Below are 56,086 nucleotides of genomic sequence, written 5' to 3'. Positions count from 1 at the left end.
ATGTCTTGCCGTACTTGAAATTCGATAAGCATCTGCTGCATGGCCAGGAAACCATCCTGTCGAGTAACATCCTCGGATGAACGTCAGTGTTTTACGAAACATCAACACACTGAAATCGCTCAATCCACCGACGATACTGACTGGCGATCACATCCAGCTCCGCCCCCGACAATTTATTCGCCCGATAAACCAGAAACGGTTCGCTCCAGGCCCACTGGCAGCGGTGCGCCGTCGCGCGCAAAGGCTGCAACAACTGCTCAAGGGCAAAGCCATTCGCCCCATTTTCGCTGTAAGCCTCAGGCGTATTACCAGCAGTGGCCGCGATCATGATCGGCATCCCCTCCAGCCGGCGACCCTCGGTTTCATAAGCGATGTAATACATCCGCGTCAGCACACTGTCCTGCCAGGTTTTAAGCAGCGCCGGTGTCGAGTACCACTGCACGGGAAATTGCAGTACCAGCCGTTTCGCCGATAACAAACGTTGCGTTTCCAGCGCCGTATCCACTTGGTCGCTGGGGTAGACCCCATACAGATCGACGACGCTGATCCCCGGCAGATCCTTCACCGCCTCCAGCATCGAGCGGTTGGCTCGGGATTCGCTCAAGTCAGGGTGAAAACTCAAAATCAAAGTGGTGTCGTTCATGGCTTCTCCGGTTCAAGTGAAGGGAGCCACAGCGTGCCAGCCTGCTGTACATTGCTCCAATGGATGGTTTGTCTAATTAGGTATTGATTCAATGAATCTACGTTCAGTGGACCTCAACCTGTTGACCGTGCTCGATGCGTTGCTCGACGAAGCGCACGTCTCCCGCGCCGCCGAGCGTGTGGGCTTGTCGCAACCGGCGGCGTCCAATGCATTGGAGCGTTGCCGGCACCTGTTCCAGGATCGCTTGCTTGAGCGCGTACCGGGCGGCATGCAACTGACGCCAAAAGCGCAGGCCTTGCGCGGCCCGTTGAAACAGATCCTGGGCTCGGTCAGCACCTTGGTCGGCGCCGCCAGTGCCGATCTGAGCACCCTGCGCCAGACCGTACGCATCGTCATGGCCGACTTCCCGGCGATCGTCATCGCCCAGCGATTGCACCAACGACTGGCGGAACTGGCACCGGGCATCGACCTGGTAATCCAACCCTGGCAGGGCGGTGAGGCGGCTCAGGAAAGTTTGAGTCGCGGCCAAAGCGATCTGGCCATGTCGGTGTTCCCGCCCCTCGGGCCGGACTTCACCCGACGCTTGCTGTTGCACGAACATTTCGTGGTGGCGATGCGCACCGGGCATCCGGCAATCGCGGACTTCGATCTCGACCGCTGGCTGAGTTATCCACACGTGCTGGTGTCCGGGCGGGGCGCCACCTGGGGCCCGCTCGATGAACAGTTGAAGGGCCGAGGACGGTCGCGGCGAATCGGTATTGTCGTGCCGAGCTTTGTCATGGTTCCGGATCTGCTGCTGGGCTCGGACCTGATTGCGATGCTGCCCAGTCAGTGCCTGTCGATGCCGATGGCCAAGGCGCTGCACACCGCGGAGCCGCCGATTGAGGTGGAGGGGTTTGCGTTGCATCTGGCCTGGCATAAACGACGCGATGAAGACGCGGCGGTGCAGTGTGTGGCGCGGGTGCTGGAGGCAGTGATAGCTGCTGACTGACATCCGCCTCGCCGTTGGCGACCAACCAGCGAAACACCTCGCTCACGGACACCGTATGGCTACGCTCGATCCAGCGCACCACGGCCGGGCCGTAGTGTTCGGTGTAACGAGTGAGCACCAGTTGGCGGCAATCTGCCGACAGGCGCAGGGTGATTTCCCGACAGCGCAGATTCGCCTCGGCGTCACGGGTCATCCTTTGTTGAAGAATCAGGTGTTCAGAAACCATCGGCCGGTGCTCCTGTGCATTGAGGCTTGGTGTTGTCGGGCGAGCCTTGTTTGCCATCGGCCACGTAAGCCGCCCGATGCTCGGCCACCACGTTGCGCAACGCGCTGTAGTAGTCCGGCAGTTTTTGCAGGCTGTCGGTCAGCGGCAAGGCTTCGGCTCGACCATCGACGATGCCGCCGACCGTGTTGATCGTGGACAACGTGTCGACGGTGTCGCTATGGCTGCCAAACGGATCGACGACGAAACCGAGCACGCGCCCGGCCGCATCGCGGCTGTTGGACGTGCCGAACAACGGCAACTCGACGATCGGGCCGTTACCGATGCCCCACACACCGAAAGTCTGCCCGAAGTCTGCGTCGTGGCGCGGGATGCCAACCATGCCGGAAACGTCGATCAAGCCCACTACGCCCACCGTTGTGTTGAGCACGAAACGCCCCAGGGTATTGACCGAGCGTCTCGGGTTGCCTTGCAGCACGTCATTGATGAACACCTTGGGCTCACCGAAGTTCTCCACGAAGTTATGCACACCCGTCTGGAAAAAGTCCGGCAAGTAGCGATAGCCGCGAGCGACCGGTGCGAGGGCGTAGTTATCAACAACCCGGTTAAACGCAAAGACCCCGCGATTGAACGGTTCCGCCGGGTCGTTCACCGAATAGGCAATGTCGGCGCAGCTCACCTGGGCGGTGGACGACGGTTGGCTGCTGCAACCGGCCAACCCGGCGGCCAGCACGACAATCGAGGTGTTGCGGGCCAGCCAGGGAGCACATTTGAAAGGCAACATGGACGCGAGTCTCGGGAGGAATTCGCGGTGATGCTGGGCCCCGGGCCTTGCGCAAAGATGTCCGCTTTATTGCGCCGCTGTCGTTTTATTGCAGGATTGAAATATATGACGCGCTGCCGTGAATGGTTTTAGATGGCGGTTCCATTCGCTCTTAAGTGACCTTCGGTGAACAGCCTGCTAATTGTCGATGACGACCTCGAAGTCCTCGATTTGCTGAAAAAATTCTTCGTCCAGCACGGCTACCGTGTCGAGGTCGCCACCGACGGCGCATCGCTGTGGGCGGCCATCGAGCGCCAGGCGCCAGACTTGATCATCCTCGACGTGATGTTGCCCGGCGACAGCGGGCTGATCCTGTGCCAGCAATTGCGCATCCGCCACGCGATACCGGTGATCATGCTCACCGCCATGGGCGAACTCAGTGATCGGGTGGTTGGCCTCGAGCTGGGCGCCGACGATTACCTGACCAAACCCTTCGACGCCCGTGAGTTGTTAGCCCGGGTCCGTGCCGTGCTGCGCCGCGTGGACGACCGCCGCCCACTGACACAGGAACGCCCGCGACCCTTGATCGACTTTGCCGACTGGCACCTCGACGTCACCCGCCGTGAACTGCGCTCGCCGGACAACGTGATGATTCCGCTCTCGGCCGGCGAGTTCGATTTGCTGCTGGTCTTCGTCGAACACCCGCAACGCATCCTCACCCGTGAACAACTGCTGGACCTGGCACGGGGGCATTGCCACGACGCGTTCGATCGCAGCATCGATGTGCAAGTCAGCCGCCTGCGACGCAAACTCGAGTCCGACACCAAGCGCCCGGCGATGATTCGCACCGTGCGCAATGGCGGTTACCTGTTCACTCCCAGCGTGACTCGGCGATGAGCTGGCTGAAGCGGATTCGCCGCGACACGGTGGCGCGCTGGATTGCCCTGACCATCATCCTGGCGATGCTCATTTCGCTGGCGCTCAACGGGCTGTTTATCCAATTGGCCGGCGTCTGGGCACGACCGCCCCTGACCGAAATCGGTCTGCTGGAAAAAGCCGCCGCCATCACCCGCGTCATCGAGGCCGCACCAGCGCCATTGCGCAACCCGTTGGCACAGGCCGCCAGCGAAAGCGGCTTCACCGTCAGTTGGCATCCCGACCGGCGCGATCTCAATCTGCCGGAAGCGGAAGATGCGAAGTCCGACATCGGCGCGCAGATCCTCCAGCCGATGCTCAAAGCCCCTGACCGGCGCATCGAGGCCTATGAGCCCGCCGACTGGACCGAACACACCGAAGACGCGCATTACGCGCTGTTGATCGAACTGGCCGACTCGACCTGGCTGATGTTCTCCGCACCCTCGCGCAGTTGGGGCCTCGACGAAACGCCGCGCTACCTGATCGTCATTGTGCTGGTGCTGATCTCTACCGCGCTGGTCGCGCTGATCGCCACCCGCCGTCTCGCCACACCCTTGCAACGCTTCGCCGAAGGCGCCCGACGCTTCGGTTCGGACTTCCGCGCCCCGCCCATCGAACCCTTGGGCCCCCAGGAAATCCGCCAGGCGATCCTCGCGTTCAACGCCATGCAGGCTCAGCTGCAACACTTCATCCGCGACCGCACGCAAATGCTCGCCGCCATCTCCCACGATCTGCGCGCACCGCTGACGCGGATGCGTTTGCGCGGTGAATTCATCGAAGACGCGCAGCAACAACAGCGGCTGTTTCGTGACGTCGATGAAATGCAGGCGATGATCAATTCGGCGCTGGATTTTTTTCGCGATGACGCACGGCTTGAACCGGCGACCCAGTTTGATCTGGCGGAACTGCTCCAAACCTTGCTGGATGATTACCGGGATCAGGGGGTCGAGATTGCCTTCAGCGGGCCGTTGCGCCTGGTGTATTTCGGGCGGCCGTTGGGACTCAAGCGGGTGATGACCAACCTGCTGGATAACGCGATCAAGTATGGACGCGAGCCGGCGATTGAACTGATGCCTGATGCCGGAGAAGTGCGGATCAAGGTACTGGATCGTGGGCCGGGCATTCCGGAGGCCAGCCTTGAGCAAGTGTTTGCGCCGTTCTTCCGCATGGAAGGCTCGCGCAACAAAAGCACTGGCGGCGTGGGATTGGGATTATCGGCGTCGCGGGCGATTGTGTTGGAGCATGGCGGAGAATTGAAACTGCGCAATCGGTCAAAGGGCGGGCTGGAAGTACGGGTGATTTTGCCGGTATAACCGAGTACCGGGTTCGGACTACAGTGAATTATCCAGGGGCGCGCAAAGGCGCTGATCGAAGGAGAGAACTGATGAACAAAATCATCCTGCCAACACTGGCCCTGTTGATGCTGGTGCAATTCCCCGCCCACGCGATCAATGACAAATACCGCAAACAACTCGAGCAATCCGGTTGCACCCAAGTGAGCGAACTTCAGGGCTGCGATATCCACAAGAGCAAAGCGGAAAATGCAAAGGCCGGGTTCACCAACCCCGCGACGGACAGCGCCAATACACAAACGCCTTACGCCGGGCAATGGGTCGCGAAGAGCGATGCCGGCGCGACCGTTGCCACGATTCGCATCGATGCCAAGGAGCAAGTCTGGGTTAATGGCAAACGGGTAAATGCCCAACGCACCGATGGCACGCTGCAGTTTCGCCAGGGCAAAGTCACCTTCACGATTCAGGGTGATCGGCGGTTGCAGAATGAAGACTATTGGACCGACAGCGATGCCGGGACCAAAGGGCCGATTCAGATCGAGTAACCATTACATCCTGGGACGCGGCATCGTTGAGGGCATGCGTTGTTGGGAGGGGACAATCCTGCCACTGTCACCGTTGGCGGGCGGTCTCACCTGGCCGTCCTGGCTTGTGTCATGGCAGGACGAACCGCTGAGGGCCACGAACACGGCGAACAGGAGTGGCAGGATCAGGTGCTTGAGCATGGATGTTCTCCGGTGCGGGGTCATTCCAGCTTAATCCCTGTTCCGCGCGTGCCACTTTCCGTTGGTCCGACCATCGATTCCCAATACTTGTGCCAAGCTGAAGAGTGTCAATCCGCCTGCCGCCCTCAGGAAACACACGACATGAAGCCTGCCAATACGTCGAACATCCGTCGAGAGTTCTACAAAGCTGTCGGCTACTACCTTCGAGTTGTCTGGCCCATCCTTTCCACCATGCTGATCGTCATCGTCATGTGCGGCCTGATCATCAGCTATCTGGAAGGTTGGGATCCTTTTGACGGCATCTATTTCGGCTTCGTGACCGGCTTGACCATCGGCTATGGCGAGCTCGTGCCGAAGTTGCCGCTTTCGCGGATATTGGCAATATTGCTCGGGTTCAACGGCGTGCTGCTCACGGCGATCTTTGCGGCGATCAGCGTGCGCTCGATTGAGATCGCGGTGCGGGTGACCGATGGAGATAAATAAGGCGGAACACTACACAATCCCCTGTAGGAGCGAGCGGGCTCGCTCCTACAGGTTTTCAGCCAGCAGATGAAGAAACCTACGCCTCCCAACCGGCCCCGCTGACCGCCTCTTGCGCCAACGGGTGCAAGTCCGCCCCGTGATGCTCGGTCTGCCAGGCCAGCAACTCCTTGCGCATGCCGGGCGTCCAGTACATCTGCAGATGATTACGCACACCGAGCACCGCCGCTTTCTGGTCCGGTTCGGTGGCGAAATACTGGGCGATCTGGTTGACCATCTTGATCAGGTTTTCAGTACTCATCGGCGCACCTCCGCTTTAGCGCCACGGGCCTGACGGCGTTCCCTGAGCAAACGGTCCTGTTCGTCGCTGAAGGCCTGATAGCGTTTTTGCCACTCGGAAGGGTGGTAGACGCGGCTGACTTCCACGGCGGTGACCTTGTACTCCGGACAGTTGGTGGCCCAGTCGGAGTTATCGGTGGTGATGACGTTGGCCCCCGATTCAGGGAAGTGGAACGTGGTGTACACCACGCCCGGCGCGACCCGTTCGGTGACCCGCGCACGCAGTACGGTCTGGCCGGCGCGGCTGCCGATGCCGACCCAGTCACCTTCGTTGATGCCACGGCTCTCGGCGTCGGTCGGGTGGATTTCCAGGCGGTCTTCATCGTGCCAGGCCACGTTTTCGGTACGCCGGGTCTGCGCGCCGACGTTGTACTGGCTGAGAATGCGGCCGGTGGTCAGCAGCAGCGGATAGCGATTGTTGACCTTCTCCTCGGTCGGCACATAGCCGGTGAGCATGAAGCGCCCCTTGCCGCGCACGAACTCATCGATGTGCATGGTCGGCGTGCCGTCCGGTGCCGCGGCGTTGCACGGCCATTGCAGGCTGCCGTGGCGATCCAGTTCGGCGTAGCTGACGTTGGTGAAAGTCGGCGTCAGGCTGGCGATCTCATCCATGATTTCCGACGGGTGCTTGTAGTTCATCGGGTAGCCCAAGGCCTGGGCCAGCGCGACGGTGCCTTCCCAGTCGGCCTTGCCGCCCAGCGGTTCCATGACCTTGCGCACCCGGGAGATGCGCCGCTCGGCGTTGGTAAACGTGCCGTCTTTTTCCAGGAACGAAGCGCCCGGCAGGAACACATGGGCGAACCTGGCGGTTTCGTTGAGGAAAATGTCCTGCACCACCACGCACTCCATGGCTGACAGCGCCGCGGTGACGTGCTGGGTATTCGGATCGCTCTGGGCGATGTCTTCGCCCTGGCAATACAGACCCTTGAAGCTGCCGGCCAGCGCCGACTCGAACATGTTGGGAATGCGCAGGCCCGGATCAGGTTGCAGCGTGACGTTCCACGCCTGTTCGAACTGCGCCCGAACCACCTCGTTGGAAATATGCCGGTAACCGGGCAGCTCGTGGGGGAACGAGCCCATGTCGCAGGAGCCCTGAACGTTGTTCTGCCCCCGCAGCGGGTTCACGCCCACGCCTTCGCGGCCGATGTTACCGGTGGCCATGGCCAGGTTGGCGATGCCCATGACCGCGGTGCTGCCCTGACTGTGCTCCGTGACGCCGAGGCCGTAATAGATCGCCGCATTGCCGCCGGTGGCATACAGGCGGGCGGCGGCACGGATGTCGGCAGGTTCCACGCCGCAGATGGCGCCAAGCACTTCCGGCGAGTTTTCCGGCCGGCTGACCAGCTCGCTCCAGCGGGCGAAATCACTGCCCTCGCAACGAGCGTCGATAAAGGCCTGATTGAGCAAACCTTCGGTGACGATCACATGGGCCAGTGCGTTGAGCATGGCAACGTTGGTGCCCGGACGCAGGGCCAGGTGCAGTTCGGCGCGGGCATGCACCGAGTCCACCAGATCAATGCGGCGTGGGTCGATGACGATCAGCCGCGCACCTTCACGCAACCGGCGTTTGAGCTGCGAGGCGAACACCGGGTGAGCATCACTCGGGTTGGCGCCCATCACCAGGATCACGTCGGCCTGCATCACCGAGTCGAAACTCTGGGTGCCGGCAGACTCGCCCAAGGTTTGTTTCAAGCCATAACCGGTCGGCGAGTGGCAAACCCGCGCACAGGTATCGACGTTGTTGTTGCCGAACGCGGCGCGCACCAGTTTTTGCACCAGATAGGTTTCTTCGTTGGTGCAACGGCTGGAGGTAATACCACCAATGGAATCGCGGCCATATTTTTGCTGCAACCGGCGGAATTCGCTGGCGGCGTAGGTCACTGCTTCGTCCCAGCTGACTTCCTGCCACGGGTCGTTGATGTGCTGGCGGATCATCGGTTTGGTGATGCGATCCGGGTGAGTGGCGTAGCCCCAGGCAAAGCGCCCTTTGACGCACGAGTGGCCATGGTTGGCCTGGCCATTCTTGTCCGGAACCATGCGCACCAGCTGGTCGCCTTTCATCTCGGCGCGGAACGAGCAGCCCACGCCGCAATAGGCGCAAGTCGTGATCACACTGCGTTCCGGTTGACCCAGCTCGACCACGCTTTTTTCCATCAGCGTCGCAGTCGGGCAGGCCTGCACACAGGCGCCGCAGGACACGCATTCCGAGTCGAGGAAGTTGTCACCCCCCGCGGCGGCCACGCGGGACTCAAAGCCGCGCCCGGTAATGGTCAGCGCAAAGGTGCCCTGGGTTTCTTCGCAGGCACGCACGCAGCGGTTGCAGACGATGCACTTGCTCGGGTCGTAGTCGAAGTAGGGGTTGGACGTGTCTTTCTTGTCGTCCAGATGGTTGTCACCTTCATAGCCGTAACGCACTTCCCGCAGGCCAACCTGGCCGGCCACGGTTTGCAGTTCGCAGTTGCCGTTGGCCGAGCAGGTCAGGCAGTCCAGCGGGTGATCGGAGATGTACAGCTCCATGACGTTGCGCCGCAGGGTCGCGAGTTTCGGCGTCTGCGTGTGCACGGTCATGCCTTCAGTGACCGGCGTGGTGCAGGACGCCGGATAGCCGCGCATCCCGTCGATTTCCACCAGGCACATGCGGCAGGAGCCGAAGGCTTCCAGGCTGTCGGTGGCGCACAGTTTCGGGATGGTGGTGCCCAGCAGCGCCGCGGCGCGCATCACCGAGGTGCCTTCCGGCACGCTGATGCTGCGGCCGTCGATGTTCAGGGTGACCTGCACGTCGCTTTCGCGGGCCGGGGTGCCCAGATCGATATCGGTTTTCGGGTCGAAGAGAGTAATCATTGCTCGGCCTCCGAGGCTTGCAGACCGAAGTCGGCGGGGAAGTACTTGAGGGCGCTGGCGACCGGAAAGGACACCATGCCGCCCAATGCGCAGAGCGAACCGTATTGCAGGGTGTCGCACAGGTCCTTGAGGATGATCACCTGCTGATCACGACCGGCCTGATCTGGCGCGGCCAGCAGGCGGTCGATCACCTCAACGCCCCGGGTCGAGCCGATGCGGCACGGCGTGCATTTGCCACAGGATTCCTCGGCGCAGAACTCCATGGCGAAGCGCGCCATGTGGGCCATGTCCAGCGTGTCGTCCGCCACCACCACACCACCGTGACCGAGCATCGCGCCCATGGCGGCGAAGGCTTCGTAATCCAGCGGTGTGTCGAATTGCGACGGCGGCACCCAGGCACCGAGCGGGCCGCCGACCTGCGCAGCCTTCAACGGCCGGCCACTCGCCGTGCCACCGCCGTAGTCTTCCACCAGCTCCCGCAAGGTCAGGCCAAAGGCCCGTTCCACCAGACCGCCGTGACGAACATTGCCCGCCAGCTGGAAAGGCATGGTCCCCAGCGAACGGCCCATGCCGTAATCACGATAGAACTGCGCACCCTTGGCCAGAATCAACGGCACCGAGGCCAGGGTCAGCACGTTGTGCACCAGCGTCGGCAGACCAAACAGCCCCTTCAACGCAGGGATCGGCGGCTTGGCGCGGACGATCCCGCGCTTGCCTTCAATTGAGTCCAGCAGCGCGGTTTCCTCACCGCAGATATAAGCGCCGGCACCGACCCGCACTTCCATATCGAATGCCTGCCCGCTGCCGCCGACATTGGCGCCCAGGTAACCGGCGGACCGGGCAAGGCTCAGCGCCTGACGCAACGTAGCGATGGCATCCGGATATTCCGATCGCACATAAATGTAACCGTAGGTGGCGCCGACCGTGATGCCGGCGATGGCCATGCCTTCGATCAGCAGGAAGGGGTCGCCTTCCATCAGCATGCGGTCGGCAAAAGTGCCGGAATCGCCTTCGTCGGCGTTGCACACGATGTACTTCTGCGCCGCCTCGGTGGCGCGCACCGTGCGCCATTTGATTCCGGCCGGGAACGCCGCGCCGCCACGGCCACGCAGGCCCGAATCGAACACCGCCGTGGCAGTCTGCTCGCCACCAATGGCGACGGCCCTGGTTAAACCCTCGAAACCGCCATGGGCCCGATAATCGTCCAGCGACAGCGGCCGGGTAATACCGGCGCGGGCGAACAGCAGGCGTTGTTGAGACTTGAGATAAGGCAATTCTTCCACCAGCCCCAAAGCCAGTGGATGTGATGACGGTTCACCTTGCAGCGCCTCGAGCACCGACGGCACATCGGCCGCCGTCAGCGGACCAAAGCCGATCCGGCCTTGCGGGCTGTCCACTTCCAGCAGCGGCTCCAGCCAATACAAGCCGCGCGAACTGGTGCGCTGCAACTCCAGCGGCACATTGCGTTCCCGGGCCTGAGTGATCAGGGCCACCGCCACCTCATCGGCACCCACGGCACGGGCAAGGGAATCAGTGGGCAGATAAAGAGTCGGCATCATGCGTCCTCCCGGCAAGCGTCGAGCAAGGCATCGAGACGCTCAGCGCTGAGCCGCGCATGCACCCGGCCATCGAGTTCCAGAGCGGGCGAGCAGGCACAGGCGCCGAGGCAATACACCGGCCGCAAACTGATGCTGCCGTCGGCGCTGCTGCCGTGGTCATCCAGTTGCAGCCGTTCGCGCAACTGCGCGGCAAGCGCTTCGGCACCACGGCTTTTGCAGGACTCAGCCCGGCACAGCCGCAGGATATGCTTGGCCGGCGGCGCGGTACGGAAGTCATGGTAAAAGCTGATCACCCCGCGAACCTCGGCCTGACTCTGATTGAGGGCGTGAGCAATCTCGGGGACGGCCGCATCGGGGATGTAGCCGATGCGTTCCTGAATATCATGAAGGATGGGCAACAGTGCACCCGCAGAGCCCTTATGGCGCTCCAGCAGACTGTTGACCAAAGGCAGGTGCAAACTCTCATCAGGCATTCAGCAATCCTCACGGTCACGGACAAACCAGATGGTTGTCGGTCGTCCGAAAGTGTCGGCTGCGGCACTCACACCACGTCACGGAATCGTGGCAATTTCAGGCCGTTGGCCAGGGCACCCTTGGCGGGCATCTTGTTGTGCCCGGCACGGTCTTCGCCGCACCTCTACTGGGCATAAAGGGCAGCTTGCCACGGCGCTTTTGATTGAACTGCACCAAAGCGACGTGTTCGGTTCTGCCTACGACTATCCCTTAAGTCTAGATGAGTGCGGCGTGGGGCGTTCACTCACCGGCCTAATGCCCGGAGGGCCTGTCGATGGATGATGTATAGCAAGCATTACAGATAAGAAACAGCATCAGATCCGTGGCCAATTCAGGGCGCAGATGCGTTGATCTGTCTCGCCGTAAACCGAAAGCCATTCACCCGAGCCCAATACCTCAAGGCCAATCCCAAACCCCAACCACCACACAAAATCCCCTGTGGGAGCCAGCCTGCTGGCGATAGCGCCAGATCAGTTCACGCAAAACACGGATCAGAATCACAACCCCTGCAGGAGCGAGCTCGCGAAAAGCCCAGGAAACAAGGCCTGTCTCCTTCGCTGCCAGTGGACGGCAAGACGGCAAAACAGTAGCGTTGCGCCACTTATTTCATCTATGTAACGGACTACACATGCCCACTGTCGCTCGAACCTCGCGCCTGTTCTGCGCAATCGCTGTCGCCGTCGTGACGACCCCGGTGCTCGCCGCCGAATGGGATGAATCCCCGGAGTACGCCAGGAAGGCCTACCTCGCCGATTGCCAGCAATTACAGCGGGCAGTGACCGAGGTGCAGAGCGGGCGCCAGACGCCCAAGGATGCTTTGCCCACTATCGAGAGTTACCTGCGGACGTTTACTGTACATCGCGAGAACCTCCCCCAGGCAAACCTCGGCTCCCCCGATTACGCCAGCTGTGAGAGCGTCTTTCCCCAAGCGAAGGAGCTCGCGATCAAGGGCCGTATTGAAACCGGCGAGGAGGTAGATCAGCAGCTCCAGCAAGCCCAGACCCAACACCTGAAATCTTCGGATTACGAGCGCGCTCGCTCTCTGGGCTTCAGCGACGTCGGCGAAATCGGGGAACTCGACCAGCACGCCGAGCTGGATGGTGAAGCGAATCTGAAGACCTTGATGATCCGCGTCGATTCTGGTTGCGGCCGCCATTTCCGCGCCGCGAAATACGTCGAACCTTATGTGATCTACACCGTCGGTCCTTCGGATGGCAGATGCGCCATTAACAGGAACGTCGCCGTGCTGGGCGGCAAAGCCGCGGAGTGGGGCGAGTACATTGATGAGGAAGAGATCTTTCAGTACGTGGGATGGAAAAAACTGCCCGGACAGGATGGATTTCCCATCAACATTCGAGTCGTAAAGGTGCTGAAGTAACCCGCAGGGATTTTTCTTCGAACGGAGGATGGACAGATGATCGACTTCAACAACAAAGGCTTCTTCAAACTCAAGCAAAACGAAGAATACGCAGAACGCGTCAGCGCACTGCTGCTGGACGGCGAGCACGTCATCGACTCGTACAAATCCATGCGCGACGGCGTCGTCTTCACCAACAAACGCATCATCGCTGTCAACGTCCAGGGCCTCACCGGCAGCAAAAAAGACTTCACCTCACTGCCCTACAAAAACATCGTCGCCTACTCGGTAGAAACCTCCGGCACCTTCGACCTGGATTCGGAACTGGAGATCTACTTCTCGTCACTGGGCAAAGTGAAATTCGAATTCACCGGCCGGACGTCGATGGTGGAAATCTCGAAACTGATCTCCCAGCACCTGCTCTGACCCGCGCACCCAAAGGCCCCGAAACCCCGGGGCCAACAACGGGCCTCTGCTACACGAAATCCCTGTGGGAGTGGGTTTGCCCGCGAAGGCGCCAGCTCACTCACCACAAAATCCGGCATGGCCGAGTGGGACATTGCGGGTACAGGTGCTGATCGCCGCAGTAGATAGCGGGTGTCAGGCCGACGGATTTGAGCTCAGCGTGCCAAGAACGAGTTTGGCATCAAGTGTTTCGAGCAGATCGAATGCGCTCATGTAGGGCACATTGAACTGCTGGCAAATATTTGGGATTTTGATTTTCTGACTCGTTGGAGGTACCAACACTTCGTGGGTTACAACGGTCTGTCCAGTTGCGCCGGCTTTAGCAATCAACCATGGATCGGCGCCTTCAAGAAAGCGTATTTTTTCTGTTTTTTTAGGCAGCGGCAGGTCCATGACAAACGTAGCGATCTGCGCGAATGTTATCTGTGTACTGGCGTCATTTACCGACAAGAAATGGTTTGTTCTTTCTTTCGCCCATTCCGATAATTCGTCCCCATAGTCAACCAGTTCCTTGTACACCGACGTTACGCTGGATATTTTCCCCGCATCAGAGGCGCTGTCCAGCCAGTCCCAGAAGCCAGGGCAGAAAACCATGCGGTAGTGAGTGTTTTTCGCCTGTAGGTAGGAGTTCGCATCCAGCAGATAACTCAAAATCCAAGTTCCTTCTTAGAATAATCAGAGAGTTTGTGCGGCTTCACACCAATCAGACGTGCTGCGTCTCGATAAAGCATTCTTCCGCTTAACGCTTCACTTGCCACCGCTATGGCGAGCGTTTTGCTAACTCTGGCGGTCTGCAGCCTGTTGTAGGGAGGGGCCCCGTCTTTGTCGCGAGCTTTGTACTCGGTGATTTTTCTGGCAACAAATGCTTCATATTCGAATGCCGTTATGAGGTTAAAAGTCAGGGCTCTCCTGGCGATCACCCAGCCGCTCACATGGAAAATATTTGTTAAACGAGGAATGTTTTCTTGCCACTCGATCTCAGCATCCCAAAAGGAAAGGAATTCACGGCCAGGCGTTAACAGCTCTGCTGCGACTGCGTTGCACAGGATTTCCTCCGATCTATGGTTCGCAGGGTCACCATCAGACACACCAGAATGACCTAACCAGATATGAGACAGCTCATGAGCTAAAGTGAACAGCCTTGCCTCGGGGCAATCGGCGGTGTTGATAAAAATGACGGGTGCCAATTTGTCGCTGATTGCGAAGCCTCGAAATTCTTCAACAAGCAATGGCCTGCTCGTATTGTTGTTGACAACGCTATTGCGCATCACAAGTATCCCGGTGCTTTCAATGTTGCCGACTAAACTTTTAAAGTAGTCTTCAAAATCGCCGCGCTTGGGTATGTTGGATAAGCCTAAGACTGCACGAATGTCCGCAACGATTTCTTCGAAGCTGTCACTCACCGAAAACTTCCCGACAACGCTATTTTCTGTGATGCCTTGGCTGATCAGGTAGTCGCGATACCATTCCTGTCGTTCCGCCGCCCACCTGATGGTGTCCATGAGGGCGAGACTGTATCTGCGGCTACGCCTGCCATTCATCGTTCTGAGATCCGGCAGAGAAGGGTTTTCCTCCGGCGGCTGAGGCAGGTAAAGGTACCCAAACGGGATGTACGTCTGCCGGGCGTAATTCATGGCCTGGTTGAAGGAGGGCCTTTTCGTGCCTTGCTCCCACGCCAACACGTTGTCTTCCTGCGTACCCAGACTTTTGGCCAGGGCGCTCGTGCTCAGGGAGGCACGCTCCCTCGCCCATCGCAGCAGGTCCGGATTAATCAGCGCTTCCATGTGTGATTCCATTTGGGTGTCATAACCGTTTCCGCAAAATGCCCCTACACAGCCAATTCAAACGATAGCCGTATCTGACTACAAGGGCGGGGGGCTGTCTCGGGTATTTGGTCGCCAAACGTTACGTATCTGAGAGCCCCACTAACTCGGGGTCCGTGTCCTAGGCGCAAGCCACATCATTGATCCCTGCAGTAGACCGAGGATGAAAGCCCTCACGCCGGTTCCCCAATGCACCACCACTGAACGGCGACCTCATCGTCTGCTTGAGTGACGTCATGCCCATGCTCGATGAAATTCGCTGGCGTGTGCAACGCAAGATCGTGGCTGATCCGATCTGGCTTGAGGGCGTTGGTTTTACCGAGAAAACCCATGTAATAGTCCCGGTCATAGAAGAGGGTGACCTCGCTCTGATGGACCCATGGCCACGTCAGCAGGCAAGCGACCCGATAGTAACCCTGTGAGTGGTCAGCCGCGTTGGACAGGTGGCTAGCGGCTTCGAGCAGTTGCTGGATACAGAAGGCTTGAACTTCGATCCTGGCTTGAGGGCCTTCAACAAGAGCCTCATGCACCGGAATCTTCCAATGTGTGTAGCGCTCCATGCGCCCGGATCGCGGATAAAACTCGTCGCGAAAACTGGCAGCCCAACGTTCCAAAGCGCGAAGACGGCGGGGAATGCCTCTGAGTTTTTTGTTGCTGAGAGCGATTTGCCGCATTGATACATCCTTGCGATACCGAAAAAACATTCGTTGTTGTCTGCTGGCGCTGAATGTCCCTTCAGTGCACCAGAGCCGGTGATATTGCAGGTGGGAAGGGCAGCCATCAAAGAGGAAACCGTTGCGATATCTTTCCGTGGCGCACACATCTTGCGCTACCGGCCAGTGGGCTCATTCCTCGCTGAGAGGTACGCAACAGCCGCAGCAATCTGTCAGGTTATTTGCCACATCAGGATCCAATGACAGGAGGTCATCTTGGCTAAGCCAGCCGCGCGTAAAACCGACCCTTCAAGTTGCCCGCTACCGGGGCACGGCACCAATCCCATCGCGACAGGATCGCCAGACGTTTTCTTCGATGGGCTCTCAGCTGCACGCCAAGGTGATACCTGTACGTGTGGCAGTGCATTGTCCTCTGGTCTGTCCTCCACTGTTTTCATCAATGGCAAGAATGCCGCGACGATTGATACAGGCGGAACCCACGGCAGTGTTGTCATTGGTGGTTCCGGGACGGTGATAATTGGTGATTCTCATACAGCCTGCCCATTTTTTCCCCCAGTGCCTCTCGTTCTTGGCGCTAGCTGGATCGGCTTCAAAATCCCTGCCACCGAAAGTTACGAAGGGTTATCGTGCACGGCGCATTTTGAGGACGGATCAACCCTTCCAGGCGTATTTAACAGGGACAACGCTGTTAAATTTAATAGCCCCTCAGGGAAAGTTTGTTTGATGCTCAAGTTCGAGGAGGGATCGACTACCGCCACCTCGACTCTTACAGAAAGCCTTTTGAATAAAATATTGGGATAAGGAGCATCCTATGACCGAGCCGTACCTTGTCACCGGTAGCTATGTCATTCAACGTGAGCACGCGTTGATGGACTCTCCGCTCGACAGAGCACTGGAATTGATGGAGGGGACAGCACTCAGATTTTCGCTGGATGCTATCTCAGACGAAAAGGTCCGAGCCAGCTACATGAAAAATATCAAGCGCATGTCTCAGCAGACATTGGCAGACGTCAAGGCAGGAATAATTACTGCACATGAAGGCGTACAGTTCAGTCATGAATTGAGAAACAAGATCATGATGGAACATCGCAAATTCACATCCGCTCAAGGCCTGGCTATCGTCCAAAAAAAGAAGCCCGACGGCAGGACGCTTGACTCACTGTTCGATCGCTACTCCGAGCGCCTCTTTAAAAAGAAATACAACAGCCTTTCGCCAACAGAACAAACCAAAATCCACTACACAATCCTGGAAGCGGCCGGTCGGGACGATGCCTCGTTCACGAAAGGCACCCAAAAAATGCGCATGATGGGGAAGCTCGGAATTCTAGTCACCGCCGCCCTTGCGACCTATCAAATCCTGAATGCTGATAACAAGCCGAAGGAAACCGCGCGGCAGGGCATCATAGTGGGCAGTGGTGCAGTGGGAGGTTTGCTCGCGGGGCTTGGCGTGAGCGCTCTCTGTGGTCCGGGTGCTCCCATTTGTGCAATTGCTGTTGTTTTGGTGGGAAGCATTGCAGGGGGTGTGGCTGGTGAAGCAGTCGCCCATTCTCTCGATGAGGAGCTAGAGGAGTTTTCGCATTGGGATATCTTTTGAGTCGATCCGAACTGACCAAAATCAGAGCCGCACTCTCGGATCCGTTCAATGACTCGCCGGTCGATTACGACTACATAGCAGAGCAGGTGAAGGGTGTTGATCGTCAGACGCTACACGAAATTCTTTACTCAGAAGTCGCGCCTGTTTGCTTTACCAATATTGAATCGGCCGTCCCATCGGTCTGGACAGGTTTCGATCCTGACTCGCTCAACGCCATGATTGAAGAAAGACTTGCAGCCAGGGAAAACAATTGGTTTCGCAGGCAGTTCGATAAGCTGCTTGTTCGCTGGCTGAGTTATCACTACGGGTATGTCTGGAAGGAAATCGTCAGCCGTCTCTAGCATCTAGCTTCGTAAGCCTGAGCCTAGTCATCGAGCTGCGTGCCTACCTCAGTAACAAAAGTCCCCGAAATATTCCGGGCTGACAACAGCTACCTATTCACCGCAGCCTCTGTAGGAGCGAGTTCGCTCGCGAAAAACGACAGCCAACCACCATTCCCGCAGAATGGCCGTAGTCTTCGCGAGCGAGTGCCTGCATAGTTACAAAACGCCTGGCAGAGTCCCGCCCTTTTGCTTGCTACCCCTCAGCCATCCCCTCAGCCCGCTTATTTGCCAACTCGTTATCTCGATCCCGAGTCAGCACCTTCGCTACATCATCCACCACCGCCTTACTCATCGCCGTCAAATAATGCGCGGCCCAGGCGTGGTAATCCGTGTCCTTGGCATAAGCCGCATCCTTGGTCAGCGCCTTGGCGAGGAAGAGGAAGTCAGAAGCCATGGCCAACGCATCGCCGACGGGCACGTTACGGGTGACATGGAAAAGCGCTTGATCGCCGCAGTAGATGGCGGGGGTGAGGCCGATGGTTGTGAGTTCGGGTTGATTGGTCATTGGCCACCTCCGATGAGGGAGAGGTGGTGGGGGAGGGTGTTACGCGATTGGGGATTGTGTAGAGGGAAAAGCCAAATTTCGTACGGATTTGTTCTGTTCATGGTCAACGTCCTTGATTTGAGGAGCTGCCACGAGCCTTCTCACGGGCTTGGGTGACAGCCGTGCGCGGGGTGAGAAACCGGCAATCAAGGCAACCGGTAGACCCGAAGGTCTCCCACGCACAGCCGCCATAAAGCCATATCGCAGGCGAAAAAAAACGCCACGACAGGTTTTGGGGCGCTTTGCGCCTTGATTGTTTCGGGCTCTCACACCCGGTCGCTGAATTGGCAGCGACTTTGGGAGATTATCGTGCAGATTCCGTTCCTGCAACCTTCGAAGGCTTCGATCCCAAGACCCCAAGACGAAAAAATGTGCTGCACCCTTTTTGGCAAGAGCAGCCACTACACTCAAAGGCCGTGATCGGCCGAGGCTGTGTAAAAACGTTTTTCAGTGCGACAGGTACTCAAAACCGGATTGAAAATCGCGCTTCTACGCGAAATCTACATCTGCTGACGTGCCGATAAATTTCAGATTTAACGTAGACGCGCACACTTCAATTTTGGCGAAGCGTTTTTACACACTCTGGGCCAGGAGCGGACGGTGACGATTGGCAAAGCTGGGCCAAAAGCGGCCGCTGACAACTTTCTACTTAAACATGTGCTACTCGCTTATGTGTTCTCGCCGTTTCAACTATGAATACTTAAGTAGAGATCGACACCGATGATTTACGCTCCGGAACGGGCATGCCGCGTACGTCTATCCATGGTCGTGCCAGCACGCATGTCTACGCAGCTGGCTCAAGTGAAACCTCTGCGCCAGTAGGGCACAGAGGGGATCAGAATGGACTAGAACTGAGCATCCTCCAGCAAGTTGAGCGCCGTGCTGGCGGCCTTCGAGAAACAACTCGAATATGCGGCGTGCTTGATAGGCGCTGCGCAAGAGCTAACTCAACTCAGACTGAACGCTGAGCGATTGTCAGCAATATTCCGAAGCTCACGAGTAGGCCTCCAAAAACTCGGTCAATCCATTGTCTTGCAGCCAACAATTTCTCGCGCACCATCCCGGCCGAGAAGCACAGCGCGATGAGACTGAACCACACCGCGTGCGCCCCAGCGATGGAAAGTCCATATGCAATTTGCACTGTCAAGGCAGTGTCCGGTCGTACTACACCCATGAACAGACTAACGATGAAAATCGATGTTTTCGGATTCAACGCGTTCGTGAGAAATCCCGTACGCAGAGCTGCAAAATCTGATATGGCCGGTGGCGGTGCGTCTAGCGGTTCAATAGCCGGCTTAGAACGAAGCATTTTGATGCCTAGGTAGACGAGATACGCAGCTCCAGCCAGCTTCAGCGCATTGAACAACCAAGGCGATTGTTGAAGCACTAACCCTAGTCCGAGCAGTGTATAGCAGACGTGGACAAGCACCCCCAAACCAATTCCCACAGCTGTGAGGACGCCCGCCCGTCGAGACAGTAGCAATCCGTTGCGAGAAACCATGGCGAAATCCGGCCCAGGACTGATACATGCGAGAATTGTAATGGTGATTACTACTATCCATTCGCTCATGCGGCACCCTTCGAATTATTGGTGGTATAAAGCGATTTTTACAGATCATACGCACTGGCAATAACGATGATTTCTGACGGTAATAGTGACTACAACTCATCAACCTCCGAGACACGCACGCCTTCTCTGCTCGCGTTGCGTTGCTTCGAATCAGCCGGACGGTTCGAAAACTTCGCCCGTGCGGCTGACGAACTGCATCTGACACCAGGTGCGATAAGCCGAGCAGTGCGCTTGCTTGAAGAGGATCTGGGGGTAGACCTGTTCGAGCGGCGTAGCCGAAGGGTTTTTTTAACGGACGCCGGAAGACGCCTGGCGAAAGCAGTTAGTGAAGGGCTTGGATTGATGAACCAGGCAGTTCGCGAGATACGCACCGACGCCCGTCGTGCTCGTCAGCTTGTCCTGTCCTGCGAGCCAACGCTGTTAATGCGATGGCTGATCCCTCGTTGGAGCGACTTCCAAGCACATCATCAAGGGATAGACATTCATTTAGTGGCCGGCGGCGGCATCTTTTCATTCGACCATGGCATAGATTTAGCCATTCGGCGGGACGATTTTCCTCGCCCCCCCGGTTATCATGCTGAGACCCTATTCCCAGAGAAGATCGGCCCTGTCTGCCGGCCAGAAAAGGCAGATCAGTGGTTCGGCAAAAGCAGGAAATGTCTGCGCTCCACAGCCCCGCTGCTTCAGACTACTAGCCGACCTACGGCTTGGCAGGAGTGGGCTAATGCAAAAGGACTGCCCGTTCCTGCCACGGAGATGCAATCTTTTGAGCACTTTTATTTCAGCATCCAAGCGGCTGTCGCAGGCCTCGGGGTAGCAATTGGCCCATGGCACTTAGTGCGCGACGATATCCAGAGCGGCGTGTTAGTCGCGCCATTAGGATTTGTTGAAGACGGCTCACGCTACTGCCTGTTGTCTCCCTCAGCCCCTAAGCCAGGCAGCTTGGAAATGGATTTACTTAATTGGTTGCAGGCAGTGGGCTGAGGCTTGTCGATCTTCAGTTTCATCCACTACAAACCAGACCAGTCAGGCTGCGGGCCTTTCTAACGAACAGCCCGCCTCACTTGAACAAGAAAAACACGAAGTCCGGTCACGCATAGAGTGAACGCATAGAGCCGAGGTAGAGCAACGCACGTTGCTGCTTCAGGGCTATGAACTGTTTTTCGTGAAACCGAGTCCGTCGCCACGGCTGGATAAACGAGGAGAAAATGCTTGGAGTTCTGATGGTATAGAACCGCGCAGTGGCTCGATTGAGGCTTATCGTGGGGCAGAAATCCGATTGCTGCATTTCGCGACGGGCAGTAGACGACCCAAAGCGGCCCTTCGCGACGTATATTTCATGGGTAGAGTTAGCAGGGGGAAGAGCGTCTAAGGCTAGGGGGATACAGAGGAGTTGGCGAACTGCGGGCATCGGATTGCTCCTACATGTGTTGAGCGAGCTTCCGGACGGAACCCAAAGGCATCACTAAGCCAACAGGTCAGAAACTCCTATCAGCTGTGTGGTGCTTGGGAGTGAATCGAAGGCTACCTATTACTCAAGAATTTATTTAGAACTTCATCAATTTTAGTAATTGTTTGGACCGCAATATCAATCGCTTCAGTTGGCGTAACGTGCTCAGCGATGAGAATTCTTCTTCGGTCAGATGTCTGTCGCTTGCTGAGGCCACTGAATGTTGCTTCGAAACTAGAACGCAATTCAGCCTCGTCACATGAAAGAGGGTTGAATTCATTTTTTAGCCACACCAATTTGATCGTGAACTTTGGGGCTGATGGAGTTGATACCCTGGCAACTCGATATACGTCGAGGTATATTGGCCAACTTTCATCACGCTGGAAGTTTTCGATTTTGGAAGATGTCAGAGCGACCCAATAACTCCCTTCTTCGATAAATTCCGCTGCTAAACTAGGCGCAGCCTTGGCAAGCTTCTGCGCAAGGCTTGTTACTCCTCTAATTTTGATTAGCTTCTCGCAGACAGGTTTGTGCTGAGAGAAAAATATCATCAGTTCCCCGAGCGTCCCTTGGAGAGTAGAGGGTTCCCATGTTTCCATTGGAATGCGTTTAAGCTCACGCATGCTTTCGATAACTACTGGGTAAGAAAGCGCAATATCTGCCAGCAAATCTGACTGCGCCTTGCTCGCTGGGCTTTCCCAATTGGTTACACTTTGGCAATAAGTGGCTAATAGCTGCGCGGATTGGTTTCCTCGGTTTAGACTGTGCCGGGCTCGATTTGCTGAAGGTTCAAGCCACTGATAATCAAGTAAGCACCAGCGATTGCCAAGGGATAATAAATGGGTTTCAGAGTACGACTCAAGATCTTTGTCAATGACTACAAATGCGAGGTCGTAGTCTGAAAAAACCCTACGAGCGGCTAATTCGGTTTTTACCGACTTTACATATCGCTCTAGCTGCCCAGCGTCTAGCGTAGCTTTTACTTTGTTTTCAATGGCTATGAGAATTTTGTTCCTTGGGTCTACTAAGAACAGATCCAGCCTGCCATTGCTAGAGCCGTCATTAATCTTTATTTTAAATTCTCGCGTTACAAAAGCAGCGCCGAAACTTGTTGTGCGTATTCTGCCTAGCGTCCACTTTTCAAAAAATTTCTTGTTGTCAAACTTGCAGTTGTCACTTGCCTCAAATGCAGCCTCGAGAAAATCCTTGATAACTGAATCGCCTTGAGCATGCCCTTCGTTGGGGTTCATGCACCACGCCAATACGCTTGAATTTTGGTTTTCATTTAAACTTACCACATCAAACACGTTATCGGCTGTTTTGTTAAGCTCGATAAGCTCCAGTAACTTTGGGTCACTTAAGAAGCTGTAAAGATCGTCAGATTTCATCAACCGTATCTCAGAAGGTGTAGTTTTATATTTCGCAGACTTTATCTGCTTTTAGTGCGCAGTGCATCATCCTCGGACGATGTGTCTTAGATTTGAGCTGTTTTAGTGACAGCTAATGGCCAATTTGCACCTGTCGTGACCGACAGTTGTGTTAAAAAAGTCGGTCCTTCTAGACTGCCCGCATATTGACTGCTGAAAACGCCTTTTTTGTGCGCTGCTATGCGAAACCTGAACCCAGGTACCTCTGCTCAAAGTAAAAATTTCAATCTCAAGCGCATACTTTTCTGCCGTGGAAACCATGGCCGACTTTTTCAACAGAATCGACCCAAAGCTGCCAGTCTAATTCAGATACGGTCCCCGGCAGAATTTGGGTCTTGTTAGCTTTACTAGGGATCAGCTCTGTAACTTCTCTTTAAATGCTTTTGCAACATCATCTCCAGTTAGTTTCTTGTCAGGGTCGTCTTTAAGGAGACCGTACAAAGTTGCAACGTAAGCTTCACCGAATGTGGTTGTAATCGTAGCTGCAACGGTTGCCGATATAGCCGCTCCAGCGGCACTTCCCAAGCCGGGAAAGAATTTAAGTAATGCGCCTACGGCCGCTCGACCACCAAAACTTCCCGCCACAGCAGTGAATGTCCCACTAACTAAAGCCCCTAAAAACGCTTTGTTTGCATCCAAACCGAACGCCAAGCTAATTCCAGCCAGCATTCCTATTTGGATTGGAATAATTCCGATTGCATCTGAAAATGGAATAGGAACGGCGGCGATCCCCGCTGCACTAACGGCAGCTGCGGCAACAATTTTGTGTGATTGATTAAGTTTGTGATCTAGCTTTATCTGCTGGGCCGCCGCGAATGCCTTTTTTTGCCCTTCTGGAATTACCTCCATGGTTATATCAATTAAATCTTCCAGTCCATGAATGGGGATTTTTATACCACCATCGAGCACTAACTCTACCGAGTTGACTCGAATAACATTTCTTGCGAATGGAAATAAATTTTCAACAATACTTTTAAAACCTTGGTCGGACGTGGCTGTAGTTATGACAATGATAACTGGCATTACTTCGGACAGATGTTTTGCCAAGGATATTTCAGCTTCTTCAACCCGTCGAGCCCCCTCGGCAATGCAGATCCATGCAGCATGTATATGCTGCTGATGGTCAGTATTGCAATTGGTGGATCTTATGAATATCATTAAATCTTTAAGAATGGGGTCGTAATCCTTTACCTCAAGCCCTTTAGTATCATAAATGGCAACCGGAACTCCCTCCTTAGTTATTTTTTTTGTGTGTTGAGTTACAGGGCGCCCTTGTCCGGTGGCAGCCATGCGGCCTTGAAACACTGTGTTGATCAAGGTGCTTTTTCCGACGCCCGTTTTGCCAGCAATTAAAATATTTGCAATCCCCCTTTTTTTTAAAGCTTCATCGTAAGCGTCTGACACGGTTCTGTTTAGATCAAAGCTGCTATTCATTTTTATATTTCCTGTTTTTCTAGATTATCGCGCCAAAAAGGGGACAGACTTATTTTTCTAAAATCGCGCATATGGCTTAGCGCGATTATGGTTTCACTTTCGCCTATAACTCTTCCGCCTTCCCGGTGTCAGGCAATAGTCCCTATCACGAGGTCCGGTGCAAAAGCACGCACATTCACTAAAAGAGTAAGCAAAGCGCTGAAGGGAGGAGGTGGCCTGTTCACGAGAGTCGCCTGAGATGCCGAGGTAGGCCACGCAACTGCGCTTCGATCCACTGATTGGGCGGTAATTGAAGAGAAAAAGATCCTCATCGCAACGCGCGATACCACCCGTACTGCCAGAATAAGGCGTGCTGCTGGCGTACGCCTGCTGGGATAGCGCAGCGAGCGCCAGAGCGAGGAGGCAAAGTAGGGGGAGCGATACGGGCACTTCGAGCATCCTTGCGAGTGATGGCGCGATGCTATCTCTCAAGACTGTCCTTGGACAAGGAATTTGCCTAGAGCTTTTACCTTCGTTGGATGTTCCGGTCAGTGCCGCTATAGCTGCGGACCCGGTCGGAGGCAAAGGTTTGCGGTTCTCAGGCGAGGTAGGCCTCGAAGCTGACGCGCTCGAACGGCAGCTATTGGCCCAGAGTGTGTAAAAACGCTTCGCCAAAATTGAAGTGTGCGCGTCTACGTTAAATCTAAAATTTATCGGCACGTCAGCAGATGTAGATTTCGCGTAGAAGCGCAATTTTCAATCCGGTTTTGAGTACCTGTCGCACTGAAAAACGTTTTTACACAGCCTCGGCTGGAAGCGGACGTTGTTAACTTTGGTCGAAAGTTAAAAACTGGGGAGAGGGGGCTTGGAAAAGGGATAAGGTAGCCAGCGGCGATCTGCCTATTGGGCGTCCCCACTTTTGAGGCTGCATGCCTTCCTTCATTGAATGTCTTTCAGATAATCCTTGAGCGCGATTAGCGGCTCTTCAAGCTGCTCCATCGCCCGCGCATTGCTGAAATCATCTGCCAACCTGTGCAACTCACGCCCCAGTGGCGTATCAACACCGCCTAAAGCTTCCATCGCCAAACCCACACAGTGCGCCACTCTGAACTGGATCGCGTCGACATCGCCCCTGCGCACTAGCAAGCCGAATACCTCCCGTTCATAGTCGCTCATGATTGGATCGTCCCGCAAAATCGGACTTCCACCTTCCGTCTCATAAGCCAGCTTGAGGGCGAAAAGGGCAACGGTTTCCAGTGGCAATTCCATTGTGTGAATCCTTGATTCGTAAGCCGAGCGGTTTCGGATTGTGGCGTTGAAAAGCAAGATCAAAAGATCGCAGCCTACGGCAGCTCCTAGAGGCTGGCGGGGTGCCAATCACTTTATCGCAGGCGAAAAAAAAGGCCTTGCAAAGCAAGACCTTTCTTAATTTTGGTGCCCCGAGGGAGACTCGAACTCCCACTCCTTTCGAAAACGGATTTTGAATCCGCCGCGTCTACCAATTCCGCCATCAGGGCTCAATGGCGGCGAAGTATAGAGATGAGATAACCGTCGGTCAATCAGGTACATGGAGAATTTTCACTATTTCCGCTAGACTTCCGGGCCCTGCTAGACGAACCCCATCATGCGCGTTGCTGACTTTACTTTCGAACTCCCTGATTCGCTGATTGCTCGCCACCCTTTGGCCGAGCGTCGCAACAGTCGCCTGTTGACCCTTGATGGGGTCAGCGGCGCCCTGGCACACCGTCAATTCACTGATTTGCTTGAGCATTTGCGCCCGGGCGATTTGATGGTGTTCAACAATACCCGGGTGATTCCGGCGCGGCTGTTTGGCCAGAAGGCTTCCGGCGGCAAGCTGGAAATTCTGGTGGAGCGGGTGCTGGACAGCCATCGCGTGCTGGCCCATGTACGCTCCAGCAAGTCGCCGAAACCGGGTTCGAAGATCCTCATCGACGGCGGTGGCGAGGCCGAGATGCTGGCGCGTCACGATGCGTTGTTCGAGCTGGGGTTTAGCGAAGAGGTGTTGCCGCTGCTCGACCGCGTCGGGCACATGCCGTTGCCTCCTTATATAGACCGCCCGGATGAAGGCTCGGACCGCGAGCGTTATCAGACGGTGTACGCCGAGCGCCTGGGCGCGGTGGCGGCGCCGACGGCGGGGCTGCATTTCGATCAGCCGCTGATGGAGGCGATTGCCGCCAAGGGCGTCGAGACGGCGTTCGTGACCTTGCACGTGGGCGCGGGTACGTTCCAGCCGGTGCGGGTCGAGAAGATCGAAGATCACCACATGCACACCGAGTGGCTGGAAGTCGGCCAGGACGTGGTCGATGCCGTCGCCGCTTGCCGTGCTCGCGGTGGTCGCGTGGTGGCCGTGGGGACCACCAGCGTGCGTTCCCTGGAAAGTGCCGCGCGCGATGGCGTGCTCAAGCCGTTCAGTGGCGACACGGACATCTTTATCTACCCGGGCCGGCCGTTTCATGTGGTCGATGCCCTGGTCACCAACTTTCATTTGCCCGAATCCACGCTGTTGATGCTGGTTTCGGCGTTCGCCGGTTATCCCGAAGCCATGGCCGCTTATAAAGCCGCCGTGGAGCATGAGTACCGCTTTTTCAGCTACGGTGATGCGATGTTTATCACCCGTAACCCCGCACCACGTGGCCCTGAGGACAAAGAATGAGTCGCCAAAGTCGTATGTCGTTTGAGTTGCTTGCTACCGACGGCAAGGCTCGTCGCGGTCGTTTGACCTTCCCGCGCGGTACCGTCGAGACCCCGGCCTTCATGCCGGTGGGCACGTACGGCACCGTCAAGGGCATGCTGCCGCGGGATATCGTCGCGACCGGCGCGGAAATCATTCTGGGCAACACCTTCCACTTGTGGCTGCGCCCGGGCACCGAAGTGATCAAGAAGCACGGCGACCTGCACGATTTCATGCAGTGGAAAGGCCCGATTCTGACCGACTCCGGCGGTTTCCAGGTGTTCAGCCTGGGCGCGATGCGCAAGATCAAGGAGGAGGGCGTGACCTTCGCCTCTCCGGTGGATGGCGCCAAAGTGTTCATGGGGCCGGAAGAGTCGATGCAGGTCCAGCGTGACCTGGGCTCGGACATCGTGATGATTTTCGACGAATGCACGCCGTACCCGGCCGATGAAGATGTTGCTCGTGTGTCGATGGAGCTGTCGTTGCGCTGGGCCAAGCGTTCGAAAGAAGCCCACGGCGACAACACGGCGGCGCTGTTCGGCATCGTTCAGGGTGGCATGCACCAGGATTTGCGCATGCGTTCGCTGGAAGGCCTCGACCAGATCGGTTTCGATGGCCTGGCCATCGGCGGCTTGTCTGTAGGCGAGCCGAAGCACGAGATGATCAAGGTGCTGGATTACCTGCCGGGCCAGATGCCGGCTGACAAACCTCGTTACCTTATGGGCGTTGGCAAACCGGAAGATCTGGTTGAGGGTGTGCGCCGCGGTGTGGACATGTTCGATTGCGTGATGCCAACCCGTAATGCCCGCAATGGGCATCTGTTCATTGATACTGGTGTGCTGAAGATCCGTAACGCGTTCCATCGCCATGATGATTCGCCGCTCGATCCGACCTGCGATTGCTATACCTGCCAGAACTTCTCCCGCGCTTATCTGCATCACCTGGACAAGTGCGGCGAAATGCTGGGAAGCATGCTCAATACCATCCATAACTTGCGTCATTATCAAGTGCTTATGGCTGGTTTGCGCGAGGCTATTCAACAGGGTACATTGGCCGCCTTTGTCGATGCCTTCTACGCCAAACGCGGGTTACCTGTTCCGCCTTTGGACTGAGTTTTCTGACCCCAAGATTCAACATTTGCAACTGGAGTGCTAAATGAGCTTTTTTATCTCGAATGCCATGGCTGACGCTGCTGCACCGGCCGCTGCCGGCCCTATGGGTGGCGGTTTTGAGTGGATTTTCCTTGTCGGTTTCCTGGTCATCTTCTATCTGATGATCTGGCGTCCACAGGCCAAGCGCGCCAAAGAGCAGAAGAACCTGCTGAGCAGCCTGCAGAAAGGCGACGAAGTTGTGACCACCGGCGGCATCGCCGGCAAGATCACTAAAGTGGCTGATGATTTCGTGGTTCTGGAAGTTTCCGACACCGTCGAAATGAAGTTCCAGAAAGGCGCTATTGCCGCCACGCTGCCAAAAGGCACGCTGAAAGCGATCTAAGTTTCAACTTCTACTCAATCGACGGGGCGCGCAAGGCGCCCCGCGTCATAAGCGGGCGGCGTGATGCTGAACAAATACCCTCTGTGGAAATACATTCTGATCCTGGCGGTGCTGGCGGTCGGTCTGATTTATTCCGCTCCCAATTTATATCCTGATGACCCGGCCATTCAGGTCAGCGGCGCAAGCACTGCGCTGCAAGTCAATCAGGCTGATCTGGACCGTGTGAGCGCTGCGCTCAAGGAGTCCGGGATCAACGTCAAGGCAGCCACGCTGGCGGCCAACGGCAAGGGCGGTCTGATTCGTCTGACCAAGGCTGAAGACCAGCTGCCGGCCAAAGACGTCGTGCGCAAGGCATTGGGTGATGACTACGTCGTTGCACTGAACCTGGCACAAACCACTCCGCAGTGGCTGCGCAGCCTCGGCGCGCACCCGATGAAGCTGGGTCTGGACTTGTCCGGTGGTGTGCACTTCCTGCTGGAAGTGGACATGGACAAAGCCCTCGACGCACGCTTGAAAGTGTACGAAGGCGATGTAAAGAGCCTGTTGCGTAAAGAGAAACTGCGCTATCGCAGCCTGCCGCAACTCAACGGTGCCATCCAGCTGGGCTTCGCTGATGAAGCTTCCCGCGAACAGGCCCGCGCACTGATCCGCAAGAACTTCAACGATTTCGACATTGTGCCGGCCGACCTGAATGGTCAGGCGGTGCTGCGTCTGGCGATGACCCCGGCCAAGCTGGCGGAAATCCGCGAATACTCCATCAAGCAGAACTTGACCACGGTCCGTAACCGCGTCAACGAGCTGGGTGTTGCCGAACCGATCGTTCAGCGTCAGGGCGCCAACCGCATCGTGGTTGAGCTGCCGGGCGTGCAGGACACCGCAGAAGCCAAGCGTATCCTCGGCAAGACGGCCAACCTTGAGTTCCGTCTGGCTGCTGAGCCTGGCGCTTCGAAAGCCACTTCCGAAACCTTCGAGTTCCGCGAAGGCAACCGTCCTCCGGCACAGATCGAGCGTGGCCTGATCATCACTGGTGACCAGGTAACTGACGCCAAGGCTGGCTTCGGCGAGCACGGCACGCCAGAGGTGAACATCCGTCTGGATGGTCACGGTGGCGAGCTGATGAGCCGCGCAACGCGTAGCAACGTCGGTCGCAGCATGGCGGTGATCTTCATCGAGCAGCGTCCGGTTACCACTTACGTCAAGCAAGTGGTTAACGGCGTCGAGAAAGACGTACCGGTTCAAACCTTCAAGGAAGAGAAGAAGATCATCAGCCTCGCGACCATTCAGTCGCCGCTGGGTGCTCAATTCCGCATCACTGGCCTGAACGGTCAGGGCGAGTCGTCCGAACTGGCGCTGTTGCTGCGTGCCGGTGGTCTGGCTGCACCGATGTACTTCGCTGAAGAGCGCACAATTGGCCCAAGCCTGGGTGCCGACAACATCGTCAAGGGTATCGATGCATCGCTGTGGGGCATGCTGTTTGTCTCGCTGTTCATCATCGCCATCTACCGCTTCTTCGGCATCATTGCCACCGTCGCGCTGGCGGTGAACATGGTGTTGCTGCTGGCCCTGATGTCGCTGCTGGGTGCGACGCTGACCCTGCCGGGTATCGCCGGTATCGTGTTGACCATGGGTATGGCGGTCGACGCCAACGTCCTGATCTTCTCGCGGATTCGTGAAGAGATCGCCGCGGGCATGACCGTACAACGGGCAATCAACGAAGGCTTCGGCCGGGCATTCACCGCGATTCTCGACGCCAACCTGACAACGTTGTTGGTCGGCGGGATTCTCTTTGCGATGGGCACAGGTCCAGTCAAAGGCTTCGCAGTGACCATGTCCCTCGGGATCTTTACCTCGATGTTCACGGCCATCATGGTGACCCGCGCGATGGTCAACCTGATCTTCGGCGGTCGTGACTTCAAGAAGTTGTGGATTTAAGGGGCTGCCATGTTACGTACAATCAACTTCATGGGCGTTCGCAACTTCGCGTTCGGCGTCACATTGTTCCTCACGGCATTGGCATTGTTCAGCGTCGCCACCAAGGGCATGAACTGGGGCCTGGACTTCACCGGCGGTACGCTCATCGAGCTGACCTACGAGCGTCCGGCCGACGTCACCAAGGTGCGTGAGCAACTGGTTACTTCGGGTTATCACGAGGCGATCGTGCAGAGCTTCGGTGCAACTACCGATTTGCTGGTGCGCATGCCGGGTGAAGACCCGCAGCTGGGCCATCAAGTGGCTGAAGCGCTGCTGAAAGTCGGCGGCGACAACCCGGCGACGGTCAAGCGCGTCGAGTTCGTCGGCCCGCAGGTCGGTGAAGAGCTGCGCGACCAGGGCGGCCTCGGCATGCTGATGGCGCTGGGCGGCATCCTGATCTACCTGGCTTTCCGCTTTCAGTGGAAGTTTGCGGTCGGTGCCATCGTTTCGCTGATCCACGACGTGATCGTGACCATCGGCATCCTGTCGTTCTTCCAGATCACCTTCGACCTGACGGTATTGGCGGCGGTGCTGGCGATCATCGGTTACTCGCTCAACGACACCATCGTGGTATTCGACCGGGTTCGTGAGAACTTCCGGGTGCTGCGCAAGGCCAGCCTGATCGAGAACATCAACATCTCGACCACGCAAACCCTGCTGCGGACCATGGCGACGTCGATCTCCACCTTGCTGGCGATCGCGGCCCTGCTGTTCTTCGGCGGCGACAACCTGTTCGGCTTCTCCATCGCCCTGTTTATCGGTGTTCTGGCGGGTACTTACTCGTCGATCTACATCGCCAACGTGGTGTTGATCTGGCTGAACCTGAGCACCGAAGACCTGATTGCTCCAGTGGCCACTGACAAGGAAATCGACGACCGTCCATAACGGCCATCGTTTCCCGGCTGTCAGCCCGAAAAAGGCGCGAGTTGAACTCGCGCCTTTTTTTGTGCTCCAAGGCTGGGAGAAGCGCGGACATGTTCCGCGGGTGATGGTCAGGAGGTTCATGTGAACAAGTCGTTGCTGGTTGGTGCGGTATTGGGTGCTGTCGGTGTGACTGCCGGGGGTGCTGTTGCCACCTACAGCCTGGTTAAAAGCGGCCCTGAGTATGCGCAAGTTCTAGCCGTTGAACCGGTCAAGACACAAATCAAGACGCCACGTGAAGTGTGCAAGGACGTCACGGTAACCCGGCAAGCGCCGGTGAAAGATCAACACCAGATCGCGGGTACGGTGGTAGGTGCACTGGCAGGTGGTCTGCTGGGTAACCAGATCGGCGGCGGCACCGGCAAGAAAATTGCCACGGTTGCGGGCGCGGTCGGTGGTGGTTACGCCGGCAACAAGGTTCAGGAAGGCATGCAGGAGCGTGACACCTACACCACGACTCAAACTCGCTGTAACACCGTGAATGACATCAGCGACAAGGTTGTGGGTTATGACGTTCGTTATTCGCTGGATGGCAAGGAAGGCAAGGTGCGGATGGACCGTGATCCGGGCAACCAGATTCCGGTCGATAAGGAAGGCAAGTTGATCCTGTCGCAGAATCAGCAGGGTCAATAAATCGCTCGGATTCAAAAAGAAGCACCCTTCGGGGTGCTTTTTTGTGCCCGGAATTCAAGCATCACCACAAATCCCCTGTGGGAGCGAGCCTGCTCGCGATAGTGGTGTGTCAGCCTCCATCAATGTTGAATGTGGCTCAGCCATCGCGAGCAGGCTCCCACATTTGGTTTGTGGTGTTCTTGAGGTTGGATTCCAGGCATAAAAAAAGCACCCCGAAGGGTGCTTTTTTGTGGCCGGTCGCTTAGCGCTTCAGCGAGGCCGGCAGGTGCGGCTGGATCGCCGTCAGCACTGCCTTGAAGCATTTGGTGTTACCGGCAACGATGTGGCCTTTCTCAAGGAAATCGTGACCGCCGGTGAAGTCGCTCACCAAACCGCCGGCTTCCTGGATCAGCAGGGCGCCTGCAGCCATGTCCCACTCGGACAGGCCCGACTCCCAGAATGCATCGAAACGGCCCGCTGCCACGTAAGCCAGGTCCAGGCTCGCTGCGCCAGCACGGCGGATGCCGGCGGTCTGGCCAACCAGGGCGCGGAACATGCCCAGGTAGTTGTCGAGGTTGTCCATCTGGTCGTCACGGAACGGGAAGCCGGTACCCAGCAGGGCGCCGTCGAGGCTGGTGCGACCGCTGACGCGCAGGCGACGACCGTTCAGTTGAGCGCCGCGACCACGGCTGGCGGTGAATTCTTCCTGGCGAACCGGGTCCAGGACAACAGCGTGTTCCAGGCGACCGCGGTATTTGCAGGCGATGCTGACAGCGAAGTGAGGAATGCCGCGCAGGAAGTTGGTAGTGCCGTCCAGCGGATCGATGATCCACAGGTATTCTTCGCCTTCGATCCCGGTGCCGGCGTGCATGCCGGTTTCTTCACCCATGATCGAGTGGTTCGGGTAAGCCTTGCGCAGCGCGTCGATGATTTTCTGTTCAGCGGCGCGGTCCACCTCGGATACATAATCCTTGGCGTCTTTTTCGTCGACCTTGATGGTATCCAGGCGCTCGATGGAGCGGAAGATCAATTCACTGGCGCTGCGGGCGGCGCGCAGCGCGATATTCAGCATGGGCTGCATGGATGTGTCACCTAAGGTTGTTAAAGAAAGCCGGGCATTCTATCAGAACTTTTCTACAGGTGAAGGTCGGTGTTCGCTTTCGTAGCTTAACGGTAGTCGGCGCTGTAAGATTCGGCTCCCCTTTATTGTGTTCGAGAACGCCTCCCGTGCTGCAAAACATTCGTGTCGTCCTGGTCAATACCAGCCACCCCGGCAATATCGGAGGGGCTGCGCGCGCCATGAAGAACATGGGCCTGTCGCGGCTGGTGCTGGTCGAACCACGGCTGTTCCCGCACCACGAGGCGGATGCCCGTGCCTCCGGCGCCGGGGACATCCTTGAAAACGCGCAAGTCGTCGCCACCTTGGAAGATGCGTTGGTTGGCTGCATTCTGGTGCTCGGTACCAGCGCCCGTGACCGACGCATTCCCTGGCCGCTGCTCGATCCACGCGAATGCGGGACGAAAGTGGTCGAGGAGGCGGGGCAGGGCGCCGAAATCGCTTTGGTCTTTGGTCGTGAAGATTCCGGCCTGACCAATGAAGAGCTGCAGCGATGTCATTATCACGTGCACATCCCATCAGACCCTGAGTTCAGCTCGCTGAACCTTGGGGCAGCGGTGCAGGTGTTGAGTTATGAAGTGCGCATGTCCTGGCTCGCGGCCCAAGGCCAGCCGAGCAAGGTCGAGAAGGAAGAAGTGGCCTCCGTCAAAAGCGCTGAACTGGCGACCATGGATGAGCTGGAGCGATTCTATGAACACCTGGAGCAAACCCTGGTGGCCATCGAATTCCTCGATCCGGAAAAGCCACGGCACTTGATGGCGCGCCTGCGTCGGTTGTACGGACGAAGCTCGGTCAGCCGGGCGGAAATGAATATATTGCGTGGCATCCTCACGGAAACCCAGAAAGCGGCCCGTGGCGAGCTTCTAAAGCGGAAGGATTAATGATGTTCGAGCGTTTGCGTGAAGATATCCAGAGTGTTTTCCATCGTGACCCGGCGGCGCGTAACGCTTTTGAAGTCCTGACTTGCTACCCGGGCATGCACGCCATCTGGATCCATCGTTTGTCCTCGATGTTGTGGCGAGCGGACCTGAAATGGCTGGCGCGACTGGTGTCGAACTTCGGTCGCTGGTTGACCGGGATCGAGATTCATCCGGGGGCCAAGGTGGGGCGTCGTTTCTTTATTGACCACGGCATGGGCATTGTCATCGGTGAGACCGCCGAGATCGGCAATGACGTCACCCTTTATCAGGGTGTGACGCTCGGTGGTACCAGCTGGAATAAAGGCAAGCGTCACCCGACGCTGGAAGATGGCGTTGTGGTGGGGGCGGGTGCCAAGGTGCTCGGCCCGTTCACCGTCGGAGCCGGGGCCAAGGTCGGTTCCAATGCTGTGGTGACCAAGGCTGTGCCGGCCGGTGCGACAGTGGTCGGTATTCCGGGGCGGATCATCGTCAAGTCCGATGAAGAGCAGGACGCCAAGCGCAAGGCCATGGCCGAGAAGATCGGTTTTGACGCTTACGGTGTCGGCGAAGACATGCCGGACCCGGTGGCTCGCGCCATCAATCAGTTGCTCGATCACTTGCAGGCGGTTGATGGGCGTCTGGAGGGGATGTGCGGGGCGCTGAAGGACCTGGGCAGTAATTATTGTGCGAAAGATCTGCCTGAGCTGCGCGAAGAAGACTTTGCGTGTGTGAAGGACAAGGATCAGAGCCAGGCCAGCTGATTCTCCGTAGGAGCTGCGAAGGCTGCGATCTGTTGATCTTGAAAAACAAAAGATCGCAGCCCCCGGCAGCTCCTGCAGGGGGTCGTATTCAGAAAGGTGCAGTACGCCGGCCGGTGTGCCATTAAGCCGCGGACCCTGCTATGATGCTGCCGCTCTTTTGCGGGTAAACCTGACTAAAGTACTAGGTCTTATAGTTGACTTAAATACTCGGGAATTGCATACTCGCCCCATTCCGAACTCCGTGGTAATTGTCCATGCGACTGACTACAAAAGGCCGATACGCCGTGACCGCCATGCTCGATCTGGCGTTGCACGCGCAGCACGGGCCGGTGTCCCTGGCCGATATCTCCGAGCGCCAAGGCATCTCCCTGTCCTACCTCGAACAGCTGTTCGCCAAATTGCGCCGCAGCAATCTGGTGTCCAGCGTCCGCGGTCCCGGTGGTGGCTATCAGCTGTCCCGCGACATGCAGGGCATCCAGGTCGCCCAGGTGATCGATGCGGTAAACGAATCGGTCGATGCGACCAAGTGCCAGGGCCAGGGCGATTGCCATCAAGGCGATACCTGCCTGACTCACCACTTGTGGTGCGACCTGAGCCTGCAGATTCACGAGTTTCTGAGCGGTATCAGCTTGGCTGATCTTGTCACTCGCCGTGAGGTACAAGAAGTAGCCCAGCGTCAGGACCAGCGCCGTTGCAACAGCAAGGCGCCACGCCTGGACAAGATTGAAGCGTCCGCCGTCGAATGACAGCCAAAGAGCTAGCGGCACGCCAGCCAGCCTGATTTAGGAGATAGTCCATGAAATTGCCGATTTACCTTGATTACTCTGCGACCACCCCGGTTGATCCGCGTGTTGCGCAAAAAATGAGTGAATGCCTGCTGGTCGACGGAAACTTCGGTAACCCGGCGTCCCGTTCCCACGTGTTCGGCTGGAAAGCTGAAGAGTCCGTCGAAAACGCTCGTCGTCAGGTCGCAGACCTGGTCAACGCCGACCCGCGTGAAATCGTCTGGACCTCCGGCGCCACCGAGTCCGACAACCTGGCAATCAAGGGTGCGGCGCATTTCTATGCGACCAAAGGCAAACACCTGATCACCACCAAGATTGAGCACAAGGCTGTCCTCGACACCATGCGCCAACTGGAGCGTGAAGGCTTCGAAGTGACCTACCTCGAGCCGCAGACCGATGGCCTGATTACGCCAGCGATGATCGAAGCAGCGCTGCGTGACGACACCATCCTGGTTTCGGTCATGCACGTGAACAACGAAATCGGCACCATCAACGACATCGCAGCCATCGGCGAACTGACCCGCTCCAAGGGCATCCTGTTCCACGTCGATGCCGCTCAGTCCACTGGCAAGGTCGAGATCGACCTGCAGAAACTGAAAGTCGACATGATGTCGTTCTCCGCCCACAAGACCTACGGCCCTAAAGGCATCGGCGCGCTGTACGTCAGCCGCAAGCCGCGTGTGCGCATCGAAGCGACCATGCACGGCGGCGGTCACGAGCGCGGCATGCGCTCCGGCACCCTGGCGACCCACCAGATCGTCGGCATGGGCGAAGCCTTCCGCGTAGCCAAGGAAGACATGGCTGCCGAGAACGTACGCATCAAAGCCCTGAGCGACCGTTTCTTCAAGCAGGTCGAAGACCTGGAAGAGCTGTACGTCAACGGCAGCATGACCGCCCGCGTTCCGCACAACCTGAACCTGAGCTTCAACTACGTTGAAGGCGAGTCGCTGATCATGGCGCTCAAGGATCTGGCGGTTTCGTCCGGTTCGGCCTGCACCTCGGCTTCGCTGGAGCCTTCGTACGTACTGCGCGCCCTGGGCCGCAACGACGAACTGGCACACAGCTCGATCCGCTTCACCTTCGGTCGTTTCACTACCGAAGAAGAAATCGACTACGCCGCGCAGAAAGTCTGCGAGGCCGTTACCAAGCTGCGCGCTCTGTCGCCGCTGTGGGACATGTACAAAGACGGTGTCGACATTTCGAAAATCGAGTGGGCGGCACACTGATTTCAAGTCGCCGCAAACCGGCCCTGTCGAACCCAGGTTCCCAGGGCTTCAAGAGCGACTCTCTGATGAGTGAGGATTAAGAATCATGGCTTACAGCGAAAAGGTCATCGACCACTACGAAAACCCGCGTAACGTCGGCAAGATGGACGCCGAAGACCCGGATGTCGGCACCGGCATGGTCGGCGCCCCGGCGTGCGGCGACGTAATGCGCCTGCAGATCAAGGTCAACGAGCAAGGCATCATCGAAGACGCCAAGTTCAAGACCTACGGTTGCGGTTCGGCTATCGCCTCCAGCTCCCTGGCGACCGAGTGGATGAAAGGCAAGACTCTGGATGAAGCAGAGACCATCAAGAACACTCAACTGGCCGAAGAACTGGCCCTGCCGCCAGTGAAAATTCACTGCTCCGTACTTGCTGAAGACGCTATCAAAGCGGCCGTTCGCGACTACAAGCAGAAGAAAGGCTTGATCTGATTTTTGGCGACGAGTAAGGAGTCACCGATGGCTATCAGCATGACAGAAGCGGCTGCTCAACACGTGCGACGCTCCCTCAACGGGCGCGGCAAAGGTGAAGGGATTCGTCTGGGTGTTCGCACCACGGGCTGTTCCGGCCTTGCCTATGTGCTGGAGTTTGTCGACGAGGTGGTTGCAGAGGATCAGGTGTTCGAAAGTCACGGCGAAAAAGTGATCATCGACCCGAAAAGCCTGGCCTACCTGGACGGCACCGAGCTCGATTTCGTCAAGGAAGGGTTGAACGAAGGCTTCAAGTTCAACAACCCCAACGTACGCGGTGAATGTGGCTGCGGCGAAAGCTTCAATATCTGAGGCTTCTTGTGGGTACTCCTTGTCATTTCGCTTTATTCGAGCTGCAACCGAGTTTCGATCTGGACCTCGAGCAGCTGGCTACGCGCTACCGTGAGTTGGCGCGCAGTGTTCATCCGGACCGTTTTGCGGACGCTTCCGAGCGCGAGCAACGGCTGGCGCTAGAGCAATCCGCGAGCCTCAACGAGGCCTACCAGACGCTCAAAAGCCCCCCGAAGCGCGCGCGATACCTGCTCGCCCTGAATGGTGGCGAGCTGCCGCTGGAGGTCACGGTGCATGATCCGGCGTTTCTCCTGCAGCAGATGGAGTTGCGTGAAGAGCTCGAAGACCTGCAAGACAGTGCCGACATGGCCGGTATTGCAGCGTTCAAGCGTCGCCTGAAAACCGCTCAGGAAGAACTGAACCAAAGCTTCGCAGCCTGTTGGAATGACGCAGCGCAACGTGAGCAGGCCGAACGCCTGATGCGGCGCATGCAGTTCCTCGACAAGCTCACCTACGAAGTGCGCCAGTTAGAAGAGCGCCTCGACGATTAACCCAGTGCCGCTCCGGTCGCACGCCTGATATACAGATAAGTCCTGATCACGATGGCCCTACTGCAGATCGCCGAACCCGGCCAAAGTCCTCAACCGCACCAGCGTCGTCTGGCTGTGGGGATCGACTTGGGCACTACCAATTCGCTGGTCGCTGCATTGCGCAGTGGTCTTTCCGAGCCCCTGGCCGACGCTGACGGGCAAGTCATTCTGCCGTCTGCCGTGCGCTATCACGCCGATCGCGTCGAAGTGGGCGAGTCCGCCAAGCTGGCTGCCGCTACCGATCCGTTGAACACCGTGCTGTCGGTCAAGCGCTTGATGGGTCGTGGTCTGTCCGACGTCAAGCAATTGGGCGATCAACTGCCGTACCGCTTTGTCGGCGGCGAATCGCACATGCCGTTCATCGACACGATCCAGGGGCCGAAAAGCCCGGTTGAAGTCTCTGCCGATATCCTCAAGGTGCTGCGTCAGCGCGCTGAAGCGACCTTGGGTGGCGAGCTGGTCGGTGCGGTGATCACCGTCCCGGCCTATTTCGACGATGCTCAGCGTCAAGCCACCAAGGATGCGGCCAAGCTGGCCGGCCTGAACGTGCTGCGTTTGCTCAATGAGCCGACCGCTGCGGCGGTGGCCTACGGTCTGGATCAGCATGCTGAAGGCCTGGTTGCGATTTATGACCTGGGCGGCGGTACTTTCGATATTTCGATTCTGCGCCTGACCGGCGGTGTGTTCGAAGTGCTGGCCACCGGCGGCGACAGTGCCCTGGGCGGCGATGACTTTGACCACGCGATCGCTGGCTGGATCATCGAGAGCGCCGGTTTGTCCGCCGACCTCGACCCGGGTGCGCAGCGCAACCTGCTGCAAACCGCTTGCGCGGCCAAAGAAGCGCTGACCAATGCTGCTGCCGTAGAAGTCGCTTATGGCGACTGGAAAGCCGAACTGACCCGCGAAGCCTTCAATGCGCTGATCGAGCCGATGGTCGCTCGCAGCCTGAAAGCCTGCCGCCGTGCAGTGCGTGATTCCGGCATCGAGCTGGAAGAAGTGCACGCTGTGGTCATGGTCGGCGGTTCGACCCGCGTACCTCGCGTTCGCGAGGCGGTCGCTGAAGCCTTTGGTCGCCAGCCGCTGACTGAAATCGATCCGGATCAAGTGGTGGCCATCGGTGCCGCGATCCAGGCCGATACGCTGGCCGGTAACAAACGCGATGGTGGCGAACTGTTGTTGCTTGACGTGATTCCGTTGTCCCTGGGGCTGGAAACCATGGGCGGCCTGATGGAGAAGGTGATTCCGCGCAACACCACCATCCCCGTCGCTCGTGCCCAGGACTTCACCACGTACAAAGATGGCCAGTCGGCCATGGCGATTCACGTATTGCAGGGCGAGCGCGAGCTGATCAGCGATTGCCGCTCCCTGGCGCGCTTCGAATTGCGCGGTATTCCGGCGATGGTGGCCGGTGCGGCGAAGATTCGTGTGACCTTCCAGGTCGATGCCGACGGTCTGCTCAGCGTTTCGGCCCGTGAATTGGGTTCGGGCGTTGAAGCCAGCATTCAGGTCAAGCCGTCCTACGGCCTGACCGACGGCGAAATCGCCAAGATGCTCAAGGATTCGTTCCAGCACGCCAATGACGACAAGGTCGCTCGCGTATTGCGGGAGCAGCAGGTTGATGCCCAGCGCCTGATCGAAGCGGTGCAAGCCGCCCTCGAGGCTGACGGCGAGCGTTTGCTCGACGCCGAAGAGCGCATGGTCATCGAGCTGCAGATGCAGGAGCTGACCGAACTGATGAAAGGTACCGATGGTTACGCCATCGAGCAGCAGACCAAGCGTCTGTCGCAAGTGACCGATGCCTTTGCTGCCCGCCGCCTGGACTCGACGGTGAAAGCCGCGCTGGCGGGGCGCAACCTGAATGAAATCGAGGATAACTGATGCCGCAGGTCATTTTTCTGCCCCACGAGAAGTTCTGCCCGGAAGGCATGGTTGTCGAGGCTGAGCCCGGCATCTCCATTCTCGAGCTGGCCCATGAACACCACATCGAGATGGAAAGTGCCTGCGGTGGCGTCTGCGCCTGCACCACTTGTCACTGCATCATCCGCGAAGGTTTTGACTCGCTGGAAGAGGCTGATGAGCTGGAAGAAGACTTTCTTGATCGGGCCTGGGGTCTGGAAGCGCAATCGCGTCTAGGCTGTCAGGCGATCGTCGGGACTGAAGACCTGACTGTCGAAATTCCGAAATACTCGCTCAACCATGCCGCCGAAGCGCCGCACTGATTCAAGGAACTGTCATGAGTCTGAAATGGGTTGATGTGCTGGAAATCGCGATCCAGCTGGCTGAATCCAAGCCGGAAGTGGACCCGCGTTATGTGAACTTCGTCGATCTGCACAAATGGGTGCTGGCATTGCCGGAGTTCAGTGATGATCCGACACGCGGTGGCGAGAAGGTGCTTGAAGCCATTCAGGCCGCCTGGATCGAAGAAGCAGACTGAGTCTGCACCGTACGCAGTTAGGCAATACCCAAGAACCCGCGTATAATTCGCGGGTTTAATTTTTCACAAATTACCGTTTCTGGAGTTACACCATGGCTGTTCAACGTACTTTCTCCATCATCAAGCCTGACGCTGTTGCAAAAAACGTCATCGGCGAGATCACCACTCGTTTCGAAAAAGCAGGCCTGCGCGTTGTAGCTTCGAAACTGAAGCAACTGTCCAAAGCCGAAGCTGAAGGCTTCTACGCTGAGCACAGCGCTCGCGGTTTCTTCGGCGACCTGGTTGCTTTCATGATCTCCGGCCCGGTTGTCGTTCAGGTTCTGGAAGGCGAAAACGCTATCGCTCTGAACCGTGAGCTGATGGGCGCTACCAACCCTAAAGAAGCTGCTGCCGGCACCATCCGTGCTGACTTCGCTGATTCCATCGATGCCAACGCTGTACACGGCTCGGACTCCGAAGCCGCTGCTGCTCGCGAAATCTCGTACTTCTTCGCAGCTACTGAAGTAACCACTCGCTAAGCATTGGCTTAAGAGTGAAGGTGAATCCATGACTACATCGACTGTAAAAACCAACCTGCTGGGTCTGACTCAACAGGAAATGGAAAAATTCTTCGACTCGATCGGGGAGAAGCGTTTCCGTGCCGGTCAGGTAATGAAATGGATTCACCACCTTGGCGTCGATGATTTCGACGCCATGACGAACGTCAGCAAGGCCTTGCGCGACAAGCTCAAGGCTATTGCCGAAGTTCGCGGTCCTGAAGTCGTCAGCGAGGACATTTCCACCGACGGCACCCGTAAGTGGGTGGTGCGCGTGGCGTCCGGCAGCTGCGTCGAGACCGTTTACATTCCCCAGGGCAAACGCGGCACATTGTGCGTTTCGTCCCAGGCAGGCTGTGCCCTGGATTGCAGCTTCTGCTCCACCGGCAAGCAAGGTTTCAACAGCAACCTCACCGCCGCCGAAGTCATCGGCCAGGTGTGGATTGCCAATAAATCGTTCGGCAGCATCCCGGCGACCGCCGACCGTGCCATCACCAACGTGGTGATGATGGGCATGGGCGAGCCGCTGCTGAACTTCGACAACGTCGTTGCGGCCATGCATCTGATGATGGACGACCTGGGCTACGGCATTTCCAAGCGCCGCGTGACCCTGTCGACCTCCGGCGTGGTGCCGATGATCGATGAGCTGTCCAAGCACATCGACGTCTCCCTGGCGTTGTCCCTGCACGCACCGAATGACGCATTGCGTAACCAATTGGTGCCGATCAACAAGAAATATCCGCTTAAGATGCTCCTCGAGTCGTGCCAGCGCTACATGTCGTCCCTGGGCGAAAAACGCGTGCTGACCATCGAGTACACCTTGCTCAAGGACATCAATGACAAGGTCGAGCACGCGGTCGAGATGATCGAGCTGCTCAAGAACATCCCGTGCAAGATCAACCTGATTCCGTTCAACCCGTTCCCGCATTCCGGTTACGAGCGCCCGAGCAACAACGCGATTCGCCGGTTCCAGGATCAGCTTCACCATGCAGGTTTCAATGTCACCGTACGCACTACCCGCGGTGAAGACATCGATGCCGCGTGTGGCCAATTGGTAGGGCAGGTGCTGGATCGCACCCGTCGCAGCGAACGTTATATTGCCGTGCGCGAGTTGAGCGCCGACAGCGATATGGCGCAAAACGCCGCGAAATAACTCAAGAGAGGATCTCTATGTCCCTGCGCTTCGCGCTGCTTGTGCTGTTGGCCAGTCTTTGTACTGGTTGCGTCCTGTCGGGCGATTTCAACCCGATGAAGACCAGCAAGGGCCGCGACGAAGCGCGTGTCGCCTATGTGCAACTGGGCCTGGGCTACTTGCAGCAGGGCATGACCGAACGCGCCAAGGTCCCACTGAAAAAGGCCTTGGAGCTGGACAGCTCGGACCCTGACGCCAACGCCGCTTTGGGTCTGGTGTTTCAGGCCGAGATGGAGCCGGAGCTGGCGGACGAGCATTTTCGCAAGGCGCTGTCCTCCCGTTCTGGCGATGCACGCATCCTGAATAATTACGGCAGTTTTCTTTTCGAGCAGAAACGTTACAAAGAGGCTTACGAGCGCTTCGAACAGGCCGCCGCCGATACCCTGTATCCTGAGCGTTCAAGGGTGTTCGAGAACCTGGGCATGACCGCTTCCAAGCTTGGCCAGCGTGATCTGGCCCGGCAGCAACTGGAAAAAGCCCTGCGTTTGAACCGCCAACAGCCACGTGCATTGCTGGAAATGGCTGAGTTGTCTTACGAAGACAGGCATTATGTGCCCGCGCGTGACTATTACGACCGTTTTAGCCTGCTCACCGAGCAAAATGCACGTAGTCTATTGCTCGGCGTTCGGCTGGCAAAAGTGTTCGAAGATCGCGACAAGGCCGCCAGTTTTGGCCTGCAACTAAAACGACTCTATCCCGGTACGCCGGAATATCAGCAATACCTGTCGGAGCAATGATGAAAGCGGCGCATCCCGAAGTTGTAGCAGCGAATCGCGTTAACCCCGGTGAGACTTTGCGCCAGGCCCGCGAAAGCAATGGCTGGTCGCTGGCCGAAGTGGCCCTCAAGCTCAACCTCACCGTCAATTCCCTGAGCAATCTTGAAGCCGGCGCTTTCGACAAGCTGCCTGGGCATACCTTTGCCCGCGGTTATATTCGCGCCTATGCCAAATTGCTGGGCATGGACCAGACCGTTCTGGTTCAGCAGTTCGACCAATCCACCGGCACCGACTCCCAGGGCAGCAACGTCCATAGCCTGGGTCGCATCGAAGAACCTGTCCGCGTTTCCCACACCATTTTGCGAATCGTCAGCCTGTTGCTGCTGATTGCGGTGATCGGTGGTGGTTTTGTCTGGTGGCAGGATCAGACCTCCTTGCGCAGCAAAGAGCAGGTCAGCCTGAGCCCGGAACACGTTGAAGTCGAAGGCGCCGACGGCACCACCCAGATCCATCCGCTGGACGAGCCGGAAGACCAGGCTGTCGTGGAAGGTCAGGCGCAAGGCACGACGTCGCTGGCATTGCCGCAAGTCGAGAATTCCACTGAAGCAACAGCCGAACCTGAAGCCACTGCGCCAGCAACTGCTCCAACCGCACCGGTTGCCCCGGCACCTGCTGCACCGGCGCACAGCACCGCGCCGGTCGTCTCGACGCCGGTAGCGCCAGCTCCGACGGCACCTGTGGTATCGACCCCGCCTGCGAGCGCTTCGGTCACGCCGACCATTCCCGCTCCTGCGGCGGCTGCTCCAGCTGCCGGCCAGGGTCAGGTTCAATTGCAATTCACTGCCGATTGCTGGACTCAGGTTACCGACGGCACTGGCAAAGTGCTGCTCAGTGGTCTCAAGCGTAAAGGCGAAAACGTTACTGTCAGCGGCAAGCCGCCGTTTGCCGTGCGTCTGGGCTTCGCCCGTGGCGCGCAGGTCAGCTACAACGGGCAGGTGGTCGATGTCGCTCCGTTCACCAGTGGCGAGACTGCTCGCCTGAAGTTGGGTCAATAAGTCATGCACGGCGAATCTCCAATCAAGCGTCGCGAATCCCGGAAAATCTGGGTCGGTAACGTGCCTGTTGGCGGCGATGCGCCCATCGCTGTGCAGAGCATGACCAACAGCGACACCAATGACGTCGCCGCCACCGTGGCCCAGATCAATCGTCTGGAAGCCGCTGGTGTCGATATCGTGCGGGTTTCCGTGCCGGACATGGACGCCGCCGAAGCCTTCGGCAAGATCAAGCAACTGGTCAAAGTGCCGCTGGTGGCCGATATTCACTTCGACTACAAGATCGCGCTGCGCGTCGCCGAACTGGGCGTTGACTGCTTGCGGATCAACCCGGGCAACATCGGTCGTGAAGACCGCGTGCGTGCGGTGGTCGATGCCGCCCGTGACCGCGGGATTCCGATCCGCATCGGCGTCAACGCCGGTTCCCTGGAAAAAGACCTGCAAAAGAAATACGGCGAGCCGACCCCGGCCGCGCTGGTCGAGTCCGCCCTGCGTCACGTCGAACACCTTGAACGCCTGAACTTCCAGGACTTCAAGGTCAGCGTGAAAGCCTCCGACGTGTTCATGGCCGTCGCCGCTTACCGCTTGCTGGCCAAGGAAATCGTCCAGCCGCTGCACCTGGGCATCACCGAAGCCGGTGGTTTGCGTTCCGGCACGGTGAAATCTGCCGTGGGCCTCGGTATGCTGCTCGCCGAAGGGATTGGCGATACTATCCGCATCTCGTTGGCGGCCGACCCGGTCGAGGAAGTGAAAGTCGGCTACGACATTCTCAAATCCTTGCACCTGCGTTCCCGTGGCATCAACTTCATCGCCTGCCCGAGCTGCTCGCGGCAGAACTTCGATGTGGTCAAAACCATGAACGAGCTGGAAGGGCGCCTCGAAGACTTGCTGGTGCCGCTGGATGTCGCGGTCATCGGATGCGTGGTCAACGGGCCGGGCGAAGCCAAGGAAGCCCATATCGGCTTGACCGGCGGCACGCCAAACCTGATTTACATCGACGGCAAGCCGTCGCAGAAACTGACGAATGACAATCTGGTGGATGAGCTCGAACGCTTGATCCGCCAGAAAGCGGCCGAAAAGGTCGAAGCCGACGCTGCCGTTATTGCGCGTGGCTGAGCCTGACTAAAGAGCCGGACAAATTTAAGGATTGATAGTGAGCAAGTCTCTGCAAGCCATACGTGGCATGAACGACATCCTGCCCGAACAGACTCCCCTGTGGCGTCATTTCGAGGGCACCGTTTCGCGTCTGCTGGATAACTACGGTTACAAGCAGATCCGCATGCCGATCGTCGAGTTCACCGAGCTGTTCAAGCGCTCGATCGGCGAAGTGACGGACATCGTCGAAAAAGAGATGTACACCTTCGAAGACCGCAACGGCGATTCGCTGACCCTGCGTCCCGAAGGCACGGCGGCCTGCGTGCGTGCGGTGCTTGAGCACGGCATCACCGGCGGTGGCCAGGTGCAGAAACTCTGGTACATCGGCCCGATGTTCCGCCACGAACGTCCGCAGAAAGGCCGTTATCGCCAGTTCCACCAGATCGGTGTCGAGGTGTTCAACCTCGACGGTCCGGACATCGACGCCGAGCTGATCGTGCTGACCTGGCGCCTGTGGGGCGAGCTGGGCATCCGTGATGCGGTCAAGCTCGAGCTCAACAGCCTGGGCACCAGCGAATCCCGCGGTCGTTATCGCGAAGCGCTGGTCGAGTTCCTGTCCGCTCACCTGGACAAGCTCGACGAAGACAGCCAGCGCCGTCTGAAGACCAACCCGCTGCGGGTTCTGGACACCAAGAACGCCGACACTCAAGCGATCCTGGTCGACGCGCCGAAAATGGCCGACTACCTCGACGACGAATCCCGCGTGCACTTCGAGGGCCTCAAGGCTCGCCTGGACGCCGCCGGCATTCCTTATGTGATCAACCCGAAGCTGGTTCGCGGGCTGGATTACTACAGCAAGACCGTTTTCGAATGGGTCACCGACAAGTTGGGCGCTCAGGGCACCGTGTGTGCCGGCGGTCGTTACGACGGTCTGGTGGAGCAGATGGGCGGCAAGCCGACCCCGGGCGTTGGTTTCGCCATGGGCATCGAGCGCCTCGTGCTGCTGCTGGAAACCCTGGAGCAGATCCCGGAAGAGATCTCCCGTCAGGTCGACGTCTATCTTTGCGCATTCGGCGAGGCTGCCGAGTTGGCTGCGCTGACGTTGAGCGAAAAGGTTCGCGATCAATTGCCCAACCTGCGCCTGCAGATCAATGCCGGCGCCGGCAGCTTCAAAAGCCAGTTCAAGAAGGCCGACAAGAGCGGTGCGCTGTACGCGCTGATCCTCGGTGACGACGAAATGGCCCAGCAAGTGGTAGGTTTCAAACCCCTGCGTGGCCAGGGCGAACAACAAAGCATTGCCTGGGATGCGCTTGCTGCACACCTGGCCACCTGCGTCGTGCAGGGTTGAAGCTGTCAAACAGCCGATTTAGCGATTAAGGAGTATTGGGGTGTCGAGTACCGAAGACGAACAGCTGGCGGATTTTAAGGACTGGTGGTCACGCAACGGCAAGCCCCTGGTCACTGGCGGCCTGTTGGCGCTGGTCATCGTGTTCGGCTGGCAGGCCTATCACAAGTATCAGAGCAATCAGTCGCAAAGCGCCTCGATTCTCTATCAGCAATTGCTCGAAACCACGCTGACGCCTGACGGCAAGCCTGACGCCGCCCGTGTTTCGGACCTGGCCGGCAAGCTCAACAGCGAGTTCGGCGGCACCGCCTACGCGCAGTACGGCAGCCTGTTCGTGGCGAAAGTCGCAGTCGACAGCGGCAAGCTGGACGACGCTGCCACCGAGCTGAAAGCCATCGTTGCCAAACCGGCCAACCCGGCACTGGGTGAAATCGCCCGTCAGCGCCTGGCGCAGGTACTGGCCGCGCAGAACAAGGCCGATGAAGCCCTGAAACTGCTCGAAGGTGATGCCGATAAAGCATTCCTCGCCACTCGCGAAGAACTCAAGGGCGACCTGCTGGTGCAGTTGGGTCGTACCGATGAAGCGAACGCTGCGTATCAAAAAGCCAAGGCGGCACTGTCGGATGAAGCGGCAGTCGGTGGCCTACAAATCAAGCTGGACGATCTGGCCAAAGGGGATGCGTGACGTGATCCGTTGGAAACATGCAGCATTGCTGGCTCTGGCCGTATTGGCCGCGGGTTGCAGCAGCAACAGCAAAAAAGAATTGCCGCCTGCCGAGCTGGTCGACTTCAAAGAAGAAGTGGTCCTGCAAAAGCAGTGGAGTCGTTCGATCGGTGACGGTCAGGGCGAAACCTACAACATGCTGGTTCCGGCGATCGATGGCGATACCATCTATGCCGCCGACGTCACCGGCGTGGTGATGGCGATGGATCGCAGCAATGGCGACGTCAAATGGAAGAAAGACCTCGAACTGCCTGTTTCCGGCGCCGTTGGCGTGGGTTACGGCTTGCTCGTGATCGGTACGACCAAGGGCGAAATCGTTGCCATGGACGCTACCAACGGTGAAGAGAAATGGCGCGCTCGCGTGTCCAGCGAAGTCCTCGCACCGCCGGCCAACAACGGTGACGTGGTGGTGGTCCAGACTCAGGACGACCGTCTGATCGGTCTGGATGCCGCTACCGGCAACCAGCGCTGGTTGTATGACAGCACGCCTGCCGTCCTGACCCTGCGCGGCACCAGTGCGCCGATCGTCACCAACCGCCTCGCGGTGGCTGGCCTGTCGACCGGTAAAGTGGTCGCGCTCGATATCTCCAACGGCGTGCCGGTGTGGGAACAGCGGGTAGCGATTCCACAAGGTCGTTCGGAGCTGGAGCGTGTTGTCGATATCGACGGTGGCTTGCTGCTGTCCGGCGGTACGCTGTATGTCGCCAGTTATCAGGGTCGCGTTGCGGCACTGGACCTGGAAAGCGGTCGTCAACTCTGGCAGCGTGATGCTTCCAGCTACGCCGGCGTGGCCCAGGGTTTCGGCACTGTTTATGTGAGCCTGTCTTCGGGCACCGTTGAAGGCGTCGACGAGCGTTCCACCACGGCTTTGTGGAGCAACGATTCGCTGGCTCGCCGTCAACTGTCGGCTCCGGAAGTGTTCTCCAGCTATGTTGCGGTCGGTGACATGGAAGGCTACGTGCACCTGCTGAGCCAGGTGGACGGTCGCTTTGTCGGCCGCGAGCGCATCGACAGCGACGGCCTGCGTGCCCGTCCGCTGGTGGTGGGTGACACGATTTATCTGTATGGCAACAGCGGCAAACTGGAAGCCCTGACCATCAAGTAAGGACTATGCTTGGGGTTTAACCCCCAAGCGGCCCCGTTCTGCGGGGCTCGCAGTGTTTTCAAACGCTGCCCCGAGCACCAGCCGCTGCCTCGCAGCGGCTTTTGTATTTTCTGAAATAACGAAGTGGAGAGCCGCATGGTTCCCGTAATCGCCCTGGTGGGCCGACCGAACGTCGGCAAGTCCACCTTGTTCAACCGCCTGACCAGGACTCGCGACGCCATCGTCGGCGACTTGTCCGGTCTGACCCGTGATCGCCAATACGGTGAGGCCAAGTGGCAAGGGCGTTCCTACATTCTGGTCGACACCGGCGGTATCTCCGGTGACGAGCACGGTATGGACGAAAAAATGGCCGAGCAGTCGCTGCTGGCCATTGAAGAAGCCGATGTCGTTCTGTTCCTGGTAGATGCCAAGGCCGGTTTCACCGCCGCCGACCAGATGATCGCCGAGCATTTGCGCAAACGTAACAAGCGTTCCTACGTGGTTGCCAACAAGGTCGACAATATCGACCCTGAAATGGCCCGCGCCGAATTCGCCCCGTTGGGCATGGGCCACGCGATCCCGATCGCCGGTGCTCATGGTCGTGGCATCACCCAGATGCTGGAAATCGCCCTGAGCGATTTCCCGAAAGACGAAGAAGAACCGGAAGACGGCGAAGAAGAGATCGTTGCCGAAGGCGAGGAAGCCAAGCGCATTCCTGGCCCGAGCGAAAAAGACGGGATCAAGATCGCCATCATCGGCCGCCCGAACGTCGGCAAGTCGACCCTGGTCAACCGCATGCTCGGTGAAGACCGGGTGATCGTGTATGACCAGCCCGGCACCACCCGCGACAGTATCTACATCCCGTTCGAACGTAACGACGAGAAGTACACGCTGATCGACACCGCCGGTGTGCGCAAGCGCGGCAAGATCCACGAAGAAGTCGAAAAATTCTCCGTGGTCAAAACCCTGCAGGCGATCAAAGACGCCAACGTGGTGATCTTCGTGATGGACGCCCGCGAAGGCGTGGTGGATCACGACCTGAACCTGCTGGGCTTTGCCATCGAATCGGGTCGTGCGCTGGTGATCGCGATCAACAAGTGGGACGGCATGACGCCGAGCGAGCGTGACTTCGTGAAGGTCGAGCTGCAACGTCGACTGTTCTTCGTTGACTACGCCGACATCCACTTCATCTCGGCCCTGCACGGCACTGGCGTGGGCAACCTCTACGCTTCCGTACAGAACTCGTTCAAGTCCGCGGTCACCCGCTGGCCGACCAACCGCCTGACCCAGATCCTGGAAGATGCGGTCGGTGAGCACGCGCCACCGATGGTCAACAACCGCCGGATCAAGCTGCGTTACGCCCACTTGGGTGGCGCGAACCCGCCGATCATCGTGATTCACGGTAACCAGATCGAGAAGGTGCCGAAGTCTTACGTTCGTTATCTGGAAAACACTTACCGTCGTGTTTTGAAGCTGGTCGGTACGCCGATCCGCATCGAGTTCAAGGGCGGCGAGAACCCGTACGAAGGCAACAAGAACTCGCTGACAGACCGTCAGGTCAACAAGAAGCGTCGCTTGATGTCGCACCACAAGAAGGCCGACAAGAAGCGCCGCGACAAGCGTTGATTTGCAGCCCTCACACACATCTCGTGTGCGGGGCTTGTTGTGGCGAGGGAGCTTGCTCCCGCTCGGCTGCGCAGCAGTCGCAAAACCAGCCGACGCGTTCTCTCTCTGAACGATCTCGGTTGCAGATAGTGGGACCGCTTTGCGGTCCAGCGGGAGCAAGCTCCCTCGCCACAGGGGCATGCGTTGGTCATTGGAAGAAGGGTGCCGTTTGGCGCCCTTTTTTTATGGGCGCCGTTTGGGCTATCCTCGGGCTCTCCCGCGCCGCCGTTAGAGCCGGGTGTAGAGCAGGGAATCACCGATGATCACCAGTAAGCTGCCGAATGTCGGCATCACTATCTTCACGCAGATGTCTCAGCTCGCGGCGCAAACCGGGGCGATCAACCTGTCCCAGGGTTTTCCCGATTTCGATGCACCCAAGGCCCTGTGCGATGCGGTCGGTCGGCATGTTGCCAACGGGCATAACCAGTACTCGCCGATGACCGGCCTGCCGGCGCTGCGTCAGCAAGTGACGGCGAAAATCGCTCGCAGCTATGGCGTCAATGTCGATGCCGACAACGAAGTGACCATCACGCCCGGCGCCACCCAGGCGATCTTCTGCGCGATTCAGGCGGTGATCCACAGCGGCGACGAAGTGATCGTGTTCGATCCGTGCTACGACAGTTACGAGCCGTCGGTGGAGCTGGCCGGTGGTCGTTGCGTGCATGTGCAGCTCGGGCTGAATGAATTCTCCATCGACTTCCAGAAACTGGCCGAGGCCATTACGCCGCGCACGCGGATGATTGTGCTGAACGCTCCGCACAACCCGAGTGGCGCACTGATCAGCCGTGCCGAACTGGATCAGTTGGCGGATCTGATTCGTGATCGCGACATCTACCTCGTCAGCGACGAAGTTTATGAACACCTGGTGTTCGACGGTGTACCTCACGTCAGCGTGCTGAACCACGAAGAGCTGTATCAGCGAGCCTTTGTGGTCAGCTCGTTCGGCAAGACCTATCACGTCACCGGCTGGAAAACCGGCTACGTGGTTGCACCGCCGGCCCTCACAGCGGAACTGCGCAAGGTGCACCAGTACGTCAGTTTCTGCGGCGTGACCCCGCTGCAATTTGCCTTGGCCGACTTCATGGCCGAGCACCCGGAGCATGTCGAAGAGCTGCCGGCTTTTTATCAGGCCAAGCGCGACCTGTTCTGCGACTTGCTGACGCCATCGCGCTTCAGTTTTACCCGCGTGACCGGCACCTATTTCCAGTTGGTCGATTACTCGCAGATCCGCCCGGACCTCAACGACGTCGAGATGGCGCTGTGGATGACCCGCGAACACGGTGTGGCGAGCATCCCGATCTCGGTGTTCTACCAGACGCCACCCGAAGGCCAGCGCCTGGTGCGTCTGTGCTTTGCCAAGCGTGAGGAGACCCTGCGTGAAGCAGCGGAAAAATTATGCGTGATCTGAGTGCACTGCCGAATCTGAACATTGCGCTGGTCCAGACGACCCTGGCCTGGCATGACCGCCAGGCCAACCTGGAGCATTTCGAACAACTGCTGGAACAGGCTCGCGGTGCTGACCTGATCATCCTGCCGGAGATGTTCACCACCGGTTTCTCCATGGAATCCGAGACGCTCGCCGAGCCGGAAAACGGTCCTGCGAGCAAATGGTTGCGCGCCCAGGCTGCGCAACTCGATGCGGTGATCACCGGCAGCGTCATCATTCAGGCCGCTGATGGCAGTCATCGCAATCGCCTGTTGTGGGCACGGCCGGACGGTGAAGTCTGGCACTACGACAAGCGTCACCTGTTCCGCATGGCGGGCGAGCACAATCACTACACGCCGGGCGAGCGCCAGGTGCAGTTCGAACTCAAAGGCTGGCGTGTGCGGCCGCTGATTTGCTACGACTTGCGCTTTCCGGTGTGGAGCCGCGATGCCCAGGACACCGACCTCTTGCTGTACACCGCGAATTGGCCGGGCGCGCGGCGTCAGCACTGGAACCGTTTGTTGCCGGCACGGGCGATCGAAAACCTTTGCTATGTGGCCGCAGTGAATCGCATCGGGACTGACGGAAAAGGCTTCGCGTATAGCGGTGACAGTCAGGTGCTCGATTTCCAGGGCGAGACGTTGCTCAGTGCCGGCGAAGCCGATGGCGTGTTTCAAGTGGTTCTGAATGCCGCCGACCTTCAGGCTTATCGCACGCGCTTTCCGGCGAATCTGGATGCTGACACGTTTGAGTTCACCTGATCGGGCGTTGCTGCAAGCGATGTTTAGCGTTGATACTCATGCCTGACATTGTTGTTGCCTGAGCGGCCCCCATCGCGGGCTTGCTCGCGAAGAGGCCATAACAGGCAACACAAAAAACAGCAGGCAAACAAAAAGGCCCCGAGGTTTGCACCCCGGGGCCTTTTGCATTTCAGCGAATGCTTACGCCGCTTTCGCTTCCGGCTGGCTCAACGAGCGGTTGAGCGCGCTGAACAGGGCCTTGAAGCTGGCGGTGGTGATGTTTTCATCGATGCCGACGCCATGCACGGCACGTTCACCGTTCACGCGCAGCTCGATGTAGGCCGCTGCCTTGGCGTTGGTGCCCGCGCCGATCGCGTGTTCGTTGTAGTCCATGATTTCCACCGGAATCGGCAGGCCGGCCACCAGCGCTTCCAGCGCGCCGTTGCCCTTGCCGCGCCAGTGCAGGTTGGTTTCGCCCTGGCCTTTGCCGGAGACTTCCACTTCCACGGCGCTGTGACCGTTTTCTTCCTGCAGGCGATGGCTGACCAGCGCGTACGGGGTATTGGCCTGCAAGTACTCGCTGTGCAGCAACGCGTGGATTTGCTGGGCGGTCATTTCGAGACCCAGGCGATCGGTTTCACGCTGCACGACCTGGCTGAACTCGATCTGCATGCGACGCGGCAAGCTGATGCCGTATTCCTGTTCCAGCAGGTAAGCGATACCGCCCTTGCCCGACTGGCTGTTGACGCGGATCACGGCCTCGTAGCTGCGGCCGATGTCGGCCGGGTCGATCGGCAAGTACGGCACTTCCCACAGGGCGTCCGGTTTCTGCTGGGCGAAGCCCTTGCGGATGGCGTCCTGGTGGGAGCCGGAGAACGCGGTGTGAACCAGGTCGCCGACGTACGGGTGGCGCGGGTGCACCTGGATCTGGTTGCACTCTTCGACGACTTTGCGCACGCCGTCGATGTCGGAGAAGTCCAGCTCAGGGTGAATGCCCTGGGTGTACAGGTTCAATGCCACGGTCACGAGATCGACGTTGCCGGTACGCTCGCCGTTGCCGAACAGGCAGCCTTCGACACGATCCGCGCCAGCCATCAGGCCCAGCTCGGTGGCGGCCACGCCAGTGCCACGGTCGTTGTGGGTGTGCAGGCTGATGATCACGCTGTCACGACGGTTGATATGACGGCCGAACCACTCGATCTGGTCGGCGTAGATGTTCGGGGTCGCGCATTCGACGGTGGCTGGCAGGTTGAGGATCACCTTGTGCTCAGGCGTCGGGTTCCAGACGTCGATCACCGCGTCGCAGACTTCCTTGGCGAACTCCAGTTCGGTGGCGCTGAAGGTTTCCGGCGAGTATTCGAAAGTCCACTGCGTGTCCGGCTGAAGGGCGGCGTATTTGACGAACAGCTTGGCAGCGTTGACCGCGATGGCCTTGATCCCGTCCTTGTCCTGGTTGAAGACAATGCGGCGGAAGGAAGGGGAGGTCGCGTTGTACAGGTGAACGATGGCTTTCTTCGCTCCACGGAGGGATTCGAAGGTGCGCTCGATCAGGTCTTCACGGCCCTGGGTCAGCACCTGAATGGTGGTGTCGTCCGGGATGTGGTTGCCTTCGATCAGGGTACGCACGAAGTCGAAGTCGGTTTGCGACGCCGCCGGGAAGGACGCTTCGATTTCTTTCACGCCGACCTGCACCAGGGTTTTCCAGAAACGCAGCTTCTTGACCGCGTCCATCGGCTCGATCAGCGACTGGTTGCCGTCGCGAAGGTCGGAGCTGCACCAGATCGGCGCGGCGGTGATGGTCTTCGACGGCCAGGTGCGGTCCGGAATGTCGATGGTCGGGAACGCGCGGTATTTCGAAGACGGGTCTTTGAGCATGCTCATCGGGAAATCCTTATTGTGTGGGCCGAAAAAAGGCGGCCTGCCGGTGGATCAAATGTTCTTGGGGAAAAGCGTAAGACGAGGCGCCGCAATTCAGCCCGGCAGTCGTGCACTGACGAGGCACAGGCTGCGGTGCTGGCGAAGCTGAATGAGGGTGTGAGAGGTTTTCATGCCTTCAACCCTAACCGCGAGGGTGAAGGATGGCAAGCAGTCGAAAAAAATTGAGAGGAATACTCGAATGGAGAGATTTATCGAGATTTTATTGCGGTGAAATAGCGTGATTGTGTGGATGTTTGCGTGGGGGTTGAGGGATGCGCAATTGAGGACGTTGGACTGTGTCGATTCCAATTGCGCGATTTATCCGGCGGCGATTCGGCAACTATGAGGCCGTCTTCGCGGGCTTGCTCGCGAAGAGGCCAGTCGCCTCACAAATGCCTTAAGGCTGAAACGCGCCAATGAAAATCGCTGGATCCACCCGCGCATCATTCAGGCTGACATTCCAGTGCATATGCGGCCCGGTCGCCCGCCCGGTGGCGCCAACCTTCCCGACCACTGCGCCACGCGCCAATTGCTGGCCAACCTTCACATCGATTTTCGACATGTGGCAGAACATGCTGATAAAGCCCTGCCCATGGTCGACAAATACCGTGTTGCCATTAAAGAAGTAGTTACCGATCAGAATCACCTTGCCCGCGGCCGGGGTCTTGATCGGTGTGCCAGCGCCTACGGCGAAGTCCAGGCCCGAGTGTGGATTGCGCTCTTCACCATTGAAGAAGCGGCGCACACCGAACTTGCTCGACAGCGGGCCGTTGACCGGTTTGTCCAGCAGCAGGTTGCTCGGGGTATTCGGGCTGAACGTGCGGTACGCGGCGATCTGCTCCGCCAGTTCGCGCTCGATGCGCTTGAGATTGTCCGGGTCCGGATTGACCTGTTGAGTGTTTTTCAAAGTGATGCGTTGTTCCGGATACTTCTTGTTGCCGACGGTGAAACTCAACGTGCGACCGCCGCTGCTGACCTGCTGTGTGCCCGGCTTGACCGTCAACGGCACACCGACAATCGCCAGCCAATTGTTCTGCTCCTTGACCACCAACACCGGTTTGCCTTGATAACTGGCTTTCGGCGCCTGGGCAGCGCTGCCCAGATCCAAGACCGCCACGCCGCCCGGCACCGGTTTGTTCAACAGGCGGGTGATGTAGCTGTCGGCGTGGGCGTTAAAGGTCAGGCACAGCAACAGCAGTGGAGCTAAAAAACGCGGCATGGATCAATCCAGTAAAGAAAGGGTGACGGGCGTCAGGTGATTGTCTTCGACCCGCACTTGCAGTTCGCCTTCGCCCAGTTTGGCTTTCAGGCGCTGGCCGTTGTGGGTTTGCGCGGCGTTGCGGATCGCATTGCCGCGCTCGTCGAGCAAAATGCTGTAGCCACGGCCGAGGGTCGCCAGCGGGCTAACCACGTGCAGCGTCTGCACCTGACTTTGCAGTTGCAGACGACGGGATTTGAGGCCTTCGCGGATGGCCCGGGGCAGACGTTCGGCGAGGCTGTCGAGACGCTGGCGCAGCATTGCCAGTTGGCGCCCCGGATGTTGCGCCGCGAGGCGGGTCTCCAGGCGGATCAAGCGTTCGCGACGGGTATTGAGGCTGCGTTCGAAGGCGCGGCGCATGCGCATGTCCAGATCATCCAGCCGTTGCGCCTGCTGGCGCAGGCGTTCGCCGGGATGACGCAAGCGGCGAGAGATGCCTTCAAGGCGCAGGCGATCACGCATCAGGCGGTCGCGCATGCGCATCACCAGCCGTCGATGCAGGCTCTCGACCCGACGCATCAGGTCGCTGGAATCCGGCGCCAGCAGCTCAGCGGCGGCGGAAGGGGTCGGGGCGCGAACGTCGGCGACGAAGTCGCTGATCGAGACATCGGTTTCATGGCCGACGGCGCTGACAATCGGCGTCACGCAAGCGTCCACGGCGCGGGCCACGGCTTCTTCGTTGAAACACCACAGGTCTTCCAGCGAGCCGCCGCCACGGGCCAGGATCAATGCATCGAAACCACGGGCGTCCGCCAGTTTCAGCGCACGGACAATCTGCGCCGTCGCTTCGCGGCCCTGCACCGCGGTGGGGATCAGTGTCAGCTGCACCTGCGGCGCACGGCGGCGGAACACGCTGATGATGTCGCGGATCACTGCGCCGGTCGGTGAACTGATGATGCCAATGCGCTGCGGATGCGCCGGCAGCGGTACTTTGCGTTCGGCGCTGAACAGGCCTTCGGCGCTGAGTTTTTCTTTCAAGGCATCGAACGCCAGGCGCAGCGCACCATCACCGGCCGGTTCGACGGTGTCGAGGATCAGTTGATAGTCG

The 56,086-nt window shown here is 58.2% G+C and carries 57 protein-coding genes and 1 tRNA gene (1 of these 58 running past the window's edge); 38 read left to right on the top strand and 20 right to left on the bottom strand.

Annotated elements, in window-relative coordinates; all coding sequences use genetic code 11:
- Positions 1-91: 91 nt before the first annotated feature.
- On the bottom strand, positions 92-643 hold the full coding sequence (locus ACM6I5_RS02775) for an NAD(P)H-dependent oxidoreductase (protein ID WP_414883137.1): 552 nt from the start codon (positions 641-643) through the stop codon (positions 92-94).
- A 91-nt stretch (positions 644-734) separates the two neighbouring features.
- Here ACM6I5_RS02775 and ACM6I5_RS02770 point away from each other — a divergent pair, with 91 nt between their 5' ends.
- Complete coding sequence (locus ACM6I5_RS02770; protein WP_017340343.1) at positions 735-1,634, top strand: LysR family transcriptional regulator; 900 nt, start codon at positions 735-737, stop codon at positions 1,632-1,634.
- Positions 1,635-1,849: 215 nt separating this feature from the next.
- On the opposite strand, the gene ACM6I5_RS02765 is transcribed toward ACM6I5_RS02770, so the two are convergent.
- Positions 1,850-2,641 (bottom strand): VacJ family lipoprotein, encoded by a 792-nt coding sequence (locus ACM6I5_RS02765; protein WP_414883136.1) that lies wholly within the window; start codon positions 2,639-2,641, stop codon positions 1,850-1,852.
- 165 nt (positions 2,642-2,806) lie between these two features.
- Between ACM6I5_RS02765 and ACM6I5_RS02760 the strand changes: the two genes are divergently transcribed.
- The 4 genes from ACM6I5_RS02760 (at position 2,807) to ACM6I5_RS02745 (ending at position 6,035) form a co-directional block, all read left to right on the top strand.
- Positions 2,807-3,517, top strand: coding sequence for a response regulator (locus tag ACM6I5_RS02760; protein WP_414879433.1), 711 nt, complete (start codon positions 2,807-2,809; stop codon positions 3,515-3,517).
- The gene (locus tag ACM6I5_RS02755; RefSeq protein WP_414883135.1) at positions 3,514-4,848 is read left to right on the top strand and encodes an ATP-binding protein; all 1,335 of its coding nucleotides are present in this window, start codon (positions 3,514-3,516) and stop codon (positions 4,846-4,848) included. The genes ACM6I5_RS02760 and ACM6I5_RS02755 overlap by 4 nt, the downstream gene beginning before the upstream one ends.
- A 71-nt stretch (positions 4,849-4,919) precedes the next feature.
- Complete coding sequence (locus ACM6I5_RS02750; protein WP_414879435.1) at positions 4,920-5,372, top strand: hypothetical protein; 453 nt, start codon at positions 4,920-4,922, stop codon at positions 5,370-5,372.
- Positions 5,373-5,693: 321 nt separating this feature from the next.
- On the top strand, positions 5,694-6,035 hold the full coding sequence (locus ACM6I5_RS02745; protein ID WP_017340339.1) for a potassium channel family protein: 342 nt from the start codon (positions 5,694-5,696) through the stop codon (positions 6,033-6,035).
- A gap of 76 nt (positions 6,036-6,111) precedes the next feature.
- Here ACM6I5_RS02745 and ACM6I5_RS02740 read toward each other — a convergent pair whose 3' ends face one another.
- The 4 genes from ACM6I5_RS02740 to ACM6I5_RS02725 are packed head-to-tail and all read right to left on the bottom strand — an operon-like array spanning position 6,112 to position 11,244.
- Positions 6,112-6,333, bottom strand: a complete 222-nt coding sequence (locus ACM6I5_RS02740) for a formate dehydrogenase subunit delta (RefSeq protein WP_150639231.1) — start codon at positions 6,331-6,333, stop codon at positions 6,112-6,114.
- Positions 6,330-9,212, bottom strand: a complete 2,883-nt coding sequence (fdhF, locus tag ACM6I5_RS02735) for a formate dehydrogenase subunit alpha (RefSeq protein ID WP_414879437.1) — start codon at positions 9,210-9,212, stop codon at positions 6,330-6,332. Before fdhF ends, ACM6I5_RS02740 begins: the two co-directional genes overlap by 4 nt.
- The gene (locus ACM6I5_RS02730; protein WP_414883134.1) at positions 9,209-10,771 is read right to left on the bottom strand and encodes a formate dehydrogenase beta subunit; all 1,563 of its coding nucleotides are present in this window, start codon (positions 10,769-10,771) and stop codon (positions 9,209-9,211) included. The genes fdhF and ACM6I5_RS02730 overlap by 4 nt, the downstream gene beginning before the upstream one ends.
- Complete coding sequence (locus tag ACM6I5_RS02725) at positions 10,768-11,244, bottom strand: formate dehydrogenase subunit gamma (protein ID WP_414879438.1); 477 nt, start codon at positions 11,242-11,244, stop codon at positions 10,768-10,770. The genes ACM6I5_RS02730 and ACM6I5_RS02725 overlap by 4 nt, the downstream gene beginning before the upstream one ends.
- A gap of 668 nt (positions 11,245-11,912) precedes the next feature.
- On the opposite strand from ACM6I5_RS02725, the gene ACM6I5_RS02720 reads away from it, so the two are divergent.
- A complete protein-coding gene (locus ACM6I5_RS02720) occupies positions 11,913-12,662 on the top strand; it encodes a hypothetical protein (RefSeq protein WP_414883133.1) in 750 nt (249 codons plus the stop codon).
- Positions 12,663-12,698: 36 nt separating this feature from the next.
- A complete protein-coding gene (locus ACM6I5_RS02715; protein WP_017340333.1) occupies positions 12,699-13,067 on the top strand; it encodes a PH domain-containing protein in 369 nt (122 codons plus the stop codon).
- A 174-nt stretch (positions 13,068-13,241) separates the two neighbouring features.
- Here ACM6I5_RS02715 and ACM6I5_RS02710 read toward each other — a convergent pair whose 3' ends face one another.
- The 3 genes from ACM6I5_RS02710 to ACM6I5_RS02700 form a co-directional block, all read right to left on the bottom strand.
- The gene (locus ACM6I5_RS02710; RefSeq protein WP_414883132.1) at positions 13,242-13,757 is read right to left on the bottom strand and encodes a DUF4411 family protein; all 516 of its coding nucleotides are present in this window, start codon (positions 13,755-13,757) and stop codon (positions 13,242-13,244) included.
- A complete protein-coding gene (locus tag ACM6I5_RS02705; RefSeq protein ID WP_414883131.1) occupies positions 13,754-14,890 on the bottom strand; it encodes an ImmA/IrrE family metallo-endopeptidase in 1,137 nt (378 codons plus the stop codon). Before ACM6I5_RS02705 ends, ACM6I5_RS02710 begins: the two co-directional genes overlap by 4 nt.
- 212 nt (positions 14,891-15,102) lie before the next feature.
- Positions 15,103-15,603, bottom strand: a complete 501-nt coding sequence (locus ACM6I5_RS02700; RefSeq protein WP_017340330.1) for a DUF3916 domain-containing protein — start codon at positions 15,601-15,603, stop codon at positions 15,103-15,105.
- Between the two features lie 255 nt (positions 15,604-15,858).
- Here ACM6I5_RS02700 and ACM6I5_RS02695 point away from each other — a divergent pair, with 255 nt between their 5' ends.
- Genes ACM6I5_RS02695 through ACM6I5_RS02685 form a run of 3 tightly spaced genes read left to right on the top strand, consistent with a single transcriptional unit; the run spans position 15,859 to position 17,538 of the window.
- Positions 15,859-16,404: a PAAR domain-containing protein gene (locus tag ACM6I5_RS02695; protein WP_414883130.1), complete on the top strand. Its 546-nt coding sequence runs from the start codon at positions 15,859-15,861 to the stop codon at positions 16,402-16,404.
- Positions 16,405-16,414: 10 nt separating this feature from the next.
- Positions 16,415-17,197, top strand: a complete 783-nt coding sequence (locus ACM6I5_RS02690; protein ID WP_414883129.1) for a hypothetical protein — start codon at positions 16,415-16,417, stop codon at positions 17,195-17,197.
- Positions 17,182-17,538 carry a hypothetical protein gene (locus tag ACM6I5_RS02685; RefSeq protein ID WP_414883128.1) on the top strand — a complete coding sequence of 119 codons (357 nt, stop codon included), beginning with the start codon at positions 17,182-17,184 and terminating at the stop codon, positions 17,536-17,538. The genes ACM6I5_RS02690 and ACM6I5_RS02685 overlap by 16 nt, the downstream gene beginning before the upstream one ends.
- 235 nt (positions 17,539-17,773) lie before the next feature.
- On the opposite strand, the gene ACM6I5_RS02680 is transcribed toward ACM6I5_RS02685, so the two are convergent.
- Positions 17,774-18,085, bottom strand: a complete 312-nt coding sequence (locus ACM6I5_RS02680) for a DUF3077 domain-containing protein (RefSeq protein ID WP_414883127.1) — start codon at positions 18,083-18,085, stop codon at positions 17,774-17,776.
- A 991-nt stretch (positions 18,086-19,076) separates the two neighbouring features.
- Positions 19,077-19,694: a LysE family translocator gene (locus tag ACM6I5_RS02675; RefSeq protein WP_414883126.1), complete on the bottom strand. Its 618-nt coding sequence runs from the start codon at positions 19,692-19,694 to the stop codon at positions 19,077-19,079.
- Between the two features lie 66 nt (positions 19,695-19,760).
- Between ACM6I5_RS02675 and ACM6I5_RS02670 the strand changes: the two genes are divergently transcribed.
- Positions 19,761-20,678: a LysR family transcriptional regulator gene (locus tag ACM6I5_RS02670; RefSeq protein WP_414883125.1), complete on the top strand. Its 918-nt coding sequence runs from the start codon at positions 19,761-19,763 to the stop codon at positions 20,676-20,678.
- A 540-nt stretch (positions 20,679-21,218) separates the two neighbouring features.
- On the opposite strand, the gene ACM6I5_RS02665 is transcribed toward ACM6I5_RS02670, so the two are convergent.
- From ACM6I5_RS02665 to ACM6I5_RS02645, 5 genes are all read right to left on the bottom strand, one after another.
- On the bottom strand, positions 21,219-22,532 hold the full coding sequence (locus ACM6I5_RS02665; protein WP_414883124.1) for a PD-(D/E)XK nuclease family protein: 1,314 nt from the start codon (positions 22,530-22,532) through the stop codon (positions 21,219-21,221).
- Between the two features lie 393 nt (positions 22,533-22,925).
- Positions 22,926-24,005, bottom strand: coding sequence for a GTPase (locus ACM6I5_RS02660; protein ID WP_414883123.1), 1,080 nt, complete (start codon positions 24,003-24,005; stop codon positions 22,926-22,928).
- 93 nt (positions 24,006-24,098) lie between these two features.
- Positions 24,099-24,443 (bottom strand): hypothetical protein, encoded by a 345-nt coding sequence (locus ACM6I5_RS02655; protein WP_414883182.1) that lies wholly within the window; start codon positions 24,441-24,443, stop codon positions 24,099-24,101.
- Between the two features lie 480 nt (positions 24,444-24,923).
- Positions 24,924-25,253 carry a hypothetical protein gene (locus tag ACM6I5_RS02650; protein WP_414883122.1) on the bottom strand — a complete coding sequence of 110 codons (330 nt, stop codon included), beginning with the start codon at positions 25,251-25,253 and terminating at the stop codon, positions 24,924-24,926.
- A gap of 163 nt (positions 25,254-25,416) precedes the next feature.
- Positions 25,417-25,501 (bottom strand) — tRNA-Leu (locus ACM6I5_RS02645).
- Positions 25,502-25,608: 107 nt separating this feature from the next.
- Here ACM6I5_RS02645 and queA point away from each other — a divergent pair.
- The 6 genes from queA (at position 25,609) to ACM6I5_RS02615 (ending at position 31,695) form a co-directional block, all read left to right on the top strand.
- Positions 25,609-26,658, top strand: a complete 1,050-nt coding sequence (gene queA / locus ACM6I5_RS02640; RefSeq protein WP_414879449.1) for a tRNA preQ1(34) S-adenosylmethionine ribosyltransferase-isomerase QueA — start codon at positions 25,609-25,611, stop codon at positions 26,656-26,658.
- 14 nt (positions 26,659-26,672) lie between these two features.
- Positions 26,673-27,788, top strand: a complete 1,116-nt coding sequence (gene tgt / locus ACM6I5_RS02635) for a tRNA guanosine(34) transglycosylase Tgt (protein WP_162491076.1) — start codon at positions 26,673-26,675, stop codon at positions 27,786-27,788.
- 43 nt (positions 27,789-27,831) lie between these two features.
- Entirely contained in the window at positions 27,832-28,170 is a 339-nt protein-coding gene (yajC, locus tag ACM6I5_RS02630) for a preprotein translocase subunit YajC (RefSeq protein ID WP_007916913.1), read from the top strand.
- Positions 28,171-28,233: 63 nt separating this feature from the next.
- On the top strand, positions 28,234-30,102 hold the full coding sequence (secD, locus tag ACM6I5_RS02625) for a protein translocase subunit SecD (protein ID WP_414879450.1): 1,869 nt from the start codon (positions 28,234-28,236) through the stop codon (positions 30,100-30,102).
- A 9-nt stretch (positions 30,103-30,111) separates the two neighbouring features.
- Positions 30,112-31,026: a protein translocase subunit SecF gene (secF, locus tag ACM6I5_RS02620; RefSeq protein ID WP_414879451.1), complete on the top strand. Its 915-nt coding sequence runs from the start codon at positions 30,112-30,114 to the stop codon at positions 31,024-31,026.
- Positions 31,027-31,146: 120 nt separating this feature from the next.
- Complete coding sequence (locus ACM6I5_RS02615) at positions 31,147-31,695, top strand: glycine zipper 2TM domain-containing protein (RefSeq protein WP_017340321.1); 549 nt, start codon at positions 31,147-31,149, stop codon at positions 31,693-31,695.
- A gap of 241 nt (positions 31,696-31,936) precedes the next feature.
- Here ACM6I5_RS02615 and suhB read toward each other — a convergent pair whose 3' ends face one another.
- Entirely contained in the window at positions 31,937-32,755 is an 819-nt protein-coding gene (suhB, locus tag ACM6I5_RS02610) for an inositol-phosphate phosphatase (RefSeq protein ID WP_123582276.1), read from the bottom strand.
- A 146-nt stretch (positions 32,756-32,901) separates the two neighbouring features.
- On the opposite strand from suhB, the gene trmJ reads away from it, so the two are divergent.
- The 21 genes from trmJ to ACM6I5_RS02505 all read left to right on the top strand — a co-directional run bounded on the left by trmJ (position 32,902) and on the right by ACM6I5_RS02505 (position 51,884).
- Positions 32,902-33,672 carry a tRNA (cytosine(32)/uridine(32)-2'-O)-methyltransferase TrmJ gene (gene trmJ, locus ACM6I5_RS02605; RefSeq protein WP_414883121.1) on the top strand — a complete coding sequence of 257 codons (771 nt, stop codon included), beginning with the start codon at positions 32,902-32,904 and terminating at the stop codon, positions 33,670-33,672.
- Between the two features lie 2 nt (positions 33,673-33,674).
- Complete coding sequence (gene cysE / locus ACM6I5_RS02600) at positions 33,675-34,451, top strand: serine O-acetyltransferase (protein WP_031319081.1); 777 nt, start codon at positions 33,675-33,677, stop codon at positions 34,449-34,451.
- 254 nt (positions 34,452-34,705) lie between these two features.
- Positions 34,706-35,197, top strand: coding sequence for a Fe-S cluster assembly transcriptional regulator IscR (gene iscR, locus ACM6I5_RS02595; protein ID WP_007903581.1), 492 nt, complete (start codon positions 34,706-34,708; stop codon positions 35,195-35,197).
- A gap of 50 nt (positions 35,198-35,247) precedes the next feature.
- Positions 35,248-36,462 (top strand): IscS subfamily cysteine desulfurase, encoded by a 1,215-nt coding sequence (locus ACM6I5_RS02590; RefSeq protein ID WP_017340318.1) that lies wholly within the window; start codon positions 35,248-35,250, stop codon positions 36,460-36,462.
- Positions 36,463-36,547: 85 nt separating this feature from the next.
- The gene (gene iscU / locus ACM6I5_RS02585; protein WP_003443374.1) at positions 36,548-36,934 is read left to right on the top strand and encodes a Fe-S cluster assembly scaffold IscU; all 387 of its coding nucleotides are present in this window, start codon (positions 36,548-36,550) and stop codon (positions 36,932-36,934) included.
- A gap of 27 nt (positions 36,935-36,961) precedes the next feature.
- Positions 36,962-37,285 carry an iron-sulfur cluster assembly protein IscA gene (iscA, locus tag ACM6I5_RS02580; RefSeq protein WP_007903589.1) on the top strand — a complete coding sequence of 108 codons (324 nt, stop codon included), beginning with the start codon at positions 36,962-36,964 and terminating at the stop codon, positions 37,283-37,285.
- Positions 37,286-37,293: 8 nt separating this feature from the next.
- Positions 37,294-37,815, top strand: coding sequence for a co-chaperone HscB (gene hscB, locus ACM6I5_RS02575; protein ID WP_017340317.1), 522 nt, complete (start codon positions 37,294-37,296; stop codon positions 37,813-37,815).
- Between the two features lie 51 nt (positions 37,816-37,866).
- Positions 37,867-39,732: a Fe-S protein assembly chaperone HscA gene (gene hscA / locus ACM6I5_RS02570; protein WP_017340316.1), complete on the top strand. Its 1,866-nt coding sequence runs from the start codon at positions 37,867-37,869 to the stop codon at positions 39,730-39,732.
- The gene (fdx, locus tag ACM6I5_RS02565) at positions 39,732-40,073 is read left to right on the top strand and encodes an ISC system 2Fe-2S type ferredoxin (protein WP_008014719.1); all 342 of its coding nucleotides are present in this window, start codon (positions 39,732-39,734) and stop codon (positions 40,071-40,073) included. The genes hscA and fdx overlap by 1 nt, the downstream gene beginning before the upstream one ends.
- Positions 40,074-40,087: 14 nt before the next feature.
- The gene (gene iscX / locus ACM6I5_RS02560; RefSeq protein WP_017340315.1) at positions 40,088-40,288 is read left to right on the top strand and encodes a Fe-S cluster assembly protein IscX; all 201 of its coding nucleotides are present in this window, start codon (positions 40,088-40,090) and stop codon (positions 40,286-40,288) included.
- A 92-nt stretch (positions 40,289-40,380) separates the two neighbouring features.
- Entirely contained in the window at positions 40,381-40,806 is a 426-nt protein-coding gene (gene ndk / locus ACM6I5_RS02555) for a nucleoside-diphosphate kinase (RefSeq protein WP_007916882.1), read from the top strand.
- Positions 40,807-40,834: 28 nt separating this feature from the next.
- A complete protein-coding gene (gene rlmN, locus ACM6I5_RS02550) occupies positions 40,835-41,977 on the top strand; it encodes a 23S rRNA (adenine(2503)-C(2))-methyltransferase RlmN (RefSeq protein WP_017340314.1) in 1,143 nt (380 codons plus the stop codon).
- 17 nt (positions 41,978-41,994) lie between these two features.
- Positions 41,995-42,753, top strand: a complete 759-nt coding sequence (gene pilW, locus ACM6I5_RS02545; protein ID WP_017340313.1) for a type IV pilus biogenesis/stability protein PilW — start codon at positions 41,995-41,997, stop codon at positions 42,751-42,753.
- On the top strand, positions 42,753-43,787 hold the full coding sequence (locus ACM6I5_RS02540; protein ID WP_414879452.1) for a RodZ domain-containing protein: 1,035 nt from the start codon (positions 42,753-42,755) through the stop codon (positions 43,785-43,787). The genes pilW and ACM6I5_RS02540 overlap by 1 nt, the downstream gene beginning before the upstream one ends.
- Positions 43,788-43,790: 3 nt before the next feature.
- Positions 43,791-44,900, top strand: a complete 1,110-nt coding sequence (gene ispG / locus ACM6I5_RS02535; RefSeq protein ID WP_007903603.1) for a flavodoxin-dependent (E)-4-hydroxy-3-methylbut-2-enyl-diphosphate synthase — start codon at positions 43,791-43,793, stop codon at positions 44,898-44,900.
- Between the two features lie 37 nt (positions 44,901-44,937).
- Positions 44,938-46,227 (top strand): histidine--tRNA ligase, encoded by a 1,290-nt coding sequence (gene hisS / locus ACM6I5_RS02530; RefSeq protein ID WP_008042422.1) that lies wholly within the window; start codon positions 44,938-44,940, stop codon positions 46,225-46,227.
- Positions 46,228-46,267: 40 nt separating this feature from the next.
- A complete protein-coding gene (locus ACM6I5_RS02525; RefSeq protein WP_017340311.1) occupies positions 46,268-46,909 on the top strand; it encodes a tetratricopeptide repeat protein in 642 nt (213 codons plus the stop codon).
- Positions 46,902-48,053 carry an outer membrane protein assembly factor BamB gene (bamB, locus tag ACM6I5_RS02520; protein ID WP_017340310.1) on the top strand — a complete coding sequence of 384 codons (1,152 nt, stop codon included), beginning with the start codon at positions 46,902-46,904 and terminating at the stop codon, positions 48,051-48,053. The genes ACM6I5_RS02525 and bamB overlap by 8 nt, the downstream gene beginning before the upstream one ends.
- A 135-nt stretch (positions 48,054-48,188) precedes the next feature.
- Positions 48,189-49,658, top strand: a complete 1,470-nt coding sequence (gene der, locus ACM6I5_RS02515) for a ribosome biogenesis GTPase Der (protein ID WP_017340309.1) — start codon at positions 48,189-48,191, stop codon at positions 49,656-49,658.
- Positions 49,659-49,956: 298 nt separating this feature from the next.
- Positions 49,957-51,105, top strand: coding sequence for a pyridoxal phosphate-dependent aminotransferase (locus ACM6I5_RS02510; RefSeq protein WP_414883120.1), 1,149 nt, complete (start codon positions 49,957-49,959; stop codon positions 51,103-51,105).
- Positions 51,093-51,884: an amidohydrolase gene (locus ACM6I5_RS02505; RefSeq protein ID WP_414883119.1), complete on the top strand. Its 792-nt coding sequence runs from the start codon at positions 51,093-51,095 to the stop codon at positions 51,882-51,884. Before ACM6I5_RS02510 ends, ACM6I5_RS02505 begins: the two co-directional genes overlap by 13 nt.
- Before the next feature lie 180 nt (positions 51,885-52,064).
- On the opposite strand, the gene leuA is transcribed toward ACM6I5_RS02505, so the two are convergent.
- The 3 genes from leuA to xseA all read right to left on the bottom strand — a co-directional run.
- A complete protein-coding gene (gene leuA, locus ACM6I5_RS02500) occupies positions 52,065-53,744 on the bottom strand; it encodes a 2-isopropylmalate synthase (RefSeq protein ID WP_017340305.1) in 1,680 nt (559 codons plus the stop codon).
- Between the two features lie 433 nt (positions 53,745-54,177).
- Entirely contained in the window at positions 54,178-54,999 is an 822-nt protein-coding gene (locus tag ACM6I5_RS02495) for a M23 family metallopeptidase (protein WP_017340303.1), read from the bottom strand.
- A gap of 3 nt (positions 55,000-55,002) precedes the next feature.
- Positions 55,003-56,086, bottom strand: partial view of an exodeoxyribonuclease VII large subunit gene (gene xseA, locus ACM6I5_RS02490; RefSeq protein ID WP_414883118.1) — the 3' portion only. It continues 296 nt past the right edge of the window; 1,084 of the gene's 1,380 nt are visible here — the last part of the coding sequence; its start codon lies off the right edge, out of view — the gene reads right to left on this strand; its stop codon occupies positions 55,003-55,005.

Source organism: Pseudomonas sp. IT-P171 (genome assembly GCF_949767765.1).
In the GTDB taxonomy this organism is placed as follows: Bacteria; Pseudomonadota; Gammaproteobacteria; order Pseudomonadales; family Pseudomonadaceae; genus Aquipseudomonas; species Aquipseudomonas fluorescens_B.
Note: the sequence above shows the minus strand (reverse complement) of the source record. Positions and strands in the feature narration are given on the sequence as shown.

Bases quoted from the DNA above. Each gene is read 5' to 3' on its own strand.
- ACM6I5_RS02775 (WP_414883137.1), bottom strand. From the start codon at position 643: ATGAACGACACCACTTTGATTTTGAGTTTTCACCCTGACTTGAGCGAA.
- ACM6I5_RS02770 (WP_017340343.1), top strand. From the start codon at position 735: ATGAATCTACGTTCAGTGGACCTCAACCTGTTGACCGTGCTCGATGCG.
- ACM6I5_RS02765 (WP_414883136.1), bottom strand. From the start codon at position 2,641: ATGTTGCCTTTCAAATGTGCTCCCTGGCTGGCCCGCAACACCTCGATT.
- ACM6I5_RS02755 (WP_414883135.1), top strand. From the start codon at position 3,514: ATGAGCTGGCTGAAGCGGATTCGCCGCGACACGGTGGCGCGCTGGATT.
- ACM6I5_RS02750 (WP_414879435.1), top strand. From the start codon at position 4,920: ATGAACAAAATCATCCTGCCAACACTGGCCCTGTTGATGCTGGTGCAA.
- ACM6I5_RS02745 (WP_017340339.1), top strand. From the start codon at position 5,694: ATGAAGCCTGCCAATACGTCGAACATCCGTCGAGAGTTCTACAAAGCT.
- ACM6I5_RS02740 (WP_150639231.1), bottom strand. From the start codon at position 6,333: ATGAGTACTGAAAACCTGATCAAGATGGTCAACCAGATCGCCCAGTAT.
- fdhF (WP_414879437.1), bottom strand. From the start codon at position 9,212: ATGATTACTCTCTTCGACCCGAAAACCGATATCGATCTGGGCACCCCG.
- ACM6I5_RS02730 (WP_414883134.1), bottom strand. From the start codon at position 10,771: ATGATGCCGACTCTTTATCTGCCCACTGATTCCCTTGCCCGTGCCGTG.
- ACM6I5_RS02725 (WP_414879438.1), bottom strand. From the start codon at position 11,244: ATGCCTGATGAGAGTTTGCACCTGCCTTTGGTCAACAGTCTGCTGGAG.
- ACM6I5_RS02720 (WP_414883133.1), top strand. From the start codon at position 11,913: ATGCCCACTGTCGCTCGAACCTCGCGCCTGTTCTGCGCAATCGCTGTC.
- ACM6I5_RS02715 (WP_017340333.1), top strand. From the start codon at position 12,699: ATGATCGACTTCAACAACAAAGGCTTCTTCAAACTCAAGCAAAACGAA.
- ACM6I5_RS02705 (WP_414883131.1), bottom strand. From the start codon at position 14,890: ATGGAAGCGCTGATTAATCCGGACCTGCTGCGATGGGCGAGGGAGCGT.
- ACM6I5_RS02700 (WP_017340330.1), bottom strand. From the start codon at position 15,603: ATGCGGCAAATCGCTCTCAGCAACAAAAAACTCAGAGGCATTCCCCGC.
- ACM6I5_RS02690 (WP_414883129.1), top strand. From the start codon at position 16,415: ATGACCGAGCCGTACCTTGTCACCGGTAGCTATGTCATTCAACGTGAG.
- ACM6I5_RS02680 (WP_414883127.1), bottom strand. From the start codon at position 18,085: ATGACCAATCAACCCGAACTCACAACCATCGGCCTCACCCCCGCCATC.
- ACM6I5_RS02675 (WP_414883126.1), bottom strand. From the start codon at position 19,694: ATGAGCGAATGGATAGTAGTAATCACCATTACAATTCTCGCATGTATC.
- ACM6I5_RS02670 (WP_414883125.1), top strand. From the start codon at position 19,761: ATGATTTCTGACGGTAATAGTGACTACAACTCATCAACCTCCGAGACA.
- ACM6I5_RS02665 (WP_414883124.1), bottom strand. From the start codon at position 22,532: ATGAAATCTGACGATCTTTACAGCTTCTTAAGTGACCCAAAGTTACTG.
- ACM6I5_RS02660 (WP_414883123.1), bottom strand. From the start codon at position 24,005: ATGAATAGCAGCTTTGATCTAAACAGAACCGTGTCAGACGCTTACGAT.
- ACM6I5_RS02655 (WP_414883182.1), bottom strand. From the start codon at position 24,443: ATGCTCGAAGTGCCCGTATCGCTCCCCCTACTTTGCCTCCTCGCTCTG.
- ACM6I5_RS02650 (WP_414883122.1), bottom strand. From the start codon at position 25,253: ATGGAATTGCCACTGGAAACCGTTGCCCTTTTCGCCCTCAAGCTGGCT.
- queA (WP_414879449.1), top strand. From the start codon at position 25,609: ATGCGCGTTGCTGACTTTACTTTCGAACTCCCTGATTCGCTGATTGCT.
- tgt (WP_162491076.1), top strand. From the start codon at position 26,673: ATGTCGTTTGAGTTGCTTGCTACCGACGGCAAGGCTCGTCGCGGTCGT.
- yajC (WP_007916913.1), top strand. From the start codon at position 27,832: ATGAGCTTTTTTATCTCGAATGCCATGGCTGACGCTGCTGCACCGGCC.
- secD (WP_414879450.1), top strand. From the start codon at position 28,234: ATGCTGAACAAATACCCTCTGTGGAAATACATTCTGATCCTGGCGGTG.
- secF (WP_414879451.1), top strand. From the start codon at position 30,112: ATGTTACGTACAATCAACTTCATGGGCGTTCGCAACTTCGCGTTCGGC.
- suhB (WP_123582276.1), bottom strand. From the start codon at position 32,755: ATGCAGCCCATGCTGAATATCGCGCTGCGCGCCGCCCGCAGCGCCAGT.
- cysE (WP_031319081.1), top strand. From the start codon at position 33,675: ATGTTCGAGCGTTTGCGTGAAGATATCCAGAGTGTTTTCCATCGTGAC.
- iscR (WP_007903581.1), top strand. From the start codon at position 34,706: ATGCGACTGACTACAAAAGGCCGATACGCCGTGACCGCCATGCTCGAT.
- ACM6I5_RS02590 (WP_017340318.1), top strand. From the start codon at position 35,248: ATGAAATTGCCGATTTACCTTGATTACTCTGCGACCACCCCGGTTGAT.
- iscU (WP_003443374.1), top strand. From the start codon at position 36,548: ATGGCTTACAGCGAAAAGGTCATCGACCACTACGAAAACCCGCGTAAC.
- iscA (WP_007903589.1), top strand. From the start codon at position 36,962: ATGGCTATCAGCATGACAGAAGCGGCTGCTCAACACGTGCGACGCTCC.
- hscA (WP_017340316.1), top strand. From the start codon at position 37,867: ATGGCCCTACTGCAGATCGCCGAACCCGGCCAAAGTCCTCAACCGCAC.
- fdx (WP_008014719.1), top strand. From the start codon at position 39,732: ATGCCGCAGGTCATTTTTCTGCCCCACGAGAAGTTCTGCCCGGAAGGC.
- iscX (WP_017340315.1), top strand. From the start codon at position 40,088: ATGAGTCTGAAATGGGTTGATGTGCTGGAAATCGCGATCCAGCTGGCT.
- ndk (WP_007916882.1), top strand. From the start codon at position 40,381: ATGGCTGTTCAACGTACTTTCTCCATCATCAAGCCTGACGCTGTTGCA.
- rlmN (WP_017340314.1), top strand. From the start codon at position 40,835: ATGACTACATCGACTGTAAAAACCAACCTGCTGGGTCTGACTCAACAG.
- pilW (WP_017340313.1), top strand. From the start codon at position 41,995: ATGTCCCTGCGCTTCGCGCTGCTTGTGCTGTTGGCCAGTCTTTGTACT.
- ACM6I5_RS02540 (WP_414879452.1), top strand. From the start codon at position 42,753: ATGAAAGCGGCGCATCCCGAAGTTGTAGCAGCGAATCGCGTTAACCCC.
- ispG (WP_007903603.1), top strand. From the start codon at position 43,791: ATGCACGGCGAATCTCCAATCAAGCGTCGCGAATCCCGGAAAATCTGG.
- bamB (WP_017340310.1), top strand. From the start codon at position 46,902: ATGCGTGACGTGATCCGTTGGAAACATGCAGCATTGCTGGCTCTGGCC.
- der (WP_017340309.1), top strand. From the start codon at position 48,189: ATGGTTCCCGTAATCGCCCTGGTGGGCCGACCGAACGTCGGCAAGTCC.
- ACM6I5_RS02510 (WP_414883120.1), top strand. From the start codon at position 49,957: ATGATCACCAGTAAGCTGCCGAATGTCGGCATCACTATCTTCACGCAG.
- ACM6I5_RS02505 (WP_414883119.1), top strand. From the start codon at position 51,093: ATGCGTGATCTGAGTGCACTGCCGAATCTGAACATTGCGCTGGTCCAG.
- leuA (WP_017340305.1), bottom strand. From the start codon at position 53,744: ATGAGCATGCTCAAAGACCCGTCTTCGAAATACCGCGCGTTCCCGACC.
- ACM6I5_RS02495 (WP_017340303.1), bottom strand. From the start codon at position 54,999: ATGCCGCGTTTTTTAGCTCCACTGCTGTTGCTGTGCCTGACCTTTAAC.